Genomic DNA, 47,211 nt, shown 5'->3' with positions numbered 1-47,211 from the left:
TATGAGTTATGAGTTATGAGTTATGAGTTATGAGTTATGAGTTATGAGTTATGAGTTATGAGTTATGAGTTATGAGTTATGAGTCTAATGCTTAACCACCATATTTAATATATAGTTTGTCATTTCGACCGAAGGGAGAAATCACACACGAAACTCGACAAAGATTGGCGACCATCTTTGCGGAATTCCTAGTGTGATTTCTCCCTTCGGTCGAAATCACAAAACAATGATTTTCATATTATTTCAAAATAGAAATAGCCCGTGGTTGAAACCACGGGCTATATTTGAAAATCGGATTCTAGTTATTTCTCCCTTTGGTCGATAAAACTATCCATTTTACTCTTTCAAAACATTATTTTGCGGAGCCCATTTTTTCTGCCAAGCTGTATATTTTTTCAAAGCTTTTTCAGGTCTGTATGTATACCAAGCATAACCGCTTCGTCTTTCTCGGCTTACTTCTGCGAGTGAGTATAATATTTCGCTATTACGGTCAGAAAATAATGGTCTATGTGTTTTTAATTCATAGTAGCGTGTCCAAATTGGTGGCGCTGTCGAGTCGTTTACCACTCTTACATCATTTTTGATTTTTTTGTATTTTGATTCCATTTCTGGAGCTTCAAAACTTTCGACCCTGGTATTATAAATTTTAGAATCCTCAAACCATTTTACAGCACTTTGCACGGCATTAATAATCTTTTCATTCGGCTTATCAATGTCCATTAAAAACAAAACAACATCAACACTTTCAGCGTTGCAGATGCTTGGCGGTTCAAATTTACGAGCCCAAGCAGGTTCAAGTGTTATTTCATCGTGTTGTTGGCACCAAGCGGTTAATTTTCCATTGTCTTTAATCTGCATTTTTAAAATACAATCGAGTCCCTTTTCATAGGCTGCAGTCACTTTTTTTCTAGTTTTAGCATCAATAAAAGCATAATCAGGGTCATTGTTTACAATCTTTTTCAAGAGATTCATAATTCCCATATAAGCTCCATCATTAAAAGTAATATGGCGACTATATCCTTTTTCCAGCGGATAATATTGTGGCCAGCCTCCGTTTGGATATTGTGCTTTTAAAGTGAAGTTTATACCGCGCAGACAACCGTCTTTATATCTCGAATCTTTTGTTAGTGTATAGACCTGTGCCAGATAATGGATATGTGTATAAGTCGTTTCATTATCAAAAGTTGTATGTTCAATATTTTTCGTTTTAACGACACTATCAATCTGTTGTGGCGTCAAAATGGCTTTCATGTCATAATTCTTTGGCCATCCGCCATTGTCACGCTGAAAATATAAAATATTATCGGCGATTTTGGTGTAATCCGTTTCAGCATATTTCGGCTGATTCGGAATCGGATTTATGATATTGGTTTTATCCTTAATAAAATACCAGTGATTGGTGCCGTCTGTAAAAGGTTTTGTACTGATTTCACTCGATTGTGCAAGACTACATAAAAATGAAAACATACAAAAAGCTGATAAAAGCAATTTTGAGCGAATTGCAGAATTTACTTTGAACATATCAACCAAGATTTTAGAATTTTACCGATTTTTTAGGCACATCTTTTCCAACTGTTGTCGTTTTAGATAAGCCAGTTAAATCAACATTTTTGGTTACTCCTCCATCAATTGTAATCGCATTTGAAGAAGAAGGATTAAATGTTACATTCTTTAAAGAAAGATTTTGAGCATTGTAAATCTCAAATGCATTTTTAGCCTCAATATCTAATTGTAAGTTGTTTAATTTTATTCCTTTAGCATCAATAATTGAAAAACCTTTTTCGGCTTTCGCAATTAAGTTCGTGATTTCAATATTTTCTAAATTCATTTCAGGAAGACCTTGTAGAAATACTGCCTGTTGAGCACCCTTAATGGTAATGTTTTTAATCGAAATATTTTTGAATTGAGGTGTTTCAACCGTTACAGGCATTGCTTTGTTGACAACTTTGTCTCCGCCTTCTTCTAATGTTTCAGCAATAGATTTTCCGCCGTAATACAAATTGAAAGAAATAGCCTGAGATGGAATATCAGTCATATACACATCAGAGATAAAGATGTTTTCAACTACGCCACCTCGTCCTCTTGCGCTTTTAAAACGTAAACCAACATCAGTTCCCATAAAAGTGCAGTTTGAAACATGAAGGTTTTTTACACCGCCAGACATTTCGCTTCCAACGGTAACTCCACCGTGCCCATGGTATACAATATTATTCCTTACAATAATGTTTTCGCAAGGAACACCTCTTTCGCGTCCGTCTTTATCTTTTCCGGATTTAATGCAGATGGCATCGTCTCCCACGTCAAAACTTGAATTTTCAACCAATACATTCTTACAGCATTCCACATCAAGACCATCACCGTTTTGAGAATACCAAGGATTACGAACGCTTACATTTCGAACAATCAAATCTTCAACCATAAAAGGGTGAATATTCCAAGCGGGAGAATTCTGAAAAACAGGTCCGTCAAATAAAACCCTTTTGCTGTTTTGAATGCTGACCATTACCGGACGAAGAAAATCATGAATTTTTTCGAAATCTTCTTTCGTTTTTAAGTCCAGACGCACATTTTGGTCAGCACCTTTAGATGCATTCATAAAAACTTCTGAAGGATACCAGCTTGTTTTGTCTTTATTTAAAACGCCTCCTCTTGCAATAACTTCTTTCCATTGGCTGTCTGTTACTTTACTTTTTTTAACCTGTCTCCAAACTTCTCCAGAACCGTCCCAAACGCCAGTTCCGGTAAAAGCAATATTTTCAAGATTTTTACCGTAAATAGGAGAGATGCAACGCCAAGTATTTAAACCTTCAAAATTAGTTTCCACTAAAGGATACAAACTTTTGTCTGGAGAAAATTTTATTAAAGCTCCTCTTTCTGCATGCATCTCAATATTGCTTTTTAAGATAATCGGACCTGTGAGCCAGATTCCTGGTGGAATTACCAATTTTCCGCCGCCTTTTTTAGACAATGCATCTATTGCATCTGCAAAAGCTTTTGTGTTTAAAACATAACCGCCGTTTACAGCACCAAAGTCTTTAAGATTTACGGTATTGTTTGGAATGACAGGTTCATTTATTTTAGACATTTTAAATTCGATGTTGCTATAGCTATCTTCCGAAGAGCTATTCTGAGCATTAAGGTTTTTCGGGCTACAGCAGAGCATAAATGCCATTGCTAGTGCAAAAAAGTTGAGTCGGTTAGTTTTCATTGTTAGTAATTTTTTGTTGTTTATTTTTATGGATGTGAAAAATTAGTCGCACATAAATAATAATATTTAAATGTAATCGATTACACAAATCTATTAAAAAATTTGGATTAACCATAAGTTGGTTTCGTAAAATTAAGTTAAACCAGTCACTTGAACTGTTTTAGTACAATTTACAATGGATTTTGCATGAAATATAACATTTTGCTTCAAAGCATAAGTGTAGACTAATTCGGTTTCTTGCAAGAAATACAGGAGGGTACAGGATGCCAAAAATTTTATGTTCGTTTAAATTGGACGAATTATTTGGTAAAAGTGTTAAAAATACATTTATTTGTAAAATTAATAGTATTTAAATTGAATGCCTCATAAATTTACACCAAGAAAATAATCAAAAATCTAAATAATGCGCTTACATTCTGTTACTAAACTACTCGTTGTCTTTTTCTTAATCTTCGCATCATTCTCTGTGAGTGCTGCCGAACTATGGGTTTCCACAAAAGGGAGCGATAAAAATTCGGGAACAAAGGAAAGTCCGCTGGCAACGGTTCACATGGCGATGCGAAAAGCCAGGGAACTTCGTCGTTTAAAAGACCCATCTATAAAAGACGGCGTTCGTATCATTGTAATGGACGGAACGTATTATTTAAATGAACCATTATTTGTACGTCCTGAAGATTCGGGAACAGCAGAAAGTCCGACGACAATTGTAGCCGATATAAATGCAAAGCCTATCATAAGCGGCGGAATCGAAATTAAAAATTGGACAAAATCGACCACTATTATAAACGGCCTAAAAAAAGGGGCTGTCTGGGTGGCTGATGCTCCTAAAAAAGCAGGAAGCATTATTGATTACAGACAATTGTGGGTAAACGGCAAAAAAGCGGTAAGAGCCAAAAACACTGCTGGAACCACAATGGAACGTATTCTATCTTGGAATCACGAAGAGCAAACCTGCTGGATTCCGTTCAAAGATAAATCGGTGAAGTTTGAGCCTGGAATGGAAATGTTTATTGTACAATGGTGGTCGAATGCCAACTTGCGTATCAAAAATATTGAAGTACAAAAAGATAGCGCGAAACTTTCGTTTGAAGAACCAGAAAGCCGTATTCAAAGCGAGCATCCGTGGCCGGCACCGTGGATTTCTAAGAATAACGGAAATTCAGCTTATTTCTTAAACAATGCTTTTTCGCTTTTAAATGAACCTGGCGAATGGTATTTGGACAAGAAAAATGCTAAAATCTATTATATTCCTAGAGCTGGAGAAGATATCAATTCGGCTGTTGTAACTGCGCCTGTTTTAGAAAATCTAGTGGAAGTAAAAGGTACAATTGATTCGCCTGTGCATCATTTTCAGTTTAAAGGAATTTCGTTTCAGTACAGCAACTGGCTTCGTCCTTCACAGCAAGGTCATGTGCCGTTGCAGTCAGGTTTATATTTGTTAGACGCTTATAAATTAAAACAACCGGGAACGCCAAATCAGGCGAATTTAGAAAATCAGGCTTGGGTGGGAAGACCTCGTGCTGCGGTTGAAGTAAATTATGCTAATAATATTCAGTTTGAATCGTGTCGTTTTGAGCATTTGGCTTCGACTGGTTTAGATTTGAATAAAGGAACGAATCATAATGCCGTAAAAGGAAACTTGTTTAAAGATATTGGCGGAAGTGCCATTAACGTTGGAATTTTCTCTGAAGAAGCTTTCGAAGCACATTTGCCTTTAATAATAAAAGATGAAAGAGAAATGTGTTCTGATGAAGTAATCGCTGATAATTTAATCACCAACGTAACCAATGAAGATTGGGGAACTTTAGGAATTAGTGCTGGTTTTGTTCGAAATATTACGATTGAACACAACGAAATTTCGGATGTATCGTATTCTGGAATTGCGATGGGCTGGGGTTGGACGCATACACCAAACGTGATGCAGAACAATAAGATTCTAGCGAATAAAATTCATCATTATGCGAAGCATTTGCATGATGTTTCGGGAATTTACACGCTTTCGGCTCAGCCGGGAAGCCGAATTGAAGAAAATTATATCGATAAGGTTTACAACAGTCCATATGCACACGACCCGTTTTTATGGCTGTATTTGTATACCGATGAAGGAAGTGAAGGTTTCACCATTAAAAACAACTGGATTGCCGAAAAGAAAATCCTTAAAAACCATAATGGACCAAAAGGAAATATCTGGGAGCACAATGATTCGTATGTAAGTTCTAAAATTAAAGATGCAGCCGGAATTAGAGCGCCTTATAAAGATTTAGAAAAAGAAGTCGTAATCGATGAAAAATGGGGATTGCAGGAAATGCCAAAGCCTTATGCCATCGAATTGATAGGTTCTGATTTTGATATCGAAAAAATCAAATCGACTTTGGTTGGATTCAGAATTGTAGGTCAGGAATTGTACCAATGGAAAAATCATTTGGTGATTTACGGAAAAATGAACCAGCCAGAAAGAACAAAAAGAAAATTGGCAGGTGCTTTTCCTTCTTTAGAAATTAAAATCTATGAAGATTTGGTTTACGATTTCCAAAATTTCGAAAGATGTAAAGATTCAAAACCAGCATCAGATTGGGAAAATGTGGTTTTAACTGCGAATCTTCCTGCCGATGAAAAATTGCAAAAAGAATATGTAGAGTATCATAAAACGCAATTTGAAAAATGGCCAGAAGTTGCCAAAGGTTTCTGTAATGCCGATTTTCAGCAATTGCAGGTTTTCAAAAAAGACAGACAATTAATTTTGGTAATTAGTATTCCAAAAGGCGAAAGCTTGGATAAACTAAATCCAAAAACAACTCAAAACAATCCTCGTGTAGACGACTGGAATGCCTTGATGAAAAAATACCAATCTGGAATCGATGGCACAAAACCAGACGAAACCTGGATTTTCTTAAACAAAGTAGAAACGAAATAATATTTAATTTCCTAACAGGTTTCCAAAACCTGTTAGGTTATGTTAAGTTCAAAGCAATATTAGGCACAGATTAGAGGATTTATACAGATTAGAAATCCTTTTTAAGCTTTTAATCTGTGGCTAAAAAACATATCTAACAGGTTTTGGAAACCTATTAGGATCATCACAACTATCAACAATCTAAAATAACCATAACCAATGTTAAAAATAGCCATTCTGGGACTTGGAGAAGGACGAAGCACAATGTCGGCTGCAATAGAAAGTTCAAAACTAGAACTCGTTAAAATATGCGACAGAAATGAAGAAATCTGCAAACAGCGAGCAAAAGAATTCGATTTTCATTCGTACACCACGAATTACGACGATTTATTAAACGATTCGTCAATTGATATTATTGCGATTTATACACCCGATCATCTACACGCACAACACGTAAAGCAAGCATTGTTGCATGGAAAGCATGTGGTTTGTACCAAACCGTTTATCGATGACCTTTCGGATGCAAAAGAATTGTTAGAATTAAGCAAATCGACTGGAAAGAAAGTTTTCATTGGACAAAGTTCCCGTTTCTTCGAACCAGCCAAAAGACAAAGAGCCGATTACGAAGCAGGTTTAATAGGTGATTTAATTACGATTGAAGCGCAATACCATGCCGACCACAGATGGTTTTTAAAGAAAGAATGGTCTCTTTTGCAATCATTTAAATGGCTGTACGGAGGTTTGAGCCATCCTGTAGATTTCATTAGATGGTATTTGCCAAACATTCAGGAAGTAATGGGTTACGGAATGATAAGCAGTAACGGACAATCGGCAGGTTTAAAGAATGAGGACACCATGCATTTTATCTTCAAAGCAACCGATGGAAGAATTGCTCGTGTAAGCGGAGTCTATACGTCTCCAACGCAACCAACACAGCGTGACAGCGGTATGAGCACGATTTTAAGAGCTACTGAAGGAGCGAGCCAGGCCGATTATCACGAATTGCGTTATGCGATTACTGATAGAACGGGAGAAGAAAAAGTAATCACTTGGGGAGACAGTACCATTAAATATTATTTCCGTTTTGAAGGACAAAGTCATCATGGAGGAGAATATCAGAATTACTTAGAATATTTTGTGGACAGCATTGAGCAAGGTTTCGAAGCGTATCCAAATATGGAAGAAGGAATTGGAACCGTAGCTTTATTACAAGCAATGGACAAATCGCTGCAAACTGGAATGCCGGTTAAAATTGCCGATATTCTTAACGAGTACGGACTATGAACAGTATCTACGATAAATTAACCACGCTGGATTTTGTCATTGTTGCGGGTTATTTGGTGGCTTTATTGGTCATTGGATATGTGGTAAGTATGAAGCAGCGAAAGAAAAACGAAACGCTTTTCTTAGCTGGAAACTCCTTAAACTGGTACAGCATCGGGTTTAATATGTGGGGAACCAACGTTGGGCCTTCGTCATTATTGGCTTTTGCAAGTATCGGTTACGCTACCGGAATTGTAGCCGGAAATTTCGAATGGTACGCTTTTGTGTTTTTACTGCTTTTGGCAATGGTTTTTGCGCCAAGATATATTGCCAGTAAAGTAAGCACAATGCCAGAATATATGGGAAAACGCTACGGCGACAGTACACAGAACATTCTCGCTTGGTATGCATTAGTAAAAATATTGGTAAGTTGGTTGTCTTTAGGATTATTCAGCGGAGGCGTTCTAGTTCGTCAGATTCTCGGAATTCCGATGTGGCAGAGTGTTACGGTTTTAGTGATTTTCTCTGGAATATTCACTTTTGCAGGAGGATTAAAAGCTATTGCTAAAGTTAATGTTTTTCAGATGATTCTGCTGATTGTAGTTTCATTAACCCTTTCGTATTTAGGATTGCAGAAAGTGGGCGGCATCGAAGCTTTAGCAGCAAAAACACCATCGAACTTTTGGAATTTAGTGCGTCCTTCTGATGATGCAAGTTATCCTTGGCCGGCTATTTTGTTGGGATATCCTGTTGCCGCAGTGGCGTTCTTCTGTACCGACCAATCGATGGTGCAGAGCGTTTTAGGTGCGAAAAACCTTGAACAGGGACAATTGGGAGTAAACTTTATTGGATGGTTAAAAGTGATGGCGCTTCCATTATTTATTTTGCCTGGAATTTTGTGTTATGCTTTGTATCCTGAATTAGGAGAAAACTCAGATTTGGCATATATGACGATGGTTACGAATCTTTTTCCAAGCGGCATGAACGGTTTAGTAATCTGCGTAATGATTGCGGTTTTGGTGGGAACAATTGGTTCTTCATTGAATGCTTTAAGCACCGTTTTTACGAATGATATTTATGTAAAGAAAATCAACCCGACGGCGACGATTCAGGATCAGATTAAAATTGGTCGTTTAACGATTGCTGCTGGATGTGTATTTGCGATTCTGATTGCCGTTGCGATTGACAATATAAAAGGGCAGAATTTATTCAACATTTTTCAGGCGGTTTTAGGTTTCCTGGCGCCTTCGTTATCTGTTGTTTTTCTTTTGAGTGTTTTCTGGAAACGCACAACCAAAAAAGCCGTAAATGCAACGCTTTCTTGGGGTTCGGCTTTTAGTTTGTTTGTTGGGGTTTTATATCTATGGATTTTCCCTGCCGATAAATATCCAGTTTGGCCTCATTTCTTATTGATTTCGTTTTACATTTTTGCTGTTTTAATGATTAGTGCAGTTATTATTTCTTTAATCGATAGAAATCCAGAAGTGAATGTTTCAGATGAAACGGATATTCCTAAAACTAGTAAAAAAGTGAAGCTGTTGTTTGGTTTGTTGGGGTTAGTGATTTTGGCTTTGTATTTGGTTTTTAATGGACATTAATAAATCAAGAATATCAAACATAGCCCGTGATTTCAACCACGGGAAACGTATTTTGATAAACGTAATGTAATATACTTTGCGTTCCAGTGGTTGAAACCACTGGCTATGTTTTGAAAAGATTATAAATAAAGCAAAGCTATTTCATAAGTTGCCTCCAGTTTTAACTGGAGGTATAAAGCAAGAATAGAAAAAGGCTTTAGCCAAAAAAAAGTATAGTTTGGCTAAAGCCTTTTGAGCTTTCTATTATTTCGCAATTGTAACTTTTTTTAAAATAAAAATCTTTGTGCCTTAGCGCCTTTGCAGCATAAAAAAATTACTCTTTCTTTTTCCCTTCAATATTAGGCAAGAACCCAGTAATAACCCCAATCAAAGGCAGAAACGCACAAATCTTAAATACATATTCTATACTCGTTGCATCCGCGATTTTTCCTAGAACAGCAGAACCCAATCCACCCATTCCGAAAGCAAATCCGAAGAAAAGACCTGCTACAAGTCCGACCTTTCCGGGCATTAATTCAGTTGCATAAACTAAGATTGCAGAGAAAGCCGAAGAAAGAATCAATCCAATAATTACAGATAAAGTTCCAACCCAGAAAAGAGAGACATAAGGCAGCATTAAAGTAAACGGAGCAACTCCGAGAATAGAAACCCAGATTACGTATTTTCGGCCATATCGGTCACCAATTGGACCTCCGATTAAAGTTCCGGCAGCAACAGCTCCAGAAAACAAGAATAGATATACTTGTGATTGCTGAATCGAGATGTGGAATTTATCAATCAAAAAGAAAGTATAATAACTCGTAATACTGCTCATGTAGAAGTATTTAGAGAAAATTAAAACCAATAAAATTACAAGCGAAGCAATTACACGGTTTTTAGATAAATGATGCGTTTCAATTTTATGAGCCGATTTATTCGCATTTCTTTCAGATAAATGTTCGGTGTACCAAATTGCAATTTTATACAAAGCAAAAACGCCAATCAAAGCAATAATACAAAACCAAGCCACATAAGATTGCCCGTGTGGAATGATAATAAAAGCCGCTAATAACGGTCCGATAGCGCTTCCTGCATTTCCGCCTAACTGAAAAATAGACTGCGCCAATCCTTTTTTTCCGCCCGAAGCCAAATGCGCTACACGTGAAGATTCTGGATGAAAAATCGAAGACCCAATTCCGATTAAACTTACAGATAGCAATAGGAAAATAAAACTAGTTGCTATAGAAACCAGAAACAAACCAATCATGGTAAAACACATTCCGATAATTAGCGAATAAGGTTTAGAATTCTTATCAGTATACATTCCCACAAACGGCTGAAGAATAGAAGCGACGATTTGGTAGGTAAAAGTGATGATTCCGATTTGAGTAAAGCTCAGTCCGAAATTGTCCTTAATAAGTGGATAAATAGAAGGAACAACAGCTTGTAAAAGGTCATTAATTAAATGCGAAAAGCTGATTATAAAAAGTATCGAATAGGTTGTTTTTTTAATTACTTCTGGTTGTACTTTAACGGTTTCCATGAGTGTGATTTAGATTAATGTATTTTTAAAATTACAGCGGTATTAATTTTTTACAAAATTGGAACAAATTAGAATGTCAAAATTGCTATATTTGGACAATGAATAATCAGATTCGGACATATCGAATGGCTCAGGATTATGGATACCAAGTGAATCCAGCTATTCCTGTTATAGGTTATACCGAAACGGTAAACAACGAAATGTGCATCTCGCACTCGCATCCGCGCGGGCAGTTAATCTATGCAACACGTGGCGTTATGAATGTCGTGGTAGGCAATAACATTTGGGTTGTAAATCCACTACAAGGACTTTGGATTCCTGGCGGAATAGAACATCAGGTTACTTTTCAGAAAGATGTGAATTATTATAGTGTTTTTGTTGACCCTTCTGTAATGAAAGGTCTGCCAGAAAAAAGTTTCTCGTTTGATATACCAATGTTTTTAAAGCAATTGGTTTTCAAAATTATCTCTTTTGGAACTAGCGGCAATCTAACACCTTCGCAGTACAGAATCATAACAGTTTTTCTAGATGAATTGGCCTTAATAGAACCAAGCGCAACATTTCTCCCAACGACCAATCACGAAAGATTACAAAAAGTAGTCGAACTTATAATGGAGGATATTGCCAGTAAAAACACCATTGATTATTACGCCGAACTTTCGTTTATGAGTAGTAGAACTTTGTCACGTTTATTCGTCAAAGAACTCGGAATGAATTTCAGCGATTGGCGTACAAGACTAAAACTGCTAGAAGCCATAAAACGTTTGGGCGAAAAGCAATCTATAAAAGAAATTGCTCTTGATTTGGGATACGAGACTGCCAGCGCTTTTATTTTTATGTTTAAGAAGCATTTGAGGAAAACGCCTTCTAATTATATTTTAGAAGATGAAAATGAGGCTGATAAATTATCGGCTTAATCATTAACCTAATATCGGAACGTGGATAAAACGGATTTACTTCGTAAAGACGCGGATTGATGCGGATTTTTTCTTTTAGTTTATCCAAAATAACACAATCTTTGTCATTTCGACTGAAAGGAGAAATCACACTAGTAATTCTACAAAGATTGGCGACATAAGTTGCGGAATCCCGCGTGTGATTTCTCCTTTCAGTCGAAATGACAAAAAAAGAATAAAAAAATAAAATCAGCTTTCATCCGCATCTTGGCGATAGCGAATCCGTTTCATCAGCGTCCCATAAAGATCATAGCATCATTTTTTTTTAGTACTAAAAAAGTGATAAGTCGTAATTTTTCCCTTAAAAAATTATCAAATTTTACTGTAATTTATGAATAACAGGATAGTGCAGGTTGTGAAATGTAAAAATAACACTTATCTTTAGTCCCAAAATAAACTTACTATGCTAAACCGCTCTTCCATTTTAAAGATTTTCATTGTATTTGTTGCTCTATTTTCTTGTTCTTTACTATCGGCTCAGGAAAAATCAAAAGAAGCGACATGGATTTGGTACCCAGGCGATTTCGAAGTTTGGTTGAGCAATAAAATGCAGGTAAGACGTACAGAACGCGAAGCTGTATTTCCGCCGCTTTGGCAATATTACAGTCCTTATGCTTTGGTCACTTTTCAGACAGAAGTAGATATTCCAAAGCCAGACGAGGTAAAAATCTTCTCAGAAGGACCTTTTCAATTACTTTTAGACGGCGTCCAGATTTACGGACAGCCAAAATCAATAACAGTTCCTGCTGGAAAACACAAAATTTCTTTTAAAGTCTATAATCAGGAGGTATTACCTGCGATTTATATTGATGGGAAATATGTTAAATCTGATGCTTCGTGGAAAGTAACCAACGAAGATAAACTTTGGATTGACGAAACCGGAAAAGCACAACAATCCGGTACGCCATGGGTTCCTGTTGGTTCTTGGAATTTCAATTCGCCAGAAAATAAACCTTCTGGATTTAGATTGACAACCAAACCTTTAAGCGCTAAAAAAATAGAAAAAATCGGAGCTGGGCAATTAGTAGATTTTGGTAAAGAAACTTTTGGTTATATTAAAATCCATGGTTTAAAAGGAAAAGGAAAACTAGCATTGTATTATGGAGAATCTCGTGAAGAGGCTTTGGATTCTGCTAAATCCGAAACTTTAGACCATTTATCTTTTGATGGAAAACAATCTGAAACTTATACTCATGACGGTTCAAAAGCTTTCCGTTATGTTCAGGTTCAGGCAGATGCAGGCGTAAAATACGATTCGATTTCGATGCTTTATGAATATTTGCCTTTAGACTATCGTGGTGCATTCAAATCTTCAGACGAGCAACTGAATAAAATTTGGGATGTATCGGCTTATACGATGCATTTAACATCTCGTGAATTTTTTATTGATGGGATTAAACGCGATCGTTGGGTTTGGTCGGGTGATGCTTATCAGAGTTATTTAATGAATTATTATTTGTTTTTTGATTCGCCTTCGGTAGAAAGAACCATGATAGCACTTCGTGGAAAAGACCCTGTAACCGCTCACGTAAATATCATAATGGATTATTCGCTGTATTGGTTTGTAGGCGTTTACGATTACTACTTGCACACAGGCGATACGAAATTCATCAAAACTTTTTATCCAAGAATGAAATCGTTGATGGATTTCTGTTTAGAAAGAAGAAACAAAAACGGATTCCTTGAGCCATTAGAAGGCGACTGGGTTTTCATCGACTGGGCTGACGGACTACCAAAAACAGGAGAAGTGAGTTTTGAACAAATGCTTTTAGCAAGAAGTTTAGAAGCTATGGCGGTAAGTGCTGAAATTGCTGGTAAAACAGAAGACCAAAAACAATATCAGAAATTAGGAACTGATTTAAAAACCAAATTATTTGATGTTTTTTGGGATAAAAAAGAAAACGTGATGAAACATCAGCGTATCGATGGAAAAATGCAAAACATTGTAACCAGATACGCCAATATGTTCGGTATTTTCTTCAATTATTTTAATGAAGAACAAAAACAAAGTGTAAAAAATAAAGTGTTGTTGAATAAAGATGTTCTCCAAATCACAACGCCATATATGCGTTTTTATGAATTGGAAGCCTTATGCGCAATGGGCGAGCAAGATTATGTCTTAAAAGAAATAAAAAACTATTGGGGCGGCATGCTGAATGAAGGCGCAACCTCTTTCTGGGAAGAATACAATCCGAACAAAAAAGGAACGGAACATTTGACGATGTATGGTCGTCCGTACGGAAAGAGCCTTTGCCACGCTTGGGGCGCAAGTCCGATTTATTTATTAGGGAAATATTATTTGGGTGTAAAACCAACCGCTCCGGGTTATTCCCAATACGAAGTAAAACCTAGTTTAGGAGGTTTAAAATGGATGGAAGGAAAAGTGCCAACACCAAACGGAGAAGTGGCCGTGTATTGCAGTACCAAAGAAATCAAAGTAAAAGCAGGCGAAGGACAAGGAAAATTGATTTTTGAAAGTGCCAGCAAACCCAAAACAAACTCAGGAACCATTACAGAATTAGCAAAAAACAAATATCAATTGATTGTAAAACCGAATGTGGAGTATAAAGTGAGTTATAAGGCTTTGTGAGTTATTTTAAGTTAAAAGGTTATGGGTTATGGGTTATGGGTTATGGGTTATGGGTTATGGGTTATGAGTTATGAGTGATTAGTACCTAGTGATTATTCCTTAGTAGTAATTAGTTCTTAGTTTATAACGTCCAGTTTTTGTCATTCCGACGAAGGAGGAATCACACTCGTAACCACAAAGATTATCACGCTAGTTTTGTCATTTCGACGAAGGAGACCCGAGCGTTAGCGAATAGGCGAAGCAAATCTTCGCAAGAAACTCTCCAAAGATTGTGGAAATGCATTAAAAGAATAAAAGCCAAAAAATAAAAAACCAATGTTTTCAAAAAGTAAAAAATACAACATCAAATTAAAAACCGTTTTCCTAATGCTATTGGCTGTCTGCATTCAAGCAACAGCGCAAACAGCATGGAAACCAGCCTCATTTGAAATTGTAAAATCAAAATACAAAACGTTCAAAACCTCACAATATGCGCATGTTTTTTCTGGAAGCAAACACAATATTGTTCGTTTAGCTCCAGAATTGCAAGGATTAACAGGAGTTGAACTTCCTTTAGATGTTTATAAAAAGGGAACTAATACTCCATTACAATTAAAATTTAAAGAAAATGCAACAGTTTTAATTGGCGTTTTTCAAGAGAATAATTCAGAATATCTTCAAGCTGATAAACTTCAAAATGCTAAATTAATTTTAGAAAATGGAGTTACTATAACAGGATTACCTTCTGTTGATGTTTATGCGATTTCTTTCTCAAAAGGAACGCAAACATTGAATCCGGGAAAAGGATTGTTTGCTGTTTTGGGAGTTGTAAAAAGTTCTGAAAATCTACAATCAAGAAATGCCAATTTTCCAGACGGAAAACTTTGGAATCCAACTTTTATTGTGGAAGGATTTTCAGATGAAAAACCACTTTTCGAAATTATCGGCGGAGAAAATAAACCTGTTATTGATGAAGGAATGTCTGGAACAGAAGGAATTCAAGGAGGTTTTGAAGGCGGACGTGTGGTAAAAGTCGGAGATACTTATCATATGTTTCCAACCGAAAGAGCAGGAGAAAAAGGTGTTGACTATTATTATGATCGTGTAAAAACTAAAATCGGTCATTGGACAAGTAAAGACGCCATTCATTGGAAAAGAGAATCTACAATCTACCAAGCTAGTGGTGTATATGCTGTTACCGAAGATGATAATCCAATGAATGATCGTCGTGCCGCAATTTGGTCGTATATGCCTGTTTTTAATGAAAAAGCAAATAAATGGTATGGCTATTATTTAGCTTATACTGTAAGCAAAGAAATAGAACCAAATCATTCATTCGGAAGAATTTGGCGTTGCGAATCAATGGTAGAAGGAATCGAAGGAATAGGTGGGCCTTATAAAGATATGGGAATTATCATGGAACCGGGATTAGATTCTCAGCCATGGGAAGGTCGTCAGGGTGTGGCTTCTTTTTTTCCATATAAAGTAGGCGACAAATATTTCGGATTTTATAGCGGTGCTTATCCGTTCAATTCGTGGGCAGATTATCCAAAGAAATCAGGAAAAGGCTGGTTTGTGGCTTTAGCCGAATCCAAAAGTTTAGAAGGCCCTTGGTTGAGAATGAATAAAGGTTTGGAACCAATTAAGACGATGCATCCGCTATTTGTTGAAAATCCAATCGTAAGTCAGTTACCAAACGGTCTGTACATCGCGATTTTCGACGGTGGTCCAGACGGTTGGGGACATCATTTACCTAATATGATTGCGTATTCATTATCAGCAGACGGCGTAAACTGGGCAGAAGCACATTATTTACCAATAGAAACCAAAGTTGATAAATGGTGGGATATCATGAGAACGCCATTATGTTTAATCCCAGAAGGAAATGACGTTTACACAATCGTATACAATGCAATCGATTTAAAAAGAAGATTTCATCCAACAGGAATGGTAAAAGTAAAATTGAACAAAGACGTGATGGAGTCTAAATTAAAAGAATTGAAAAGATAAAGTTTCCCGCAGATTTTGCAGATCAGGCAGATAAAAAAAATCAGCTAAATCAGCAAAATCTGCGAGAGAAAAAAAAACTTTGCGCCTCTGCGACTTTGCGAGATTAAATCATTCCAAAAGAAAAAAACTTAGAGCCTTAGCGCCTTCGTGGCAAAAACATATAAAAATGAAAATTAAATATCTAATCGTAGCCATTTCAGCACTTGCCATAACCAGCTGTGCCACCAAATACAAGAAAAGAGAAATCACCGACAGCGTAATGCAGGAGATTTACGAAGAAATCAAAACGCCTTACAAATACGGTTTGGTGATGGTTCCTACCGACAACTCATACAAAATGGATTGCCCAAGTGTATTTAGAAAAGACGGGAAATGGTATATGACGTATTTAATTTACGACGGAAGAGGTTACGAAACTTGGCTAGCAGAAAGCGACAATTTATTAGATTGGAAACATTTAGGAAAAGTAATGTCTTTCTCAGAAAACGAAAAACATTGGGATGTCAACCAAAAAGCAGGATATATTGCTTTGCAAGATATGACTTGGGGCGGAAGCTATGAATGGGAAAAATACGATGACAAATATTGGATGAGTTATTTTGGTGGAGACAGTAAAGGTTACGAAGCAGGCGTTTTGTCAATCGGAATGGCTTATACCAAAGAAGCGCCGACAAAGCCGCACGAATTTCAAAGATTAGAAAATCCGGTTTTAACGCCAAAAGACAAAGACGCCAGATGGTGGGATAACAGCACGATGTACAAAAACAGCGTAATTCGTGATAAGGATAAACTAACTGGACACAATTTTATCATGTATTACAATGCCCGTGGAGACAGTATCAATCCTGCTAAAGGAGCAGAACGTATAGCGATGGCAGTCTCAAACGACATGAAAACATGGAAACGTTATGGCGATAAACCATTAATCAATCATCATAAAGGAATTTCGGGAGATGCTTATATTCAGCGTATTAATGATACTTGGGTGATGTTTTATTTCGGAGCTTTTTGGACAGGTTGGAATCAAGGTGCATTTAACCGTTTTGCAGTGTCAAATGATTTAGTAAACTGGACAGATTGGAAAGGCGATGACTTAGTTAAATCATCTGAACCATACGATGATTTGTTTGCACATAAATCATTTGTCGTAAAACATGATGGGGTTGTGTATCATTTTTACTGCGCCGTTAACAAAGCAGAACAAAGAGGAATTGCCATTGCAACATCTAAAGATTTAGGAAAAAGCAAATTGAATTTTGTGGCTCCGCCGGAGAAAAAGAAGAAGAATTAAGAGGAAAGTACAAAGTACAAAGTACAAAGAATTAAGATAAAGTACGTTTAAATCTGACGGGTTCTAAAAACCTGTCAGGTTTAATAACCATAAGATAAATAAAGACCCAGTTTGTCATTTCGACGAAGGAGAAATCTCCACAAGTAGCTCCACACAGAAAATCTACCAATCTTTGTAGAATATCGCACGGAGATTCCTCCTTCGTCGGAATGACAAAAAAACTAAAAATAAAATAATGTTTAAGCAAAATCATATTCAGCAATTTTTCAACTTTCGACTTTCGACTTTCGACTTTTTGACTGTAATTTTACTATTCACAATTAACATAAACGCCCAATCCGTAACAGGAGAACCAGCAGGAGTTCCGGAATTGCATAAAAAATATCAATTTGCTCCGTGGGAAGACCCAACGATTACAAGTATCAATAGACAACCAGCAAGAGCAACTTCATATTCTTATTCAAGTGTTGAAGACGCATTAAAAGGCGACAGAACCAAAAGCCGAATCCAAATGCTGAACGGCGATTGGGATTTTAAATATGCCGTTAACTTAAATTTAGCATCAAAAGACTTTTATAAAAACACCGTTTATGGTTGGGATAAAATCGAAGTGCCTTCCAACTGGGAAATGAAAGGGTATGATAATCCAATTTACAAAAGTGCTGTTTATCCATTTCGACCAATAAATCCGCCTTATATTCCTAAAGATTATAACGGAGTAGGCTCTTACCAAAGAAGTTTTACGGTTCCAGAAAATTGGAAAGATATGACTGTGACTTTACATTTCGGAGCCGTAAGTTCCGGTTTTGAGGTATGGTTAAACGGAGAATTTTTAGGGTATGGCGAAGACAGTTTTCTGCCATCAGAATTTGATATTACACCTTATTTAAAAGCGGGCGAAAATGTAGTTTCAGTTCGTGTAATTCGCTGGACAGATGGTTCTTACTTAGAAGACCAGGACCATTGGCGTATGAGTGGAATCCAGCGTGAAGTTTTCATTATGGCAGAGCCAAAATTGCGCATTCAGGATTTCTTTGTTCAAACCAAATTAGACAAAGAATACAAAGACGCTATTTTCAAATTGCGTCCAAAAGTAGAGAATTTGACTGGAGCAAAAATCAAAGATTACACCATGAATGTTCAGTTGTATGATGCAAATAATACGGCAATATTCAAAGAACCGCTTCAAAGACCTGTAATCGATTTAATCAACGAAAGTTATCCTCGTTTGGACAATGTTCGTTTTGGATTCTTTCAGGAAACCATCAAAAATCCTAAAAAATGGAGTTCAGAAGAGCCGAATTTATACACGATGGTCATTTCGATAAAAGATAAAAACGGTAACGTTACCGAAGCCAAAAGCTGTAAAGTTGGTTTCCGTTCGATTGAATTTTCGAAAGAGAACGGAAAAATGCTCATCAACGGAAAAGAAACGTATGTTTATGGCGTAAACCGCCACGATCATCATCCGACAAGAGGAAAAGCAGTTACGAGAGAAGATATCAAACAAGATATTACTACGATTAAAAAATTCAATTTCAATTTTATACGTACGAGTCATTATCCAAATGATCCTTATTTCTACGAATTATGTGATCAATACGGAATCATGGTAATGGACGAAGCAAACCAAGAAACACATGGAATTGGCGGTAAATTAAGCAACGATCCGCTTTGGACAAACGCTTATATGGAAAGAATGATTCGAATGGTCGAAAGAGATAAAAACCATCCATCGGTTGTAATGTGGAGTTTAGGAAACGAAGGCGGAAAAGGGCCAAACCATTCGGCAATGTCAGGTTGGGTTCACGATTTCGATATTACACGTCCAGTGCATTATGAACCAGCGCAAGGAAATGCAAAGTTAGACGGATATATCGATCCGCTTGATCCAAGATATCCGAAAACAATCGATCATGCTTATCGTTTCGAAAATCCGCAAGATGATTCGTATGTCGATATGGTTAGCCGTTTTTATCCGGGCGTTTTCACACCAAAATTTTTAGTAGAACAAAAGAAAGATACACGTCCGATTATTTTCGTTGAATATTCTCATGCAATGGGAAATTCTGTTGGAAATTTAAAAGAATTATGGGATGAATTCCGTTCGCTTCCTAGAGTTATCGGAGGTTGTATTTGGGAATTCAAAGATCAGGGAATCGTGAAATTTGATTCGAGATCAGGACAAAATTATTTTGCTCACGGAGGGGATTTCGGCGAAAAGTATCATGACGGAAATTTCAATACAAAAGGAATTGTAGATTCTTACGGAAAACCAAAAGGCTCGATTTTTGAGAATAAGTGGGTGTATCAGCCAGCGATTTCATCTTTAAATGGAAATCAATTAGAAATTAAAAATCGCCAGGCAGTTAAATCTTTAGAAGGATATATTCCCGTTTTAAAAGTGTTGGAAAACGGAAACGTAATTAAAACCCAGATTTTAAAACCACTCAAAGTAGAAGCAGGACAATTGACAACTTTAGATATCAGTTCGTATTTACCAAAAATGAAAGCCGATGCAGAATATATTTTAAATATAGAATTCCAGCTTTCAAAAGACGAGCTTTGGGCTTCAAAAGGTTACGCTGTCGCGGAAGATCAGTTTATATTGAAAAAGAAGGAAGCTGTTTCACCTGAATCGAAAAAAGAAAATGTAAATGTTTCTGAATCAGATTCTGATTTTAATATCAAAGGAAAAACTTTTGATATTAGAATCAATAAAACAAACGGAGCTTTAAGTTCTTATGTTTTTAATGGAGAAGAACAGGTTTTTACACCATTACTTCCGAATTTTGTTAGACCTTTAACTGACAACGATAAACGTGGTTGGAAGTCTCAGAAATTATTAAAACAATGGTATAAAGCAAAACCAAAACTGGTAAATATTGCCATTGATAAATCGGCTTCAGCAATTAAAATCAAAAGTAATTACGAAGTGATAAAAGACAGTGCAAGCGTAAATGTGGTTTACAATATTTTACCAAACGGATTAATAAAAGTAGATTACAGCTTAAAAGCATCAGACAAACTGCCAAACATTCCAAAAATTGGAATGCAGATGGGAGTTAAAAGAAGTTTCGACCAGATTTCATGGTACGGAAAAGGCGAACTGGAAAATTACAACGACAGAAGTTTTGGTTCGTTTGTTGGGAAATATTCACTTCCAATAAACGATTTTATTGAACATTATCCAAAACCGCAAGAAAACGGAAACAGATGTGATGTAAGATGGATGGCATTAAGCACCCCACAGAAAAATAACGGATTTTTAGTGGTAAACGATAATAAAGTTCTAAGCATGAGCGCATGGCCTTATACACAGGAAAACTTAAGTGCATCAGGACATACGTACGATTTGAAAGATCCAGGATTCTTAACACTAAACATCGATTTAATCCAAATGGGAGTAGGAGGAAACGACAGCTGGACGATTGTGGCTCAGCCATTGGAACAATATCAGATTAAATCAGGAAATTATGAATACAGTTTTTATTTGACGCCTTTTAGTGGTTCAAAAAATGAATTGGAAAATAGTTTGAAGAAGTTTAAATATTAGTCAATTAAGAATTAAAAATTAAGAATTAAAAATTAAAAGATACGGTTTGTCATTTCGAGGAACGAGAAATCACACGAGTATGTCGACAAAGATTGGAGAAATACATTGTAGATTTCTAGTGTGATTTCTCCTTACGTCGAAATGACAAAAATGCATACAGATTAGCAAACATAGCCCGAGGTTTCAACCTCGGGAAACGTATTGTTAAATAACGTTGCGTCCCAATGGTTGAACCATTGGCTATGTTTTAATAAAAAAAAATATATTAAACCCGACAGGTTCAAAAACCTGTCGGGTTTACGAACAGAAAATAATAACAATAATGTCTAACCGTAACCACATTTTTCTTTTTAAAAAAGACTTTCGACTTTGGACTTTCCAACTTTCGACTATTATCTTTTTTCTTTTCCTTGCAAGCATCGTCTCCGCACAGGATGTCCATAAAAAAGAAACTACTTTTCAGCCGACATTAGAATCCTCCAAAACTTGGGTGTATTGGTACTGGATGAAAACAGCCTATTCTAAAGCCGGAATCACAGCCGATTTAGAAGCGATGAAACAAGCCGGAATTGCGGGCGCTTATTTAATGACGATCAAAGGACCAGCCAATCCGCCATTGATAGATCCGCCGGTTTTACAGTTGACACCTGAATTTTGGGATATGATTGGTTGGGCATTCAAAGAGGCAGATCGTTTAGGATTAAAACTTGCTTTTCATGGAGCAGACGGTTTTGCTGTTGCAGGCGGGCCGTGGATTACGCCCGAAATGTCGATGCAGAGAGTAGTTTGGTCGACAACTGAAATTTTAGGCGGAAAAAAAGTGGCTTCAAAACTACCAGTTCCAGCACATTACAAAGAGTATTATAAAGACATTGCCACTTTTGCGATTCCGATTAAAGAATACGAAATCACTTCGCAATTGCAATTGCCAAAAGTAACGACATCGAACAATAGCGATGCATCATTTTTGGCTGATCCTAAGAAAGACGAGAATTTCAAATTTGCCGATGCAGGTTGGATTCAGTACGAATTTGCACAACCTTTTACCTGCAAATCCATTGTAATTGAAACCAAAGGAAGAGATTTTCAGGCGCAACGTCTGATTGTGGAAGTAAGTGATGACGGAGTCAATTTTAGATTTCACGAAAGACTGATTGCACCGCGCCACGGCTGGCAGGATATGGATTTCCCGAATACACATACGATTACACCCGTAACAGCAAAATATTTCCGATTTGTTTATGATCCAAAAGGAACAGAACCTGGAGCAGAAGATTTGGATTTTGCGAAATGGAAACAGAATCTGAAAGTAAGTAAAATTACGCTTTCGAATCAGTCGTTAATTAATAATTACGAAGGGAAATCAGGTGCCATTTGGCGTTTGACTCCACAGACAACTGAAAAAGAAATTCCAAATTCTAATGCATTCAAAAAATCAGAAATCATCAATATTTCCAATTTTGTGGATGCTAACGGAAATCTGAATTGGAAAGCACCAAAAGGAAAATGGAAAATAATCCGAATGGGGCATACTTCTACGGGACATGAAAATGCAACTGGCGGAGCAGGAAAAGGTTTGGAAGTAGATAAATTTAATCCCGAACTGATTCGTTTTCAGTTAGACCATTGGTTTGGAGAAGCTGTTCGTTCTGCTGGCCCACAAGTGGCTTCACGAGTTCTGGAAATCCTTCATTTTGACAGCTGGGAATGCGGAAGCCAAAACTGGTCTTCGGTTTTTCAGGCTGAGTTTAAAAAGAGACGAGGTTATGATATTGTGGAATATCTGCCTGTAATGGCCGGAATTCCAATAGAAAGTGCAACTTTTTCAGAAAGAATTTTGTATGATGTTAGAAAGACAATAGGTGATTTGGTAGCGGATAAGTTCTATGCGACGGTTGCTCAAATTGCCAAAGAATATAACGTTAAATTGAGTTCCGAAAATGTTGCGCCAGTTGTAACCAGCGATGCCTTGCTGCATTATAAATATGTTGATTATCCGGGCGGCGAATTTTGGCTGAAAAGCCCAACACATGACAAACCTTTTGATATGGTCGATGCTATTTCTGGAGGGCATATTTACGGAAAAGATATTATTCAGGCAGAGTCTTTTACGGCGTTGAGAATGGATTGGGACGAACATCCCGGAAATCTAAAAACAACGGCAGACCGCAATTATGCTTTAGGAATTAACCGTTTGTTTTACCACGTTTTTGTTCATAATCCGTGGACGAACAGAAAACCGGGAATGACTTTAGACGATATCGGAACTTTTTTCCAAAGAGATCAAACTTGGTGGAAACCCGGAAGAGCTTGGTTTGATTATTGCCAACGAGTACAGTTTCAATTACAAAAAGGAAAACCTGTTATTGATTTGGCGGTTTTTATTGGAGAAGATTTTCCTTCGCGTTCTTTTGTTCCAGATCGTTTGGTGCCTTTTATTCCGAATGTTTTTGGAAAAGAAAGATTAGAAAACGAGAAAATCCGTATGGAAAATGAAGGTCAGCCAACGGCAAAAATGCCAAAAGAAGTGACCTATTCTAAAAATATCACCGATTTATCGCAATGGATTAACCCGCTAAATGGGTATCAATATGATTCTTTCAATGCCGATGTTTTGATTAATCGTGCGAAAGTGGTAAACGAAAAAATTTCATTTGATGGCGGAATAGAATATGGCGCTTTATTCTTTCCGGGAAGTCATAAAATGGCACCAAATAAGATTTTATCTTTGGCTTCTGCAGAAAAAATACTGAAATTGCTAAAAGATGGAGCAACCATTTTTGTGGATGAAAAACCAAATATTCAGCCAGGAATTCAATCAGAAATAGATCAAAAAAAATGGCAGAGTGTAATTGATGAAATTTGGAATAATGCCAATTCATCAACGTGGAAAATCGGAAAAGGAACGGTTGTTAAATTACCGTATTTAGGAAATGATTTCGCTTCAATCGGAATTACGCAGGATATTTATTTTCCTAATTTAAAGCGTTCTGAAGCCGAAACATTAGCTTGGGCGCATCGAAAATCAGATACAGAAGATATTTATTTCATTTCCAATCAAAAAGCAGAAAAACGTTCTTTTGAGGCGTCTTTTAGAATTTCGGGAAAAGTGCCGCAATGGTACAATCCTGTAACGGATAAAACTTCGGCTATAGCCAATTGGAAAATAGAAAACGGAAGAACAATTGTTTCGATAACTTTAGATGCCAATGAATCTGGTTTTGTGATTTTTAAAGAAGAAACAAAAGAAGTTGTAGTAAAAGGTAAATCATCTGAATTTGAGAAAGTTCAAACTTTAGATGAAAATTGGGAATTGCAATTCGATCCAGCTTTTAAAGGTCCGAAAGAAGTGGTAAAAACAAACAAGCTTTTTGATTGGAGTACTTCAGAAAATGATCAAATCAAATATTATTCAGGAACTGTAGTTTATAAAAAAGAGTTTGTTTGGAAAGGTAAAAAAAACGATAAAATCTGGTTGGATTTAGGCGAAATTGCCAATATTGCAGAAGTTAAAATCAATGGAAAAGACTGCGGAACACTTTGGACATTTCCTTTTAAAACCGATATTTCAAAAGCTTTGCAAAAAGGTAAAAATACGATAGAAATTAAAATCACAAATACCTGGAGAAATAGATTAATTGGCGACCAAAAATTGCCAAAAGAAGAAAGATTAACATGGACAACAGCGCCGTTTCGTTTAGAAGGAGAACCGTTGTTGAAAGCAGGGTTGTTAGGGCCAGTTACAATTTTACAGGAGAAATAAATGTTAGCCACAGATTAAAATGATTTTCACAGATTATTATTTTTTTAAAATGGCTACACAATAGAAAAATTAGGATAAATATGTCGCTCCGCTGGAGCTTTTGTATGATGTGTCATTTTTTTCTATAAATATTTCGTCCCTCTGGGACTTGTAATAGAGAATAGAATATTTAAATATAAAAAGAAGATGTTTTATTTTAAATAAGAATGGTTTTAGTGAGCCAAAGAAAAAGCTCTGGAAGAGCTAAATATTTATAGAAAAAGAATATCCAGAGATTAGTTTAGCTCCAGAGGAGCGACATATCTTTTAGAATTTAAAGAATAAAAAACAAAAGTTTAAATCACAGATTTACAATCTTTTTTAATCCTTTTAATCTGTGGCAAAAAAACAAAAAAATGAAAAAATTAATTATTACATTATTAACGATTTTAGCGAGTTTTCAAATCAATGCCAAAATCAAATTACCAGCATTGTTTACAGACAATATTATGTTACAACAAAAATCAAATGCACCAATTTGGGGCTGGGCAGAAAAGAATGCCAATATCGTAATTAAAACCTCGTGGGATTCTAAAACCTACAAAACAAAGTCAGACGCTTCTGGAAAATGGAAAACAGAATTACAAACTTCCTCTTTTGGCGGACCATACACCATTGAAGTTTCAGAAGGAAACGAAAAAGTAATCATCAAAAACGTTTTGTTAGGAGAAGTTTGGCTTTGCTCTGGACAGTCGAATATGGAAATGCCGTTAAAAGGTTTTCAGGGACAGCCCGTTAAAAACGGAAATGAAATCATCGTAAGATCAACCAATAAAAACATTCGTTTAATTACGATTCCAAGAGCCACGGTTTTAGAACCTTTACAAGATTTTGAAGGAAAATGGGAAGAAGCTTCTCCAAAATCGACTTCCAATTTTAGTGCAACGGCTTGGTATTTTGGTTCACTTTTGCAGGAAGTTTTAGATGTTCCAGTAGGATTGATTCATGTTTCGTACGGAGGTTCAAGCATGGAAGCGTGGATGAACAAAGAAATGCTAAAAGATTTTGCAAGTGCTAAAATTCCGACCACAAAAGAAGAATTGGCAAAAGACCCAAATCGTGTTCCGACAACTTTGTTTAATGGAATGCTTTCGCCTGTAATTGGTTACGGAATTAAAGGCTGTATCTGGTATCAGGGAGAATCAAATTACGAAAGAGCTTCGGAGTATACCGCTTTGATGAAAAAAATGGTCAGCAGTTGGAGAACAATCTGGAATCAGGGTGATTTCCCGTTTTATTTCGCTCAGATTGCACCGTTTAATTACGCCTCATTTCATCCAAAAGATTATCAGGAAAAATACAATTCGGCATATTTGAGAGAAGCGCAATTTAAGGCTTCAAAGGAAATTCCGAATTCGGCAATGGCGGTTTTAATGGATGTTGGAGAAGAAAATAACATTCACCCAATGGACAAAGAAAAAGGAGGAAACCGTTTGGCTTTTCAGGCTTTGGCAAGGACATACGGAATTGAAGGTTTTGAATTCGAAAGTCCGAAATACAAATCAATGGAGATAAAAGATGGTGCCGTAACCGTTTCTTTTGATGATGTTGCCAACGGAATTACATCTTATGACAAGGAAGTTTTAGGTTTTGAAATCGCAGGAGAGGACAAAGTTTTCTATCCAGCTAAAACGGTCGTTAGAAGAAAATCAGTAGTTCTGACATCAGATAAAGTAAAGAAACCAGTTGCAATACGTTATTTATGGAAAGATTTCGCTAAAGCGGAATTGTTTAGCGCGGGAGGTTTGCCGGTTTCTTCGTTTAGAACTGATGAGTGGTAATTTTTTAAACCATATAAGTCATTTAAGGCAATATAAGCTTTGTGTTTGGTTTGTGTTTTTAGGAAATATAAGTTTAATATTTAAAGCTATAACTTAAATTATCTTATATGACTTATATGGTTCAATAATAGTATTCTATATAAAATTAAAATGTTGAAAAATTTAATATTCTTATTATCTCTCTTCACAACGCTTTGCCTCAAAGCGCAAATTGCTACGCTTGAAAATTACAATCAGGTTTGGACAACGCAGAGTCAGAATTCATCAGAATCGATGCCGTTAGGCGGAGGCGATATTGGTATGAATGTTTGGGTAGAGAAAGGTGATTTGTATTTCTATTTTTCACGAAGCGGAACTTTTGACGAACATAATACTTTATTGAAATTAGGTCGTGTAAAAGTTACTTTAAGTCCGAATCCATTTGAAGGGAAAGACGGTTTTCATCAGGAACTGAAACTCAAAGACGGTTATGTTTTAGTTGGTCAGAATGATACTAAAATCAAACTTTGGGTAGATGTTTTTAAACCGATTATTCATGTTGATTTAGAAAGTAAAAATACGTTGAAAATGACAGCTTCTTATGAAAGTTGGCGTTATCAAAATCGTTATCCGAAAGGAAAAGAAAATAATGCCAATTCTTATAAATGGGCGCCACAGGGAGAACTTACTACCTATAAAGATTCTATTTCGTTTGAAAATAACGGAATCAAATTTTACCACAGAAATAGAGAAAATACAGTTTTTGATGTGGCGGTAAAACAACAGAAAATGGAATCGGTAAAAGACCAAATGTTGAACCCGATTGCGAATCTAACTTTCGGCGGATTCATGACAGGGAATAATCTAAAACCAGACGGAACATTTCTTGGTAAATATCAAAATACCGATTTTAAAGGTTTTAATTTAACTAGCATAAAACCTTCCAAAAAGCATTCGTTAGAAATATATTTAAACACGAATCAATCTGATTTTTCAACTTGGGATAATGGATTAAAAAGTTTGATTTCTGCTAATAAAAATAATTTCAAACAAGCGGAAAAAAACACTCAAAAATGGTGGAATGCTTTCTGGAACCGCAGTTTTATTTTTACTCAAAAAAAACAATCGATCGAGAAAGATTCGGTCTATCAAATCGGTCAGAATTATCAGTTGTTTCGATATATGCTGGGTTGCAATGCGTATGGAAAATATCCAACGAAATTCAACGGGGGACTTTTTACAGTTGACCCTGTTTTTACGAATAAAGACCTAAATTTTACGCCCGATTTCAGAAATTGGGGAGGAGGAACCATGACAGCTCAAAACCAGCGATTGGTTTATTTTCCGATGGTAAAAAGCGGTGATTTTGATATGATGAAATCACAGTTGAATTATTACTTGAGCCTTCAAAAAAATGCAGAATTAAGAAGCAAGGTTTATTGGAAACATAATGGTGCTTCATTTACAGAACAATTAGAAAATTTCGGTCTGCCAAATCCTGCTGAATATGAATGGAAACGTCCAGCAGAGTATGACCCAGGAATGGAATACAATGCATGGCTCGAATACGAATGGGATACGGTTTTGGAATTCTGTCAAATGATGTTGCAGCAGAAAGAATATGCTGGAGAAGATATTCAGAAATACAATCCATTCATCATTAGTTGTCTGCGTTTTTTTGATGAACATTATCAATATTTGGCCAAGCAACGTGGAAGAAAAGCTTTAGACGGAAATGGTAAATTAGTTTTATATCCGGGTTCGGGAGCAGAAACTTATAAAATGGCTAATAATGCAAACAGCACGATTTCGGCTTTACAGGTAATTACAGAAAACCTTTTAAACCTTTCGGCAAATCAGCTATCTAAAGAAGATGTGGAATATTTAAAAGGATTTCAAAATCGGATTCCGCCTTTGAATTTCGGACAAAACGAAAATCATAAAGTTTTATTGCCTGCCAAAACATGGGAACGGGTTAATAATACCGAAGTTCCGCAATTGTATCCTGTTTATCCGTGGGGAATTTACGGCATCGGAAAACCGGATTTAGAAACGGCTTTGAATACATGGAAATACGACGCTGATGCTTTAAAATTCAGAAGCCACGTAGGCTGGAAACAAGACAACATTTTCTCTGCTCGTTTAGGATTGACAGATGAAGCTGTAAAATACAATACAATGAAAATGGCGAATTCAGAAAGACGTTTTCCAGCATTTTGGGGACCGGGATTTGACTGGGTTCCCGACCATAATTGGGGAGGTTCGGGAATGATTGGCATGCAGGAAATGCTTTTGCAGGAAGCAGACGGAAAAATTTATCTTTTCTCTGCGTGGCCGAAAGAATGGAATGTTCATTTTAAATTGCATGCTAAACAAAATACTACAATTGAAGCTGAACTCCTAAACGGAGAGTTGAAGGTTTTGAAAGTAATTCCAGAAGAAAGAAAAAAAGATATTATAAATCTGCTTGGGAAATCTGAAGCAGAGAAAACGAAATTAAACTAACTATTACAATCAAAATGATTAAGAAATTAATAAGTGGCGCTGTTTTGTCCCTATTTTTGACCACAAACGGACAAGCGCAATCAGTGCAAAATACTGATAAACAAATAGTAAAAGTCGATTTTGACTTTTTTCAAAGAAGATTAGAAGAAGTTCATGACCCAAGTTACGATTCGTGGGTTATCAATGAAAATAAAGAAGACCAGAAAACCTTCAATGGAGTAACTTTTAAATTAAAAGGAAACTTTACTTCAAAGTGGTATAAAGTCGGTATGAGTGCTCCTTATTACAATAGATTAGGGAGCGACGGTTTGGTTACTGCTGAGGATTTAGAATTGAAAATCAGTGGTTTAAAAGAAGGAAAACACACACTTTTGACTTTTCATAACGCTTTTGATGTGATTACAGGAAAAACTTTTTCTCCAATCAAAATCTTTGTAAACGGGAAATTGCAGCAAACGGTAAATGCTAGTCAGCGAGCCAATGCAAAAGTAGATGCAGCAATGGCTTACATTAATTTTAATGCTGAAAAAGGAAAAGATGCGGTGATTCGCTTTGAAATTGATTCAGCTACAAACCCTGATATTGTAAAACAGATTGTTATTAATGGTTTTGAACTCGATACGCCAAACTTGATGAATCAAGCCCGCTCTCCAGAACCAAAAAATAGAGACGAACATGTCGAAGTGACTAAAAATGTGCTTTTAAAATGGGATGCTCCAAAAAATGTAGTGGGTCATAAAGTTTATTTTGGTACAGATAAAAATGCGGTAGAAAGAGCAACAGAATCTTCAAAAGAATTTAAAGGAAAACAGACCGATAAAAGCTTTGCCGTTTCTGACTTATACAGCGGTTCAACGTATTACTGGAGAGTGGATGAAGTGGATAATAATGGAGAAGTGACTTTAGGAAACGTTTGGTCGTTTAAACCTGCTCAATTGGCGTTTCCAGGCGCTGAAGGTTACGGACGTTATGCCGTTGGAGGTCGTGGCGGAAAAGTAATTGAAGTTACGAATTTAAATGATGACGGACCAGGAAGTTTGCGTGATGCAATAAATCAGGAAATTGGACCTAGAACGATTGTTTTTAATGTTTCGGGAAATATTAAGCTGGCTTCAAGATTGGTTGTAAATCAGCCTTATATTACCATCGCAGGGCAGACCGCTCCCGGAGAGGGAATTACAATCAGCAGAGCGCCAATTGGATTGACTGGCAATGATGGCGTGATTCGATTTTTGAAAGTAAGAATTGGAGGCGGAACTACTTTTGACGGAATGGGCTTAACGGGTGCAGATTATAGTATTATTGACCATTGTTCGATAAGCTGGACGATTGACGAATCGTTTAGTTCACGTGGCGCGCATCATATTACGCTGCAACGAACTTTAATTTCAGAAGCTTTAAATGTTGCGGGACATGATAAATACGAAGCAGGAAAAATGCACGGTTACGCCGCGACAATCGGAGGAGATATTGGAAGTTTTCATCACAATTTATTGGCTCATAATTATGGAAGAAACTGGAGTATTGGCGGTGGTCTAAGCGGAGACGGATTTTATACCGGTAGATTGGATATTACTAATAATGTGGTTTACAACTGGGGAAAAAGAACAACTGACGGTGGTGCAAACGAGGTAAATTTTGTCAATAATTATTATAAGCCGGGGGCTTCAACTGGAATTTTTGTAGCGTTAAATGCACAGCACGAAGGTGTTGGAAAAGGAATGCAACGTTATTATTTTGATGGAAATGTTATGCCGGGTTATTTTGATGAGAAATCTCAGGATAAAGGAAGAAAATCGACTGTAACAAATAGAGAAAAAGTAGAATATGAAACTTTCGTAGACAAGCCGTTTTTCCCTTCTTATGTGAATACGCAATCGGCTAAAGGAGCTTATAAAAACGTACTTTCAGATGTTGGAGCAAATCAGCCGTTTTTTGACAAACATGATAATCGAATTATTAATGAAACTTTAAAGGGAACTTTCACTTATAAAGGAAGCAAAAGCGGTTTAGGCGGCATGATTGATAACGAACAAGATGCAGGAGGATGGCCAAACTTTGTTTCAGAAACTCGTCCTTCTGATTGGGATACCGACCATGACGGATTACCAAACTGGTGGGAAAAAGCTTTCGGTTTAAATGAAAATTCACCGGCCGGAGATTTTTCAGATGCCAATTCAGATGTTGATAAAGACGGATTTACGCAATTGGATAATTATTTAGATTGGTTGGCGCAGCCTCATTTTTTTATCAATTTAAAAGATAAAAAAGTTTTAAACGTAGCAGATTATTTCAAAGGTTTTGAAAACAAACCAGTTTATACTTTCTCTGAGGTAAAAAACGGAAAAGCGAGTTTAAACGGAAAAGAAATTCAATTCACAGCTTCAGATAAAGGTTTTGCATCATTTGTAATAACCGTAAAAGATGCAGACGGGGATTCTATGAGCAGAACTATTAATTTCTTTATTAAGTAAAAAGTATTAAACCATATAAGTGATATATAAGATAGTATAAGTTTGACTTAAATCTGTATTGCTAAAGTTTAAAAAGTTTAGTTTAAATGAACTTATATTTCTTATATGGTTCAAAATTATAAAAGAATGAAAAAAATATTAAATGTTTCCTTAAGCTTATTTTTTGTTAGTACTGGCGTGTTTGCGCAAAACAGAGGCTTGGTAGCGAATTCACAAAGTCCGTATTCTAAGCTCCAAAGTGTTGGACTTCAAGACGTAAAATGGACTAACGGATTCTGGAAAGAGCAATTCGATGTAGAAACAAAAAACACCCTGCCATACATGTGGGATTTGTATCATAGCGAAACTTCTCATGCGTATAAAAACTTCGAAATTGCGGCCGGATTGGATAAAGGAACTTTCAAAGGTCCCTCTTTTCATGATGGTGATTTCTACAAGATTTTTGAAGGAATGGCGGCAACTTATGCCGTTACAAAAGATAAAAAACTCGATGCTGAAATGGATAAGGCTATTGCGCTTTTCGCAAAGGTACAGCGCAAAGACGGTTATATTCACACTCCGGTTTTAATCGATGAACGCTGGGGGACTTTAGGCCCAGAAGAAGTAAAAAAACAATTGGGTTTCGAGAAATACAATATGGGACATTTAATGACTGCAGCCTGCATTCATTATCGTGCCACAGGAAAAACAAATTTCTTAAACATTGCCAAAGGTGTTGCCGATTTCTTGTATGATTTCTACAAAAAAGCTTCGCCAGAATTGGCTAGAAATGCGATTTGTCCGTCACATTATATGGGAATTGTCGAAATGTACAGAACGGTAAAAGACCCGAAATATTTAGAATTGGCTAATAATCTTATCGATATTAGAGGTACTACTAATGATGGAACGGATGACAATCAAGACAGAGTTCCGTTTAGACAGCAGACAACAGCCATGGGTCACGCTGTAAGAGCAAACTACTTGTACGCGGGAGTTGCCGATTTATATGCTGAAACAGGAGAGAAGAAATTACTAGACAATTTAGAATCGATTTGGGATGATGTAACGTATCGAAAAATGTATATTACAGGAGGATGTGGCTCGTTGTATGATGGAGTTTCGCCAGACGGAACTTCTTACGACCCAACGGTAGTGCAAAAAATTCATCAAGCGTACGGTAGACCTTTCCAATTGCCAAATGCGACGGCTCATACAGAGACTTGCGCTAATATTGGAAATGTGCTGTGGAACTGGAGAATGCTTCAAATTACGGGAGATGCAAAATATGCTGATATCGTGGAATTAGCACTTTACAACAGCGTACTTTCGGGGATGAATCTAGAAGGAGATAAATTCTTATATAACAATCCGTTGAATGTTTCCAACGATTTGCCTTTTCATCAAAGATGGGGAAATGTGCGTGAAGGATATATTGCCTTATCAAACTGTTGTGCGCCAAACGTAACGAGAACAGTTGCCGAAGTCGGAAATTATGCTTACAATCTTTCAAAAGAAGGTTTGTACGTTAATTTATACGGAAGCAATAATTTGAATACAAAAACGCTGAGTGGAGAAACTTTGGAAATTGAACAGCAGACGAATTATCCTTGGGATGGAAAGGTAACTTTGAAAATCATTAAGGCTCCAAAAGACTTACAGGCTTTCTTTTTAAGAATTCCAGGCTGGAGCCAGAATGCGCAAGTTTCGGTTAATAATTCTAAAATTTTAGATAAAATCGTTTCAGGAACTTATTTGAAGTTAAATCAAAAATGGAAAAAAGGAGATGTTATTGAATTGAATCTACCAATGCCAGTTGAATTGATGGAAGCCAATCCGTTAGTTGAAGAAGTAAAAAATCAAGTTGCCGTTAAAAGAGGTCCTTTGGTGTATTGTTTAGAATCTGATCAGCTTCCGGCCAATACAAGTGTAAACGATGTGATTTTAAACCTAAATTCTGATTTTAAAACTGATTTTACGGAATTGAAAAACAGAAAATTAGTTACCATCGAAGCGACTTCAAAAGTTGCCTCGGATAATTCTTGGAACAAGACACTTTATAAACCAATTTCAACAAAAGACGGAAAATCATTAACCGTAAAATTGATTCCGTATTTTGCTTGGGGAAATAAAGGACAAGGAGAAATGACGGTTTGGATGTCGCATTGAATCTTGGACGCCGATGAAACGGATTTACTTCGTAAAAACGCGAATTAAAACGGATTTTTTTAATTTTCTTGAAATGCGATCATCTTTATCAAACTTTTAAACTTTGACAAAGATTTTTTGCAATAACCACAAAAACATAACGAATAAATTAATTGTACACATGAAATATATTCTAACGCTATTTTTACTATCAACACTTTCTCTTTCAGCCCAAACGCTAGATAACAAATTAGCATTAACGGTTGCTCAAGACGGTTCTGGCGATTTTAAAACGATTCAAGAAGCGATAAATAATGTGAAAGACAATTCAGAAAAGAGAGTTGTAATTAGTATAAAACCAGGAAAATATATTGAAAAATTAGAAATTCCAGTGTCAAAACCTTTCATTACTTTAAAAGGAGCTGATAGAAATAAAACCATAATTTCATTTGACGATTACTCTGGAAAACCGCTTAGAGAGCCAGATTCGTCAGGGAAAAAGGCATTTGGAACAGGAACTTCATATTCTTTTTTAATTCTAGGAAATGATACTACGCTCGAAAATCTAACTGTCGAAAATACGGCTGGAAGAGTAGGGCAGGCAGTAGCACTTCATATTAAAGGTGACAGAGTTGTTGTAAAGAATTGTAATCTTTTAGCAAATCAGGATACGCTTTATTTATCAGAAGGAAATACTCGTATCTATTTTGAAAACTGTCTCATCAACGGAACAACCGATTTTATTTTTGGAGCTGCTACGGCTTATTTCTATAAATGTACGATCGAAAGCTTGGTAAATTCTTACATCACAGCAGCTTCAACTCCTCAAGGGCAGGCTTATGGTTTTGTTTTTGTGGATTGTAAACTTACGGCAAAAGACAAATCGGTAGATAAAGTGTTTTTGGGAAGACCTTGGAGACCTTATGCTCAAACCGTTTTCATCAATACAGATTTAGGTTCGCATATTATTCCAGAAGGTTGGAATGCTTGGATAGATACTCGATTTCCTGACAAAGATAAAACGGCTTATTACGCAGAATATGGAAGCAAAGGTAATAGTGCCAAAAATACTTCGCAACGTGCATCATGGTCGCACCAATTGAAAAAAGAGGATGTCAAAAAATACGATCGCGATTTAGTACTAAGCGGATGGAATCCGAACAAATAAAATCGTTACACATTCACAGTTTTATGTTTAGTGCTCAGTTTTGCTGAGCACTTTGCTTTTAGGCCAATAGTAACAACAATTTTGTTGTAAGAATAGTTTCATCAATTTTGAAGCAGTACGCATCCTGCTTCCTGATAAAGATGAGCCCGCCTAAATTAAAATTAAAGGAATAGAAAATGTGGGGCATTATGTTTGCTGTGAGTGAACAGATTGTAGTGTTTTTATATGAGTGTCCTGCTTCTTGGACGTTCTATTTATTTTAAAACAATAAAATTCTTACTATTTTGGCGGGTGACATTTTTAAAACGTATTGTTTATAGGCAGATTGGTCAGAATTTACGTTTGAAAAATATTTTTTTTCAAAAAAAATTTGCTAAAAATTAACACTTGAAAACATCGCATTTTATAAGTTTTTTAATATAAATGGTAGAGTAAAAACAGCTTTTACGAAAACGTTTTCTAGGTTTTGAGCGAAATCTTAAGATACTAAATGTCAGTATGACTACTAGCATCTGTTGAAAAAATATTACATAATGTTTGTTTTTGATGAATTTTTCATGAAATTTATGCTAAAACGGCTTGCTAAATTTTGTTTTACTCAAAGAAATCATCTCTTTTTTTCGGATAGGTATATTTTTTCAATCCAATTTTTATTAATATTGTTTTTTTTGACTGCTTTTAATGAAATAAAACAATTAAAACAGGATAGAGCAGGACGGTTGTAATATACCATCATCCTATTTTTGGATTACTAAAAATAAATGTGTTTTTGACATTTAATTAAAAGATTTAAAATTTAATTAATTTTTTGTTTTTTGAAAAAGGCGCATTAACATGACTAACTAACAAATTTATAAACTAACCAAAAAAGACATTTATGAAACAAGCATTTATTAAAAGATGTAGCTTTCTTTTGTTTGCGATGATGACTGTGCTGAGTTATGCTCAAAACTCAAGTAATCAAGTTACTGTTACAGGAACTATTACCGACAATTTAGGCGGACTGTTACCGGGAGTTAACGTAACTGAAAAATCTACTAAAAATTCAGTCACAACAGATTACAATGGAAAATACCAGATTAAGGTAAAAAGTGGAGGAACTTTGGTTTTTTCGTTCATTGGAATGAAAAAACAAGAAATCCCTCTTAATAATCGTACTATGGTTAATGTGAAAATGGAAGACGATTTTAATCAATTAGAAAACATTGTTGTAGTTGGTTATGGTTCTCAGAAGAAAAAAGAACTTACAGGTGCAATCGCCACTATTAAGGCAGACGATTTAATGGATTTGCCAGTAACCAATTTATCTGATGCACTGAAAGGATTAGTTCCAGGTCTTAATGTTACTAGTGGGACTGGTCGTCCTGGTGAGGCAGGAAGTATTCAAATTCGTCAAACTTTTAGTTTGTCTAAAGATGGGGGGTTTGATATTCCATTGATTATTATTGATGACATGATACAGGTAGATCCAACAAATGGAAAACCTACATTGGAACAGTTTAATAGATTAGATCCTTCAGAGATTGAAAGTATGACTGTTTTAAAAGATGGTTCTGCAGCAATTTACGGTTCTCGTGCTTCACAAGGTGCGATTGTGGTAAAAACTAAACGTGGTAAAACTGGTAAGGCAAAATTTACATACAATAGTCAGTTTGCAATAAATGATGCTGTTAGTCACAGTAAAGTTTTAGATGCTTATGAATTTGGAGTATTCAGTAACCGATTTTTTGCTTCAAGAGTAGTTCCGCCAGCTGTACTTGATCCAGCTACAATATACTCGGCTTCAGAATTGGAACAAATGAAAAGTTTAAACTACAATTGGCTTGATGAAGCTTGGAAACCAGCTATTCAGCAAAAACACTCTTTCAATGTGAGCGGAGGTAGTGAAGATGTTACGTATTTTGCTGGTGCAACATATCTGACACAAGATGCTAATTTAGGATATCAAAAATTTGATAAATGGAATTTCCGTACAGGTATCAATGCAAAAATTGCTAAGAATTTAGATTTTTCTGCTTCTATCTCTGGAAATGTAGGTGTGATTGATAAAACATTTACAAAAGCATCAGCAAACATAAGTGATGGAAGTTATGCTTCTAATACTGGTGGAGAACAAGCAGATTATGGATTTTTATTGCACATGCCACAACATGTTCCATGGCAGGTTACCTTAAATGATGGAAATCAGTACTATGTGTCTCCATTTCCTAATTCAAATAAAAACTTTGGAAGTGCAAATGCCAACAATAATATTGCGGGTTGGAACTATTTTGCTAACTTGAACAACGGGTCTCACCAAATTACCAATGACAATACATTCAATGTTAATACATCATTAAATTATAAGCTTGCTGCAGTTAAAGGATTATCTTTCAAAGTAAGTTATTCAAGAAATCAAAGTTCAGCTTATACGGAGCAAATTCAATTACCATATGATTTAGTTAGAATTAGAGATTACCAGCTTCAAGATAGACACTTAGCAAGTGCTGCTAATCCTAGTTTTTATAATGCAACAACAAATCCTACCGGTAGTTATATCCTGGAAACCAATGTAAGAAATTCAAGAGTTTACTATAATAATACCGATAGTAAAAGTAGCCAAGGTGATTTTATGATTAATTATGATAGAACATTTGGAGATCACCAAATAGGTGCTATGGTAGGTGGAGAAGCTTCAGAAACATATAATACGTTTACTCGTTTAGCTTATGAGAATACAGGAAAAGATTACTTAGGAGATTATCGTACGGCGGGTACTTTGAGTACTTCTAATAGCCAAGCAACTAAAGTTGAAGGAGGAACATTATCTTATTTTGGACGTTTAAATTATAGCTTTAAACAAAAGTATTTGTTTCAGTTTATTCTTCGTAGTGATGCTTCGACAAAATTTGCACCAGAACATTATTGGGGAACTTTTCCATCTGCTCAAGTGGGTTGGGTAATGTCTAAGGAAAATTGGTTTGAAAAAGGATTGCCTTGGGTTGATTTCTTTAAAGTTCGTTACTCGATTGGTAAAACAGGTAAAGATAATATCAATCCGTGGAGATGGGAACAATATTATGATCTTATTGTGGATAAAGGGTTTCAGTTCGGTCCTGGTACACCTACTAGTGGAGGTGGATATAATGGAAATGGTTTAACACCTAGAGTGAATCCAAATAGAAATGTAACATGGGATACTACGATAAAAAATAACTTAGGATTTGATATTACTTTGTTGAAAAACAGATTAAGCTTAACTTATGATTATTACTATGATAAAAATAAACAAATGTTAACAGATATGAGCAGTGCTGTAGGTGTGCCAATTTCTGTTGGTGGAGCATATGCTGAACAAAATTATGGTCAGATTGATGCATGGGGGCATGAAATTAGTATTACTTGGAACGATAAAATAAAAAGTAATATGAGTTATAATGTTGGAGTTAACTTTAGTTATGGTGATAATGAAATTAAAAAATACCCTGATCAAGGAAATGTTGTCCCATCTAATAATAATAAAAGAGTAGGGTACTCAACATTTAATCCAGTATGGGGATTTGCAGTTTGGAAAGGAACATCTACGGGAGATGGTATCTTGCGTACAGATGAAGATATTGCAAATTACTGGGCTTATTTGACAGAACGTGCGACTGCAGTTGGAGGTGTGCCTAGATACTTAGATATCAATTCGATATCAGGAATGAGAAAAGGATCTTTAGCTTATCAAGACGTTGCTGGTCAGCTTAACCCTGACGGTACTTTAGCGCCTGCAGACGGACAAATCATGAAAGATAATGATTATGTGAAATTAGCCAATAGTAATAGAACTTATAATATAATTACTAATTTAGGTTTTAAAATTGATGCATTTTCATTAAGAACTCAAATCTCAACTTCTTGGGGAGGAGCTACTTTTATAGATAGAGTAAATCAAGGTACATCATCTGCACACAATATGTGGTCTCGTGAAAGTTTTTGGAGAGATATGTATTCTGAGGATAATCCGATGGGTAAATACCCAAGTGTAGGACAATGGTCATATATGTCTACTGATTCAGATTTCTGGCAGGTAAGTACTTTCCGTTGTTTTGTTAGAAACTTAAGTCTTAATTATGATATCCCTAAGAAAGTATTTGCAGACACAAAAATTTCTGCTATAACGTTAGGGGTAACAGGTAATAATCTTTGGGATTTATATAATCCTTATCCAGATCATTATAGAAATATGTATGATAACTCTTCTATGAATTATCCTACACTTAGAACTTGGTCGCTTAATTTTAACGTATCATTCTAATCAAAATCAAAAAGAAATTATGAAAACACCATTGAAATATATAACACTATCACTATTACTTGCTGCAGGTGCTGCTTCTTGTAGTGATGATTTTCTAAAAGAGAAGAAAGGTTATGGCTTTTATGATGATACGTTCTACCAAACTCAGGAGCGTGCACAAGCTTATGTTGACAATCAATACTATGATTTTTATAACGCATATAAATCACCAACTTCGACAGTTATTGGGTCTTATACAGATGCCAATTCTAGGCTGACAGAAGAATTAGGGGGGACACAGGATTTTATTAATCCAAATAAAACCCTTATAAATTCACAAGATGCAAGTGGTTATTATGGTGCAAAATTAACAACCAGTATTAATAATCATCCTTATAATAGAATTAGGGAATGTAACGCTTTCCTAGAAGATATTGACGTAAAAGGTTCAAATCTAGACAAAACATTTCGCGATCAGGCAAAAGGACAAATGTACTACATGCGTGCGATGCAATATTTTGATTTAATGCGTGTGTATGGAGGAGTTCCTATTGTAACTACAGTTCAGAACGCAGCAGCTGATGATCCTTCAATTCAACTTCCTAGAGCAAAAGTATCTGAAGTTGTAGCGCAGATTGTGAAAGATTTAGACATGGCAGCAAGTTTATTACCTCCAAACTGGGGAGCGGCTGCTTATGGACGTTTTACTAAAGGAGCTGCCATGGCTCAAAAATCTAGAGTTTTATTGACATTTGCCAGTCCATTATTTAACAAAAACTGGGACAGTTCAAATGAGCGTTGGGAAGCTGCTTTGAAAGCTGGATTAGAAGCAGAAGCTCAATTGACAGCTGATGGTTATGGATTATATGGAAGCACTGCAAAACAATGGGAACAAATGTTTTTGATAGATAATGCTTTTTGTTCAGAAGCAATCACAGTACAACTTTGTGGAACTGGTAATCTCTCTCAAGCAATCAATAATTCATGGGAAAGAGGAATTCGCTTATTAAGTTTAGGTGGAACAGGAGGAGGAGTTGCTGCTCCTAAAGAAATGATTGATTTATTTCCAATGGCAGATGGTAGCAGACCAACTGCGGCAAATGGTTACAATGATTTTACTTTTTTCGTTAATAGAGATCCTAGGTTTTACAGAACATTTGCTTTTTCAGGTTCTAAATGGGGTTCAAAAGAAACTCCTAATTCAGTTCTTTGGGCTTACCGTTGGGTAGATGGTACTAATAAAGCTGGTTTTTCAGATGGAAATACCGCTATTTCTAGTCCTGCTTTTGTTAGAAAAATGACTAATATTAACGCTAGTAAAGAAACTAATTTCCAATATTCAGGAACTGATATCTTTGAGTATCGTTATGCTGAATTATTATTAAATATTGCAGAATGTTACGCAGCTTTAGGTCAGACAAACAATACTTTAGCTTATTTAGGAAGAATTAGAAACCGCGTTGGCATTCCTTCTGCAAACAATTATGGTATTGGTACATTAGCAGATAAATATAAAGCTATTGAAGCTGTTTTATATGAACGTAGAGTAGAATTAGCTTACGAAGGAAAACGTTTTTGGGATGTGCAAAGATGGATGTTATATGATAATGAAGTTTTACCTGGGGTTACAGGAGGTACTGTAAGTAAATTAGGTTTAACTCCAATTAACGGAACAAAACGTACTGGTAACTTCCTACAATACAGAGTTGCAACAACATCTGCAACGACAGATCCTTTGGCAGCTGCACGTGCAAGTATAGTAGCTGATCCTGATGCAGCAAATTTCAATGCTCAGTTAGCAACTTTAGCAACATTTTATAACACAAACTTTATTCGTACACCTTTGCTTGTACCTATGGATAACTTTAGTGGTGTAGCTGTTAATATTAAATTCAATCCGAATTACTACATTAATGGTTTGAACACAACTGCCTTAACAGCTAATCCATGGTTGTTACAGACAATAGGCTGGAATGATAATTTTGGTGGAGCAGGAACGTTTAATTATCAAGAATAACTTTATTCATATAAAAAGAATTAATATATAACTTTTCACCTGTATTTGTAAAAAGATACAGGTGATTTGTTTAAAAAGAATTACCAAACAGTTTAGTATTAAAATGAAAAATTCCGCATTATTTATCGCATCATCTCTGCTTTTTTTAGGAAGTGCAAAATGTTTTGCTCAGTATCCAAAAATTAGTCCAGAAGTTCAGGCGCAAGAAAAGGCAATTAAAGAAGAAGCTCAAAGGCTTTCTGATGAGGCTTGGGCAAAAGCTTTAGTTGTAATTGAAGAAGAAGCAAAACATGGAAAACCATATATTCCGTGGGCAGCCAGACCAACCGATTTACCTCAGGCAGAAATTCCTGCTTTCCCTGGTGCTGAAGGTGGGGGAATGTACACATTTGGAGGCCGTGGTGGAAAAGTGTATACTGTAACAAGCCTAGAAGATCGTGGACCTGGAACTTTGCGTGAAGCTTGCGAGCAAGGAGGAGCGAGAATAGTGGTATTTAATGTTGCCGGAATTATCAGATTGAAAAGTCCGTTGATTATTCGTGCACCTTACATTACAATTGCTGGACAAACAGCTCCTGGTGATGGTATTTGTATTGCAGGAGAATCAACTTGGATTGACACGCATGATGTGATTATTAGACACGTACGTTTCCGTCGTGGAGAAACTTTCGTAGGACGTCGTGATGATGCTATTGGAGGAAATCCTGTTGGAAATATTATGATTGACCACGTTTCTGCAACTTGGGGATTAGACGAAAATATGTCAATTTACAGACATATGTACAATCCGGGACCGGGTTATCCAGATATTAAAGTCGGAACAGTAAACATTACAATTCAAAACAGTTTATTCGGAGAAGCTTTAGATACTTACAATCATGCTTTTGGAAGTACTCTTGGTGGGGAAAACTGCTCTTTTATGAGAAATATGTGGGCTAACAATGCAGGAAGAAACCCTTCTATTGGTTGGAACGGAATTTTCAACTTCGTAAACAACGTAGTTTTCAACTGGTACAACAGATCTACAGATGGTGGAGATTATACAGCTAACTACAACATCATCAACAACTTCTACAAACCAGGTCCTGTAACCGATTTGACACAACCTATCAGCTATAGAATTTTAAAACCAGAATCAGGAAGAAGTAAATTACCTTATATGGTTTTTGGTAGAGCGTATGTAAACGGAAACGTTGTTAATGGAAACGAAAAAGTGACTAAAGACAACTGGGACGGAGGTATTCAATTAGAAAATAAAAAAGGTGAATTAATGACTTACGATGAGGCAAAAGAATATTTTGCTAAAATGAAAAGCGACAAGCCTTTCCCAATGCCATGGTTCAACAAATTCATGACGGCTGAAGAATCTTATGAATTCGTTCTTAAAAATGTTGGAGCTACTCTTCCAATCAGAGATAAAGTGGATGAAAGAATCGTAAGAACAGTAAAAACGGGAGTTCCGGAATATGCAAAAGGACTAGAAAAAAAGACTTTCTACCAATTTGAACATAGACGTTTACCGATGGATTCTTATAAAAAAGGAATTATTACAGACATTTCTCAAGTTGGAGGATATCCTGAGTATAAAGGAAAACCTTACCTAGATACAGACAAAGACGGTATGCCGGATGCATGGGAGAAAAAATACGGTTTAAACCCTAATGATCCATCTGATGCACAAGGAGATTTAAATGGAGACGGTTATACAAATATCGAAGATTACATCAATGGTGTAAATCCTGCGATAAAAGTAGACTGGAAAGATTTGGCTAATAATAAAGAAACATTAGTTAGACCTTTATTAGATTTAAAATAGGAATAATTTTTGAAGGCATTCTTGTTTCTTAGTAAACAGGAATGTTTTCAAATATAAAAAATAAAAATCATGGCACTAAATAAAATAAACGCAGGCTTATTATCGCTGGTTTTTGCATTTTCAACTTTAAATGCGCAACAACATTTAGATCCTGAATATGTAAAAGTTACCAACGAAAGAGCGGCAAAAATCGTTACCAAATTAGATTTGAAAAACGAGGCGAAAGAAAAAGCGGTTTCAAATATTATTGCACAGCAGTTTAGAGATTTAAGCGAAATTCACGATGGAAGAGATGCTGCAATCAAAAAGGTAAAAGAAGATACTTCTTTAGTTAAAGAAAAACAAAACGAAGAGATTGATAAACTGAAAGCAAAAGCAGATAAATCTATTGCAAAATTGCATAAATCTTACCTTAAAAAACTAGGTAAAGAATTATCTGAAGACAAGATTACTGAAGTTAAAGACGGAATGACTTACGGTGTACTTCCAATTACTGTTGCAGGTTACAACGATATGCTTCCAAACTTAACGGCAGAACAGAAAGAATACATTTACAATGCTTTAGTAGAGGCGAGGGAACATGCAATGGATGGTGGAACTTCTAAAGAAAAACACGGCTGGTTTGGCAAGTATAAAGGAAGAATCAACAACTATTTATCAAAGCAAGGTTACGACTTAAACAAAGAAAGTAAAGACTGGCACGAGCGAGTAGAACAAAGAGAGAAAGCTAAAAAAGCAGACCAATAAATAGTCCTTAGTCCCTAGTGATTAGTCTTTAAAGATAAGTTGTTTTAGACTTAAAATGATTAAGTACTAATTACTAAAAACCAGGGGCAAACACAAAAAAGCTAAGGACTAGGCACTAACTACTAACAACTAAACTAATGCAAAATATTTTTCCAAACCACAATTTAAAGAGAACATTAATAGCCTTGTCATTTTGTTCGCTTATGTCATCGGCGTATGCCCAATATCCTGTAATTCCAAAAGATGTTCAAGCAAAAGCAGACGCTATTTTAGCTGATGAAGAAAAAAGATTGAGCGAAATCTGGAATGCAAATTATCACATTATAAAAGAAGAAGCGAAACAAGGAAAACCATATTTGCCTTGGGCTTCTTATCCAAAAGATTTTGTTTTTGCTAATATTCCTGCTTTTCCCGGTGCTGAAGGTGGAGGAGCCTACACACAAGGCGGACGTGGAGGAAAAATATTTGTGGTTACTAGTTTAGAAGACAGCGGAAAAGGAACTTTCCGTGAAGCTTGCGAAGCGGTTGGAGCAAGAACGATTGTTTTTAATGTTTCGGGAATCATTCAGCTGAAAAAAAGAATCAGCATGCGTGCACCTTACGTAACCATTGCAGGACAGACAGCTCCTGGTGACGGAATCTGTATTGCAGGTGAAACTTTAGAAATCGATACACATGACGTTATCATCAGACACATGCGTTTCAGACGTGGAGCAACCGAAGTAACCAGAAGAGACGATGCATTGGGCGGAAATCCAATGGGAAATATAATCGTTGACCACTGTTCAGTAAGCTGGGGACTTGACGAAAATATTTCTTTATACAGACATCAATTTGCAGCTAATGCAAAATCGAAACTGGAAAAATTGCCAGCTTGTAATATCACGATTCAAAACACTATTTCATCAGAAGGTTTAGATACGTACAATCATGCTTTCGGAAGTACAATCGGCGGATTAAATAGTACTTTTATGCGCAATTTATGGGCAGACAACATTTCAAGAAATGCTTCTATCGGAATGTATGGCGACTTTAATTTTGTGAATAACGTAGTATTTAATTGGTGGAATCGTACGCTTGACGGAGGTGATTATCGTTCGATGTTGAACATCATCAATAATTATTTTAAACCGGGGCCAATTACACCTGTAAATGAGCCAATTTCTCATAGAATCGTAAAACCTGAATCGGGTTATATTGAGCCAAAACAATATGGAAGAGCGTATGTTTCAGGAAACTTCATCGTGGGTTCGCCTGAAGTTACAGCAGATAACTGGAATGGTGGTGTACAGTTGGAAAATCTTCCAGAAGCTGAAACGGCAGCATTTTTAGCAGCAATCAAACAACCAAAACCTTTCTCAATGCCTCAATTCAAAATTATGGGGGCAGAAGAAGCTTACGAATTTGTTTTAGCCAATGTTGGAGCCACAATTCCGAAAAGAGATGCTGTAGATGAACGTGTTATCAAACAAGTTCGTACAGGAAAAATTGAAGTAAAAGACGGTTTAGAAAATTCAATCGGAAAAGAATTTATCAAAAGAAGATTACCAGCAGATTCTTATAAAAAAGGAATCATAACGCATCCAGACCAAGTTGGAGGATATCCGACTTACAAAGGGAAAGCGTATAAAGATTCGGATAACGACGGAATTCCAGATGCTTGGGAAAAGAAATATGGTCTAAATCCGAACGATGCTTCAGATGCCAATAAAGATTTGAACGGAGACGGTTATACTAATATTGAAAAGTATTTTAATAATATCGACCCAAATAGTAAAGTTGATTGGACTAAAATTGAAAATAATACGGATACTTTGGCTAAGTTAAAATCATTATTGCAATAGTTAAGTATTTTCGACGCAAACCTGACAGGCTTTAAAACCTGTCAGGTTTTAAATACACATACAATATCCATCATAGTTTGTCATTTCGACGAAGGAGAAATCACACGCGAAACTCGACAAAGATTGGCGATTTTCAGAGTAGAATTTCTAATGCGATTTCTCCTTCGTCGAAATGACAATATTGCGGAAAAAGACAATCTTAAAAATTATATGAGCTTATATTACTTATATGGTTTAATTTTAAAGTCTAAAAAAATAATAAGGTGAATTTTACCCATTTAAAAAATAGAATCTCCCTTCAAAAAGATAAAATTGTTTTGTCTAGTTTGATGTTACTTTTAAGTCTAAACATCACAGCCCAAAACAATTTCCCAGATATCATAAAAACCAAAGAAGGCAAACTTTCTTTTACAAAAGACAATCAAGGAAACCAAATTCCAGATTTTTCTTTTGCAGGATATAAAAACTCAGAAGTTGCAATTCCGAATCTGGAAAACAAGATTTTTGTTTCCCAACAAGAAGAAGATGCAACGCAGAAAATCCAAAACGCAATTGATTATGTAAGTTCTCTAAAACCAGATAAATCAGGTTTTCGTGGAGCTGTTTTGTTGGATAGAGGAATTTTCAAAATCAGTGGAACATTATACATCAGAAAATCTGGAGTTGTCTTAAGAGGAAGCGGCAATACCGAAAACGGAACCGTACTTTTAGGAACCGGATTGGAAAGAGAAGCTTTAATTAGAATTTTGGGTGAGAATGATAAAGTGTACAAAGATTCATTTGAATTTGCGAATGCTTATACGCCACTTGGAACTCAGAAAATCCAATTAAAAAATACTTCAAAATTAAAAGTTGGAGACGAAATCGAAATCACCAAACCTTTAACGGATAATTTCATTAAAGAAGTAAACATGCAGGATTTCGGTGGAGAAACTTCTTGGATTGGATGGAAAAAAGGAGATTGGACGACAACATGGAATCGTGTTGTAACCAAAATAAACGGAAACGAAGTAACCGTAAACGCTCCAATTACAATGTCTTTGGATGATGTTTTTGGCACTTCAAAATTAACGGTTTATTCATGGGCGGGAAGAATTGAACATATCGGAATTGAAAATATCTTATTAAAATCAACTTACAATCCTTCAAACTTAAAAGATGAAGAACACCGTTGGCAAGCAATAAGTATTGAAAACACAAGAAATGCCTGGGTAAAACAGGTTAATTTTAAACATTTTGCAGGCGGAGCGGTTACGATCTTAAAAACAAGTCAGCAAGTAACTGTTGAAGATTGTATTGCAACTGAACCAATTTCAGAAATCGCTTCATTTAGAAGACATACTTTTTATACAGAAGGTCAGCAAACACTTTTTCAACGTTGTTATTCAGAATTTGGATATCATGATTTCGCTGTAGGCGGATTCGGAACAACGGGTCCAAATGCGTTTGTTCAGTGCGAATCACATTTACCATTTGAAAACAGCGGCGCAATCGGAAGCTGGGCAACCGGAGTTTTATTTGATATTGCCAATATCGACGGAAAAGCATTAAGCTACAATAATAGAGAACAAGGCGGAAGAGGCGCAGGATGGACAGCAGCAAATTCTGTAATCTGGGAATCTTCGGCATCAAAAGTAGAATGTTATAGTCCGCCAACAGCGCAAAACTGGGCTTTTGGAGTTTGGGGACAATTTGGAGGAAACGGACATTGGAAAAACGTAAACGAACATATCAGTCCAAGAAGTTTATTCTATGCGCAGTTAGAAGCCAGATTAGGAAAACTTCCGGTTCAGCCTTTTATTTACGATTTAGGTTCTGAGCCTTCAT

The 47,211-nt window shown here is 36.1% G+C and carries 23 protein-coding genes (1 of these 23 running past the window's edge); 20 read left to right on the top strand and 3 right to left on the bottom strand.

The window, feature by feature from the left end:
- Positions 1 to 336: 336 nt before the first annotated feature.
- Positions 337 to 1,521 (bottom strand): pectate lyase, encoded by a 1,185-nt coding sequence (gene pelA, locus E0W73_RS11215; protein WP_135222167.1) that lies wholly within the window; start codon positions 1,519 to 1,521, stop codon positions 337 to 339.
- A 13-nt stretch (positions 1,522 to 1,534) separates the two neighbouring features.
- Complete coding sequence (locus tag E0W73_RS11210) at positions 1,535 to 3,208, bottom strand: glycoside hydrolase family 28 protein (protein WP_135222166.1); 1,674 nt, start codon at positions 3,206 to 3,208, stop codon at positions 1,535 to 1,537.
- A gap of 403 nt (positions 3,209 to 3,611) precedes the next feature.
- Here E0W73_RS11210 and E0W73_RS11205 point away from each other — a divergent pair, with 403 nt between their 5' ends.
- From E0W73_RS11205 to E0W73_RS11195, 3 genes are all read left to right on the top strand, one after another.
- Positions 3,612 to 6,122 (top strand): L-rhamnose mutarotase, encoded by a 2,511-nt coding sequence (locus E0W73_RS11205; protein ID WP_135222165.1) that lies wholly within the window; start codon positions 3,612 to 3,614, stop codon positions 6,120 to 6,122.
- Positions 6,123 to 6,320: 198 nt separating this feature from the next.
- Entirely contained in the window at positions 6,321 to 7,385 is a 1,065-nt protein-coding gene (locus E0W73_RS11200; RefSeq protein WP_135222164.1) for a Gfo/Idh/MocA family protein, read from the top strand.
- On the top strand, positions 7,382 to 8,962 hold the full coding sequence (locus E0W73_RS11195) for a sodium:solute symporter (protein ID WP_135222163.1): 1,581 nt from the start codon (positions 7,382 to 7,384) through the stop codon (positions 8,960 to 8,962). The genes E0W73_RS11200 and E0W73_RS11195 overlap by 4 nt, the downstream gene beginning before the upstream one ends.
- 313 nt (positions 8,963 to 9,275) lie before the next feature.
- Here the strand turns inward: E0W73_RS11195 and E0W73_RS11190 are convergent, their stop codons facing one another.
- A complete protein-coding gene (locus E0W73_RS11190) occupies positions 9,276 to 10,484 on the bottom strand; it encodes an MFS transporter (protein WP_135222162.1) in 1,209 nt (402 codons plus the stop codon).
- Positions 10,485 to 10,582: 98 nt separating this feature from the next.
- Between E0W73_RS11190 and E0W73_RS11185 the strand changes: the two genes are divergently transcribed.
- From E0W73_RS11185 to E0W73_RS11105, 17 genes are all read left to right on the top strand, one after another.
- The gene (locus tag E0W73_RS11185; RefSeq protein WP_135222161.1) at positions 10,583 to 11,401 is read left to right on the top strand and encodes an AraC family transcriptional regulator; all 819 of its coding nucleotides are present in this window, start codon (positions 10,583 to 10,585) and stop codon (positions 11,399 to 11,401) included.
- Between the two features lie 442 nt (positions 11,402 to 11,843).
- Positions 11,844 to 14,030 (top strand): alpha-L-rhamnosidase-related protein, encoded by a 2,187-nt coding sequence (locus E0W73_RS11180; RefSeq protein ID WP_135222160.1) that lies wholly within the window; start codon positions 11,844 to 11,846, stop codon positions 14,028 to 14,030.
- Between the two features lie 315 nt (positions 14,031 to 14,345).
- Positions 14,346 to 16,019, top strand: coding sequence for a glycoside hydrolase family protein (locus tag E0W73_RS11175; protein WP_135222159.1), 1,674 nt, complete (start codon positions 14,346 to 14,348; stop codon positions 16,017 to 16,019).
- Positions 16,020 to 16,185: 166 nt separating this feature from the next.
- Positions 16,186 to 17,310 carry a glycoside hydrolase family protein gene (locus E0W73_RS11170; RefSeq protein WP_135222158.1) on the top strand — a complete coding sequence of 375 codons (1,125 nt, stop codon included), beginning with the start codon at positions 16,186 to 16,188 and terminating at the stop codon, positions 17,308 to 17,310.
- 235 nt (positions 17,311 to 17,545) lie between these two features.
- A complete protein-coding gene (locus E0W73_RS11165; RefSeq protein ID WP_135222157.1) occupies positions 17,546 to 20,866 on the top strand; it encodes a glycoside hydrolase family 2 TIM barrel-domain containing protein in 3,321 nt (1,106 codons plus the stop codon).
- Positions 20,867 to 21,188: 322 nt separating this feature from the next.
- Positions 21,189 to 24,629: a glycosyl hydrolase gene (locus E0W73_RS11160; protein WP_244248474.1), complete on the top strand. Its 3,441-nt coding sequence runs from the start codon at positions 21,189 to 21,191 to the stop codon at positions 24,627 to 24,629.
- A gap of 395 nt (positions 24,630 to 25,024) precedes the next feature.
- The gene (locus E0W73_RS11155) at positions 25,025 to 26,449 is read left to right on the top strand and encodes a sialate O-acetylesterase (RefSeq protein ID WP_135222156.1); all 1,425 of its coding nucleotides are present in this window, start codon (positions 25,025 to 25,027) and stop codon (positions 26,447 to 26,449) included.
- A gap of 150 nt (positions 26,450 to 26,599) precedes the next feature.
- Positions 26,600 to 28,933 (top strand): DUF5703 domain-containing protein, encoded by a 2,334-nt coding sequence (locus E0W73_RS11150; RefSeq protein WP_135222155.1) that lies wholly within the window; start codon positions 26,600 to 26,602, stop codon positions 28,931 to 28,933.
- A 14-nt stretch (positions 28,934 to 28,947) separates the two neighbouring features.
- A complete protein-coding gene (locus tag E0W73_RS11145) occupies positions 28,948 to 31,407 on the top strand; it encodes a pectate lyase family protein (protein ID WP_135222154.1) in 2,460 nt (819 codons plus the stop codon).
- A gap of 126 nt (positions 31,408 to 31,533) precedes the next feature.
- Entirely contained in the window at positions 31,534 to 33,555 is a 2,022-nt protein-coding gene (locus E0W73_RS11140) for an aceric acid hydrolase (RefSeq protein ID WP_135222153.1), read from the top strand.
- A gap of 160 nt (positions 33,556 to 33,715) precedes the next feature.
- Positions 33,716 to 34,702, top strand: a complete 987-nt coding sequence (locus tag E0W73_RS11135) for a pectinesterase family protein (RefSeq protein WP_135222152.1) — start codon at positions 33,716 to 33,718, stop codon at positions 34,700 to 34,702.
- Positions 34,703 to 35,579: 877 nt separating this feature from the next.
- The gene (locus E0W73_RS11130; RefSeq protein WP_135222151.1) at positions 35,580 to 38,981 is read left to right on the top strand and encodes a SusC/RagA family TonB-linked outer membrane protein; all 3,402 of its coding nucleotides are present in this window, start codon (positions 35,580 to 35,582) and stop codon (positions 38,979 to 38,981) included.
- Between the two features lie 19 nt (positions 38,982 to 39,000).
- Complete coding sequence (locus tag E0W73_RS11125) at positions 39,001 to 40,977, top strand: RagB/SusD family nutrient uptake outer membrane protein (RefSeq protein WP_135222150.1); 1,977 nt, start codon at positions 39,001 to 39,003, stop codon at positions 40,975 to 40,977.
- Between the two features lie 103 nt (positions 40,978 to 41,080).
- Positions 41,081 to 42,793 carry a polysaccharide lyase gene (locus E0W73_RS11120; protein ID WP_135222149.1) on the top strand — a complete coding sequence of 571 codons (1,713 nt, stop codon included), beginning with the start codon at positions 41,081 to 41,083 and terminating at the stop codon, positions 42,791 to 42,793.
- Positions 42,794 to 42,862: 69 nt separating this feature from the next.
- Entirely contained in the window at positions 42,863 to 43,540 is a 678-nt protein-coding gene (locus E0W73_RS11115) for a DUF3826 domain-containing protein (RefSeq protein ID WP_135222148.1), read from the top strand.
- 137 nt (positions 43,541 to 43,677) lie between these two features.
- Positions 43,678 to 45,384 carry a polysaccharide lyase gene (locus tag E0W73_RS11110; RefSeq protein WP_135222147.1) on the top strand — a complete coding sequence of 569 codons (1,707 nt, stop codon included), beginning with the start codon at positions 43,678 to 43,680 and terminating at the stop codon, positions 45,382 to 45,384.
- A gap of 263 nt (positions 45,385 to 45,647) precedes the next feature.
- Positions 45,648 to 47,211, top strand: the start of a protein-coding gene (locus E0W73_RS11105; RefSeq protein ID WP_244248473.1) for a DUF6298 domain-containing protein. 1,589 nt of this gene lie beyond the right edge of the window; 1,564 of the gene's 3,153 nt are visible here — the first part of the coding sequence; it begins with the start codon at positions 45,648 to 45,650; its stop codon lies beyond the right edge, outside the window.

This window comes from Flavobacterium foetidum (assembly GCF_004634245.1).
Classification (GTDB): Bacteria; Bacteroidota; Bacteroidia; order Flavobacteriales; family Flavobacteriaceae; genus Flavobacterium; species Flavobacterium foetidum.
Note: the sequence above shows the minus strand (reverse complement) of the source record. Positions and strands in the feature narration are given on the sequence as shown.

Excerpts from the sequence above, each read along its gene's own strand:
- E0W73_RS11130 (WP_135222151.1), top strand. The coding sequence starts at position 35,580 with ATGAAACAAGCATTTATTAAAAGATGTAGCTTTCTTTTGTTTGCGATG.
- E0W73_RS11210 (WP_135222166.1), bottom strand. The coding sequence starts at position 3,208 with ATGAAAACTAACCGACTCAACTTTTTTGCACTAGCAATGGCATTTATG.
- E0W73_RS11190 (WP_135222162.1), bottom strand. The coding sequence starts at position 10,484 with ATGGAAACCGTTAAAGTACAACCAGAAGTAATTAAAAAAACAACCTAT.
- E0W73_RS11165 (WP_135222157.1), top strand. The coding sequence starts at position 17,546 with ATGTTTAAGCAAAATCATATTCAGCAATTTTTCAACTTTCGACTTTCG.
- E0W73_RS11150 (WP_135222155.1), top strand. The coding sequence starts at position 26,600 with ATGTTGAAAAATTTAATATTCTTATTATCTCTCTTCACAACGCTTTGC.
- E0W73_RS11175 (WP_135222159.1), top strand. The coding sequence starts at position 14,346 with ATGTTTTCAAAAAGTAAAAAATACAACATCAAATTAAAAACCGTTTTC.
- E0W73_RS11145 (WP_135222154.1), top strand. The coding sequence starts at position 28,948 with ATGATTAAGAAATTAATAAGTGGCGCTGTTTTGTCCCTATTTTTGACC.
- E0W73_RS11140 (WP_135222153.1), top strand. The coding sequence starts at position 31,534 with ATGAAAAAAATATTAAATGTTTCCTTAAGCTTATTTTTTGTTAGTACT.
- E0W73_RS11160 (WP_244248474.1), top strand. The coding sequence starts at position 21,189 with ATGTCTAACCGTAACCACATTTTTCTTTTTAAAAAAGACTTTCGACTT.
- E0W73_RS11185 (WP_135222161.1), top strand. The coding sequence starts at position 10,583 with ATGAATAATCAGATTCGGACATATCGAATGGCTCAGGATTATGGATAC.
- E0W73_RS11205 (WP_135222165.1), top strand. The coding sequence starts at position 3,612 with ATGCGCTTACATTCTGTTACTAAACTACTCGTTGTCTTTTTCTTAATC.
- pelA (WP_135222167.1), bottom strand. The coding sequence starts at position 1,521 with ATGTTCAAAGTAAATTCTGCAATTCGCTCAAAATTGCTTTTATCAGCT.
- E0W73_RS11170 (WP_135222158.1), top strand. The coding sequence starts at position 16,186 with ATGAAAATTAAATATCTAATCGTAGCCATTTCAGCACTTGCCATAACC.
- E0W73_RS11180 (WP_135222160.1), top strand. The coding sequence starts at position 11,844 with ATGCTAAACCGCTCTTCCATTTTAAAGATTTTCATTGTATTTGTTGCT.
- E0W73_RS11200 (WP_135222164.1), top strand. The coding sequence starts at position 6,321 with ATGTTAAAAATAGCCATTCTGGGACTTGGAGAAGGACGAAGCACAATG.
- E0W73_RS11135 (WP_135222152.1), top strand. The coding sequence starts at position 33,716 with ATGAAATATATTCTAACGCTATTTTTACTATCAACACTTTCTCTTTCA.
- E0W73_RS11110 (WP_135222147.1), top strand. The coding sequence starts at position 43,678 with ATGCAAAATATTTTTCCAAACCACAATTTAAAGAGAACATTAATAGCC.
- E0W73_RS11120 (WP_135222149.1), top strand. The coding sequence starts at position 41,081 with ATGAAAAATTCCGCATTATTTATCGCATCATCTCTGCTTTTTTTAGGA.
- E0W73_RS11125 (WP_135222150.1), top strand. The coding sequence starts at position 39,001 with ATGAAAACACCATTGAAATATATAACACTATCACTATTACTTGCTGCA.
- E0W73_RS11195 (WP_135222163.1), top strand. The coding sequence starts at position 7,382 with ATGAACAGTATCTACGATAAATTAACCACGCTGGATTTTGTCATTGTT.
- E0W73_RS11155 (WP_135222156.1), top strand. The coding sequence starts at position 25,025 with ATGAAAAAATTAATTATTACATTATTAACGATTTTAGCGAGTTTTCAA.
- E0W73_RS11115 (WP_135222148.1), top strand. The coding sequence starts at position 42,863 with ATGGCACTAAATAAAATAAACGCAGGCTTATTATCGCTGGTTTTTGCA.